The sequence below is a fragment of the Arsenophonus nasoniae DSM 15247 genome (assembly GCF_000429565.1).
Classification (GTDB): Bacteria; Pseudomonadota; Gammaproteobacteria; order Enterobacterales; family Enterobacteriaceae; genus Arsenophonus; species Arsenophonus nasoniae.
In genome coordinates this window covers 1-51,794 of the sequence record NZ_AUCC01000014.1, presented here as the reverse complement: position 1 = coordinate 51,794, position 51,794 = coordinate 1, and the positions used below count along the sequence as shown (strand labels likewise).

The following is a 51,794-nucleotide window of genomic DNA, read 5'->3' as shown; positions in this document are numbered from 1 at the left end:
GAGCATTCAAGCGATTCTACTTTTTGTACAACATGATGATGTTGTTTGCCAAAGTAATGAGCTACATCGTCAGTTGTAGTGATCGCTTTACCATTATGAATAGTAACTTTAGGGGTGATAGTGGATAATTGAAGTGTCATAAGACCTCCATTGATAATCTGAATTTACCACCACCTAGAGGTTTCGAATCTCGTTGGGTGGTGAACTGAACAGGGTTCGAAACTACCGCGATTATCAGACGGCCAGCTTTTCAGCTGCCCTATCCAGCTCACCATTGAATTGTGGCTAGATTACGACATTAAAAAACACGCTCACGGCGTGCATTTGTCGTGGATTCTTAAACGAGCTGTGAAACCCGACATCTGATTTTGTAGATGCAAGTAAACTATAGCGCATGATTTCTTCTTTCGTCAATGGGTATTTAAACCAGTTCCTTTGTTGTTGTTTCCATATCGGCAACGAGTAGCTCTCAGATTTTCTAAGTGTGTTTTCGTGCGTTACACCCCAAAATAAATAAGAATATTTAATATATTTAGAGAAAATTTTTATAAGTATGACGACTAGCAAGCACTTTATAAAAAAGTAGTTTGATTGCATAAAATTGTCTAAGAAATTGTGTTTTTTTTATCATTTTTTGGCGGGGTTTTTCCCCCCTTTTTCCCTAGTTTTTCCCCCTACAAATTCGAGGCACAAAAAAACCAATCATAACTAATTGGTTTTCTTGGTAAAAGCTGGTCGGCATGAGAGGATTTGAACCTCCGACCCCCGACACCCCATGACGGTGCGCTACCAGGCTGCGCTACATGCCGATACAGGTTCGCTATACTACCGTTTTTTTGGTTAAAATCAATAGCAAGTGCTACGACTGCTTGATTTTTAAGCATTAATTAATATTGAAGCGGGTAGACTCGGCAAAAGCTCTTAGCAGCTGAGTCAAATCAGGTTTTTCACCTTTTATTTTGTTGCCTTGATCATCAAAGATATAAACCTCTCCATTTTGATGTAGATAAAGGGTTTTATTGGAATAATTCATAATCAATACATGTTCATCGCCTGATAAAACCCAAGGTTGGTTACGTTTAGGGGTGAAAAGATCTTCACCTTGAGAATAGTCTTCCGGTGAATTATCAACATAAAGTAAACGTTGCATTAAGGTAGTCATAATATCTTGATGACTGGTTAACTTATTAATTTGTTGTGGTGGGGTATTAGGCCAATATACCCATAAAGGCACCTTTATTTGTTTAAGATTGAATTTACCGTTAGTGAGCCATTTTGTTGTTTTATTTGTTTCTGTATTGCCACTATGGTTTGCCGTAATGACGATAACCGTATTGCTTAACATATTTTTTTGTTTTAACGCAGCAAGAATACGTTCAATTTCATAATCTAATTGTACTTTATTGTCACTTTGCGACTTATGATTATCAAAGCCATTGATATTGAGAAAAGAGAACCATCGGGTATCACTTTGTATATTACTTAGCCATTTAACCCATTCGTTGGTGGTTTGATAATCATTACCTGCACTATGTTCGGGTAATGAATAATCTGCCAGAATTGCATGACGGAAAAGTGGCGAGCTAAATCCATCTGATGAAAACAGACCAAATTGGTAGTTGTGATATTTTAATGCTTCAATCAAAGCGGAGGGTGTTCTGCTATTAAGAATACTATCCAAATAACTAGGCGATAACCCATAGAATAGACCAAATAGCGCAAATTGATTTTGAATACCTGCACTGAGATGCTGATTGAATTGGGTACTATTTGCTTTAACAGTATTTAATGTTGGCATACCTTCAATGGTATCTTGATAGCTAAGGTTATTAACAACAAGCAACAATAAATTATACTTTGGTGTTTGTTTTTGGTAGCTAAGTGGTTTAAGTGGATATTCAATAGACAGTGCTGAAGGATTGCCTTCTTGTTGTATTTTGCGTTGATATTCCGCTTGATCGAGATAACCGTAACGTTCAAGAAATTTTCGCGCTGTCATTGGATGAGATAGCGGATAGTTCGCTCGTTGCATAGTTATTGGACGATAAAAATTTGCATCAGCCCAAATATACATTAAATGTGAAGCAATAAATGCCGTGATGAAGATACCTACCAAGGGTTTTGTGAATCGTTGACGGTTTAGGCTACGTAATTTTTGCCAACTCCAGGTAGCAAATAACATCTCAATTAAGAAAATGATGGGCACACAAATAAACATCAGTTGCCATTCTCGTGCCATTTCGCCGTTTTTAGGATTTATTAATAATTCCCATAGTAATGGCGTTAAATGTAGGTTATAGCGCGAAAAAAAAGTGATATCAAAAATGAGAAAAGTCAGTAAGGTTGTGCTAAGAATGGTGTATAGAAATCTTAATAGTCGCTGTGAACCGATAATGAACGTGATAGGAAAGATAATTAAAAGATAGCAGGCAAAAATAACAAAGCTAAAATGCCCAAGCCAACTAACAATAGCATAAATACGGCCGAATAACGTATTCGGCCAATCAAAAACAAACAGATATCGGCTACTTAATACTAAACTGAGTACTATATTAAATAACGTAAACCAGTGTCCCCAGCTTATCATTTGGGAGACTTTTTCACGATAGTTTCGAGAGTTGGTCGCCATGTTTTAATTTTATCTGCTGATTAGTGAATTTTTTCTTCATTAACGGAAGAAAGTAACGCCTGAGCGAAAGATTCGGCAATAGTTTTACGCTGAGTCAGTGTAACCGTTGTATTAATTAAATTTGTTACCATGTTACCTAATACTATCAATGATAGATTAGTTGGTGCTTTATGTTTTTCTAGCACCTTAACTAATTCTAGGAGTAGATGTTCAATTTGCTCATCACTATAACGGGATGATTGTGGCATAATAAAAATCCTGAATGAATAAAGCGTTATATTTTAGCGTATTGTTGCGTTTTTTGCTGTAGTTGTTTTGTCTAATTTAACAGGATAATTTCACTTAGTAATATTTTAAATTAACCCGTTTCCATAATTTATAAATCTTATTATATGCCCATAATACAAAAATGTTATATCAATAAATACCAATTTGGCCGCGGGGAAAGGTTATCGATGTTTGAATACCATTGATCTTTATGCCATAAAGAAAATAAGGAGTAAATGATGAGTCTGGATATTTGCCAGATTGCTTTACATCAGTTGATAAAACGTGATGAACAAACACTAGAGGTTGTGCTGCGTGATTCTTTATTAGGCACGGATAATATCGTGCATGAAATGATGGCAGAATTGCATCGAATTTATGGCGCTAAAAGTAAAGCCTTTGCCACTTTTAATCAAGCGAGCAAATTAGCTGAAGCATTAGTTTCTTTAAGAAAAGGAGATGAAAACTTTTTGGGATTTAGTCGTGCGGCAACAATTCGTTTGCGGGATGAACTGGCAAAATATCCATTTGCAGAAGGTGGGGTGGTACTGTTTTGTCAATATCGTTATTTAGTGGTAGATTACTTATTAATAGCCATATTAAATAGCTGTAATAGTATGTTTGTTAATGATAATTTAGAATTAAACACTACTCATTATCTTGATATTCCGCATGTAGATATTGTTGCTCGCATAGACTTGACTGAATGGGAAAGAAATCCTGCTTCCGAACGTTATTTAACTTTTTTAAAAGGACGTGTTGGGCGTAAAATATCTGATTTTTTTATGGATTTTCTGTCAGCTAGCGAAGGCATGAATACTAAAATACAGAATAAAGGATTACTGCAAGCCGTAAATGATTATTGTGATTCTTCTGAGTTAAACCAGGCAGCAACGCAGGAATATCGACAGCAAGTTTATCGTTATTGTAATGAGCAACAACAAGCCGGAGAAGAAATTGAATTAAAGCGCTTATCAAACGAGTTACCCGCTTTAGGAGAGCAGAATTTTGTTGAATTTACTCAACAAAATGGCTATCAATTGGCAGAAAGTTTTCCACCAGATCGTACGACTCTCAAACAATTAACTAAATATTCAGGTAGTGGCGGTGGCTTGACCATTAACTTTGATGCTTTGTTATTGGATGAGCGTGTTTTTTGGGATCCGGCAACGGATACTTTAACAATTAAAGGTACACCACCGAACTTACGTGAGCAATTAGAGCGTAGTAAGAAAAGCCGTTGATGATGCTGAAAAACAAATAACGCCGCAAGGGCGGCGTTATTGATGATTGGCTTAGTAAAAAAGCGCAATTTTGCGTTATTAAACCCGCAAGAAATCGATATGGGTTAGTTTAGGCTTAAACGGATGACGCTGAACCGCTTGTACTTTAACTTTGGTTTTTTTGCCGCCCACCACCAGTGTTAATACTTCATAAAACTCTGGCTTGCTTTCTTGGTTGATAACTTCATCATGGTTGAGTTCAATAGAAACGGGCTCTTGATCACCACCATAGACGATAGCCGGTAATTTGTTGTTTTTACGCAGGCGGCGGCTCGCACCCTTACCCTGCTCTTTGCGGATTTCTGCATTAATAGTTAGCATGATTTGTTCTCATAATGTAAAAAGACTCTGCGACAGGCGACCCAGTAGCAGATCTGTTAATAAAAACTTGTTAGTGATTGCTAATCAAGCGGGCGGCATTTTAACGAAAAAAACGCGCTACAGCAAATAAAGTTCCTAATTTTAGGAATTTATATTCCTTTAAGGAACAACAGCTAGATAACAAAGACAAATGGCAATCATTATACTAATAGAGGTCGTCAGCCAGACGATACTTTCCTTGGTAGTCAAAAATTTTTTCTCTTATTTGCCAAAACCGGTTTTGTTTACGTGCGATAACAAAGTTAGGATGACGTAATCTTGTCTTTTGACGTAAGATATCGGCCGCAGTTTGCCATTGGAACGGAAGGCCTGGAGCTCGCTGGTGTAGCAACAGAAAACGTTGTTGAAAGATTTTGCGCTGAGCTGACGTTGTTAATCGAAACAGTTCTGAGACGTTGCTACCATCTTCATCGTAGTAAGTGACTTTTAACCATTCTCCTTTCTTATCATGTCCGGCAGTCAGTTGCATGCCTCCGCAGCGAAGGATCAGGGAATTTTTCAATTTTAACGCTGTTTTTAACATATCATCCGGATCAACTAAAATTGCCTGACATTGATGACAACGTCGTGCTGCAATGTCATTTTCAGCACCACAGTCTGGACATTGTTTAAAACGAAAGCGAAATTGACACTGTTTTTTTTGTCCGTTGTGCTTTTCTTCCCAGCCTTGGCAACGACGGCCATAATGCTCAATGATTTGACCGTCTGAATCGTTTTTTCCCCAGAATAGATTAGCAAAATGACAAAGTGGGCAAAAAACTTGAACGGGCACGTTTTGTGGATCACTTTTGGGGCTACCAATTTCTGGCATATAAAGATCATGGGGATTTCCTGCGTAATCAAGAATAATGCATTGACTTTTGTTCGGAAATAGCCTTAGTCCGCGACCAATTATTTGTTGATAGAGGCTCACTGATTCAGTGGGACGTAAAATAGCAATCAGATCGACATGAGGGGCATCAAAGCCAGTGGTTAAGACCGATACGTTAACTAAATAGCGAATTTTTTGTGCTTTAAACGCATAAATAGTTTTTTCACGGGCTCTTGCTGTCGTCTCTGCGCAAATCAATGCTGCTTCGTCATTAGGTAATAATGCCAAAATTTCTTTGGCATGCTCAACGGTAGCGGCGAAGATCATACAGCCCTGACAGGAACGGGCATATTCAATAATTTGCTTAATAATCAGGGGAGTGACTCTTTGCTGACGTTTGATTTCCTGATTTAAATCTGCGTGATTAAAAATGCCTTCTTGGCTTAGGCGCAATTGACTAAAGTCGTATTGAATAACCGGCATATCTAGGCGTTTAGGTGGCACAAGATAATGATTTTTTATCATATACCTTAACGGTAATTCATAAATACAATCGCGAAAAAAACAGTTTTCATTGCCTTTTATCATACCATGGTAGTGATACTGATATATCCAGCCTTCCGACAGACGATAAGGTGTTGCCGTTAACCCTAAAACACATAAATTAGGGTTATTGTGTTGCAATTTTTGAATGATTTGTTGATATTGACCATCGTTATTGAGACTGATACGGTGGCATTCATCAATAATTAACAGTGAAAAAGGGGTATTAAAATCCGCTAAATTTTTTGCCACAGATTGTACGCTGGCAAAAATAACTTTATTTTCATTTTGTTTTTTATTAAGTCCGGCGGCATAAATATCAGCAGTTAATCCATAGGAGTGGTATTTATTATGGTTCTGTTCAACAAGTTCTTTTACATGGGCTAATACCAGTACTCGTCCTCGGGCCAATCTAGCTAATTCAGCAATTACAAGACTTTTTCCTGCACCGGTAGGTAACACAATGACCGCCGGTTCTTTATGGCCGCGAAAATAGTTTATTGCTGCATGAACGGCATCTTGTTGATATGGTCTTAGCGTAACTATCATGATTATTGACTAAAATATTAAAATAAATAACAAGTAGATTAGCATTTTTCGCTTATTCATATTGAAGTAATCTATATTAAAAATAAAATCTACTGTAGCAAGCTATATCTTCTCTAACAAGTTATTGATATAATTGATTGCGTTATAGTTATTCACGTTACTTATTATCAGCGTTGTATAAAAGCAATGATTGTAATCATCCAATGATTTAGCATAATAATACATATGCATTCTAACCCTTTCATATAGATTTAAAAATTATGATGCGCCTCGATAAGTTTTTATCTCAACAACTAACAATCAGCCGTGGCTTGGTCATACGAGAATTACGAGCAGGAAAAGTTATGGTTGATAATGAAATAATAAAAACCGGCTCTTATCAAATTACGCCTGAGATGATAGTTAGCTATGACGGTGTCGTATTGCAACATATTATCGGCCCGCGCTATTTTATGCTGAATAAACCACAAGGTTATGTTTGTTCTACGGTAGATAGCGTAAACCTAACAATTTTATCGTTTATTGATGAACCTGCTATAACAAAGTTACATATTGCTGGCAGATTAGACATAGATACAACCGGGTTAGTGATTATAACTGATGATGGTAAATGGACACATAAAATGATCTCGCCAAAACATCATTGTGAGAAAACTTATCTTGTCACATTGGCACAACCGGTTTCAACTGAGCTAGCGGATAAGTTTTTAGCAGGGATATGGCTTAAAGGTGAAAAATTACCCACAAAGCCCGCAAAGCTATCGATAGTTTCATCAAAGCAGGTGCGCTTGACAATTAGTGAAGGCCGGTATCATCAAGTCAAAAGAATGTTTGCAGCGGTGGGTAATCATGTTTGTGCACTTCATCGTGAGCGTATCGGTGGTATTTATCTTGATCCAGCATTAAGGGCTGGTGAATATCGTTCTTTAACACAAGAAGAAATCAAAACTATTTAAATTATATTTTTTACTTTCTCTATTTGGGAGTATGTTAGTATGCAACGTCAGCGTTCCTCTTATTTCAGCCTAATTCTAATTTTAGGCCTTATATCCATGTTGATGCCATTAGCCATTGACATGTATTTGCCTAGTTTACCATCGATTGCAAAAAGTTTTAATGTTGATACCGGTCAAGTTCAGATGACTTTAAATAGCTATATTTTCGGCTTTGCAATAGGTCAACTGTTTTATGGCCCGATGGCAGATAGTATAGGGCGAAAGCCTGTGATATTGGGTGGCGTGATCATTTTTGCAATTACTTCAGGGATTTGTGCTCTAGCCAGTAATATTGATCAATTTATTTTTGTCCGTTTTTTACAAGGATTATCGGCTGCAGCAGCAAGTGTTGTCATCACTGCTTTGATGAGAGATATGTTTAGTAGTGATGAATTTTCACGTAGCATGTCTTTTGTTTTGTTAGTCATGACAATCGCGCCATTATTAGCACCGATTTTAGGTGGTATGGCGATGATTTGGTTTTCCTGGCATGCTATTTTTTGGATTATTTCTTTAGCCGCAATCATAGCGGCTTTATTAGTTACTTTTTTTATTCAAGAAACTTTACCTAAGGAAAAAAGGCAAAAATTTCATTTACGTAATACTATAAAACAAATTTTCACCTTGTTCCGTGCTAGACAAGTCTTTTGCTATATTCTTGCTAGTGGATTTTCCTTTGCTGGGTTGTTTTCATTTTTAAATACCGGACCGTTTGTATATATTGAATTAAATGGGGTTTCACCACAGCATTTTGGTTATTATTTTGGCTTAAATATTGTTTTTTTGTTTTTACTGACTACGCTTAATAGCCGTTATGTACGCCATTTTGGCGCATTGAAAATGTTACATATTGGCTTAACACTGCAATTTATTATGGGGATGTGGCTGATTCTTAGCACTATATTGGACTTAGGTTTTATTCCTATGATATTTGGTGTTGCTGTTTATGTTGGTAGTATTGCTATGATCTCTTCTAATGCAATGTCTGTCATTTTAGATAATTATCCCCATATTGCTGGAACAGTTTCATCTTTAGTTGGCACAATACGTTTCGGTATTGGCGCATTTTTTGGTTACTTGCTTTCTTGTTTCAAAACAACGACAGCTTGGTCGATGGTAGGATTTATGGGATTATGCGTTTGTCTTGCAATGGGGTTTGTTTTATTGGCTAATTACAGTAAAGATTAATATAATTAGAATTACTTATCTATTTTATAAAAAATAGGTTTTATTAGTGTTATGTCGTTATTTAAATACGTTTTATTAATATGGACTCAGTGTAATTTCTTATCTTTTACTTCGATAGCAACCACAATTTAGATAGGCTCAAATCATGAGCCTAACAGTTTATTCATTATTTTATCTTTTATTACTGCTTATTTAAGCTAATTGGTTGATATATGGCTTTTTTATAAAAATCAAATCAAAAATTACAGTTTCGATAGAAAGATAATATATTTTGTTAACTTTATTAACATATTTTGTTTTGTTTAAGCTAGATTTTTATATTACAATAACAAAAATTTATCATATTAATATGATGTAAAATGCCAAGATAAGTATAAAATAGCTTGATAAGTTAGTATGTTAAGTTATTTTTTTACTTAAATAGAAAAATAATATAATTAATTACAATATAGGGTTTTTAGTGGGTAATTTTAAGTTATCTGTCATTCATCGTTTACCTCAAAATTATCGATGGTTAACAGGGCATGCAGGTAAAAAAATTGAGGTAATGCCTGATAATATATCCAGCTCCAAGTCTAATATATTAATTGGCTTTAAAGTGCTTTGTTATGATATTAGTGATAATTTGGCGGTGTTAAAATATCTAAGTTCAGCTTTAGATGAAATGCAAATTGCTAATGATTTACTTGAATGGCAAGGTCAAATTTGTCTTTTTATTCGTTATGAAGATGAAGGTTTAGCGACTTGTCATTTTAAGACAGCAGGTGTAGCTATTGCGGAATCAATAACGCTACCTTGTTGTTATTCTCATTAGATATTAGTTTGTATCGATGATTCGACGAGCGGCATAATAACGCTTACTCCAATAATCATCATTTATTGCAGAAACGGTGACACCACTACTTGTTGATGCATGGACAAATTTATCATTACCAATATATATACCGACATGTCGATTAGTTGAGCCAGTTCTAAAAAAAACGAGATCGCCAGGGCGTAAATTTTGTTGCTTGACCCAGTGGCCGGTATATTGTTGTTCGTTTGTTGAACGAGGTAAATCAACACCAAATTTCTCACTAAAGATACGTTGGGTAAAGGCTGATCAATCAATACCTTTCTTAGTTGTACCACCAAAACGGTAAGCAACACCTCTCCAGTTTGCATACTGCTCTAAAATTTTTGTTTTAATTTCCACATTGCGTACTAATTGCTCAAACTCAGCTTGTGATACCTGATAAAGTGAGTTAGATTGTGTTTTATATAGCGATGAATTTGGTGAATTACAAGCGGATAGCAATAAAGGAATGACTAGTGCCGGAATAGGCCTCATACAGTATTTCAGTAACGGTTGAAGTTTTACCATTATTGATTTATCCCTTGTTTATCCTTATGTGGATTTTTGCCATAAAGTAAATTTAAAGATATTTTATTTTTCCAGTTGAAGGCTAAAATATCAACGCTATTGTTAGTTATATAAATGCATATGATTCAACAGCTTTTTCAAATACATTGATATGTTAAACATAACAAGTTTATACAAGGAAATAAAAAATGGCGAGTTTTCTTGTATTAATTTACAAAAAAGCAAATTTTTTATTTAAAAAAATAGAGATGATGAAGATAAACTTATTTCATAAAGGGTTTAATATTTGCGTTAAGTATACTATTAAGACCGTAAGATTATTGGTGATTAGCAATGCAAATTGGCGAATTAATAAAAATTTATGTTAAATTGGTTAACAATATCTTATTGATAGAGGGTTATTTTTTTGTTAAATATTTTAATAAAAGTGAGTCTGTTATTTAAATAATTTAGTCTATTTTTCAGTAGCAGAAAATTATTTAATTCTATATAAATATAGAAATTATTATTTTAAAAATTTGCGCTAATAAGTCGTTTTCATTTTACTCGTTAAATTTTTGATTTTATAAGTCAGATATATGATATTTATCATATTAAACTAGTAATTCTGATGCCTATAGAGTAATAAATTCAAATAGTATTAAATTAGTATGATTAATACATAACAAATATCTTAATAAAAAAGAGTAATAAGGTATTATCTTAAAAGCAATAAAATAGTAAATTTATTATTACATAAAAACTATGTTATGTGGAATTTTGCGGTTAGCAATATTTTATGTTTCAACCAAATATTTAGTTATAGTTATAGGTGTAAATGTAATTTTACTAAATCATTAGCAAATTCACCGCAATTACTTAATAAAAATATTCAATAGTGATTATATTTAATGATCAGGATTAAACTTTTTATGATTTTACATGAAAAATATGCAATGCTCTGCCTAAGAATAAGCTTCCCTGTTATTTAAATAAGAATTTTTTGTTTATACTCGCATTAATTTTATTATCTCACGTTTATAGTGAGATACTGGGGAGGTAATTCATTTTTATGGTGCTATTACTGCATCAACTTGTCAAAATATTGTAAATGATAATATGTTAGAAACAAATTATTGGCATAAATCTGGCAAAGTGGTAATTCGGAAGGTAAGTATTAATTCATTAATAAAAGAGCGACAAAAATCATTCGCTAAATATGGTGAAATGCATTTTTTGTACGTTAATATAAGCAAAATGCAGGGCATGCTGGAAATTAGCTATCATTAATTTTATTTTCAAGTGAGTCACTTTTATTTTTTATTGGTATAACTGCTCTTTAATTAAGAGCAGCTATTATTTAATTTTTATCGGTTTTAGTCACAACGCCCCATATAACGGCGTTCTGCAATATGAATGCGAATTTTTTCACCAATTGATAAATATTCAGGAACTTGTATTATTAGCCCAGATGCCATCATAGCTGGTTTTGTTCTTGCATTAGCTGATGCCCCTTTGATACTTGGTGCTGTTTCTACAATTACCATATCAACAGTTTGGGGAAGTTCTAACGCGATAGCTTGGTTATTCATTACTAAAACTTGCAAACCAGGGATCCCTGAGGCAGTAAAAAATAAAAGTTCTTCTTCTATATCTGTTTTTTTAAAATTGTAAGGAGTGAAATCTTCATTATCCATAAAGACATATTCATCAGCATCAACATAAGAAAAACTTACTGCCCGATGAGTTAAATGGATTGTTTCTAGATTATCATCGCCTTTAAAACGTTCTTCAACTTTTTGTCCGGTTCTAATATCAGTAAAACGCATTTTGTAGAGGGTGCTGGCGCCTCGTGCGCTTGGAGTTTGAATATCAATATCTTTTACTAATAGCAATTTACCATTGAAGTTTACTGCGTAACCTTTTTTTATTTCATTGGCTCTAGCCATATGAATTCCTTTCATTAAATAATTATAATCCTAATTTTATAATAAAATTATCTGTAGTTAGAATATAAAGTAATGCTTAGTAAAAATTATGCCCCATAACAACTAAGATCACAAAGTATGAGGCGTTGAAATTAATTTAAGCAAAGATAAGCTACTTATATACAGGCAAAATATTAAATAGTGCCAAAATATGAATAACTGCGTTAATCAAGCCGAATAATATGACAAAATAAATTAATAGATTACCGCCAGGCGCATGATAAACAGCTTGCGGGAATTTTTTCCGGCTAGCTTTAGCCATCATTGCTGGCACTATGACTGCCCATATAGTTGCAGCTAGACCAGCAAAACCAATCGCATGTATAAAACCATCAGGATAGTATAAAGCTAAAAGGGTAGGCGGAATAAAGGTTATCAAAGCGGATTTTAAGCGGTCCCGATTATTATCTTTAAATTTGAAAAAATCGGCAATGAAATCAAATAGTCCAAGTGTAACGCCTAAAAAAGAACTCGCAAGTGCCATATATGAAAACAGATTTAAACACTGTTTTACAATATTGTTATTGATACTGTGATTCATTTGTTTTAATAGCGAGTCAACATTGCCACCTTCAGTAATGATTTGTTTAAAGGTTGTACGAGGTATATTACCTTGAATAGCATATTGCCATAAGATATAAATGACTAAAGCAATAAGGGTGCCATATAACAAACTACGAACAACGGCTTTACTTTCCTTATGGTAATATTTTACTAAACCGGGTACATTACCATGGAAGCCAAAAGAGGTTAGTAAATAAGGTAAAGCAATAAATGCATAAGGTAAATAATCCGTATCCAGGCTATTTTGATTGAATAAGATAGTCGATGAAACGCTACTAAGCATGCCACTCACAGACATAATAAAAGTAATAACCATTCCACCAATTAGAATTGTACTTAGACGGTCAACGGCTTTAGTTGATAGCCAAACTACGAAAGCAATCAATAAACTAAACAATAAACCGGCAATAGGATGATTGATGGGTATGATCTTATTAAGATTATGTGTAATGATCGAACCACCGGCTGAAATATAAGCATAAGTTAAGATATAAAGAACGAATGTAATAGAAATGCTATTTAGTAAATTCCAGCGTGCGCCAAGTAAATCTTTTACCATAGTATGAAAGCTGGCACCGCAAGGGTAATTCATGTTGGCTTCTAAGATCATTAAACCAGAAAAAAACATACATGCCCAAGTATAAACTAATAAAATAATTGAGCCTGTAAACCAAACGCCTGAAGTGACAATAGGAATAGAAAACATACCGGCACCTACAGTTGTGCCTGCAATTATCATGGCACCACCAAGTAAGGAAGGGCGTTTAAAATTTTGAATTACATCACTAGCCATTATTGCCTCTGATATTATTGTTTTTGTGTACTAGCATGATGATACATGATGTATGATATTTAAGTAAATTAATATTATTTCCAATTATGAAAATTGTTTTTAATCTTAGTTTTAGAATGTCGTGCTTGGTCAATTTTTGTTTTGATAAATTAAGCAGTGACTTCCATTTAAGCTATTGATCTGTTTTATTTTTATCTTAATCAAGAATAGCCTAGTGAGGTAATAATTAAACAGATAGAAATGCAAGATTGATTTATTTTCTTACATCTTTAAATCATAATCATAGCCGCTAGTTACTGCTAAAAATTAGCCACAATAGAAAAATTTTCATCTATTCTCAGAATGATCTATTTGATGAAAGTTAATTATTGTTGCGACTTTAACCAGCTGATTTCTTGAGACCAGATTTCGGGATTTATGGTTTCTAGGATCAAAGGTATATTATTGAAGCGCTTATCTTTCATAATATAACTAAAAGCGGTGTAACCGATATTACCTTGTCCTAAGCTTTGGTGGCGATCAACATGACTGGCAAATTGGCTTTTGGCATCATTTAAATGCATTGCGCGTAGATATTGAAAACCAACAACTTTATTAAATTGGTCAAAAGTATCATCGCAAGCTTCTTTTGTTCGTAAGTCATAACCTGCGGCAAAAGCATGACAGGTATCCAAACAAATACCAACTCGCTGTTTATCTTCGATATCTTCAATTATTGCTGCCAGATGTTCAAATTTAAATCCTAAATTGGAGCCTTGACCGGCAGTATTTTCAATTACAGCGATGACATTTTTAGTTTGCGCTAAAGTCATATTGATTGATTCAGCAATACGGGCCAGACATGCATCGATGGTAATTTTATTCAGATGACTACCAGGATGAAAATTAAGCAAAGTAATACCTAATTGCTCACAACGTTGCATTTCATCCAGAAAAGCGGCACGTGATTTTTTCAGTGCTTCAGTTTCTGGATGGCCTAAATTAATAAGATAACTATCGTGTGGCAGAATTTGTTGTTTGCCAAAACCATATTTTTCACAATTTAATTTGAATTGTTCAATAGTTTCCGGTTTTATTGGTGGAGCGTGCCATTGACGCTGATTTTTGGTGAAGAGAGCAAAGGCAGTGGCATTAATTTCGTGGGCGCGCAGTACTGCTTGATCAACACCGCCAGCAGCGCTGACATGAGCTCCAACAAATTTCATTTTTTTCTCCTGATTTTATTTTAATTATGGCACTTTTGGCTTAGAAATGAAATGTATAGCCTTAAGTCATTTAGCTATTAATAATTTCTGTCCCTATCGGCAAGGGAGAAAAAAACAAATTACTATCGGATGTTAGTGAAAAATCGATTGCATTGATGAATTGATAAATAGGCCACCAATAGTTAGCCAGCCAAAAAGGCACATAGCCATAACGAGTGGTTTGATCCCTGCCTGTCGAATTGCACTAATATGGGTGGTTAATCCAAGTGCAGCCATCGCCATAGATAATAGAATAGTATCAAGAGTAATAATGAATTGAACTAAAATTTGTGGCAATAAATGAAAAGAGTTTATGTACGCAATGATAATAAAAAATATTGCAAACCAAGGGATCACAATAGTGGGTTTTGAGTGGGATAAATTGCTAGTTATCATTTTGCGATTTAGATAAGCTGATAATATTAATAAAAATGGTGCTAACATCATAACGCGGATCATTTTACTGATCACTGCACTATTTTCTGCTTCAGGGCTGATTGCATGGCCAGTAGCAACCACTTGAGCGACTTCCATGCACAGTAGAACCAACAAAGATACCAAACTGAGCCGGATCAAGTAAAAACCAGTGATAAATTTGATTTAGATGATAAAACCATGGATAGATAAAAATAGCTAAGGTACCAAAAATAACTACGGTTGCAATCGCAATGGTAACTTTATCTGCCGAAGTTTTAATGACAGATTCTGTTGCTAAAACTGCAGCAGCTCCACAAATGCTACTACCGGCGCCAATTAATATGGTGGTCTGGCTATCTAACTTTAAAAAATATTTACCAATTAACAGTGCAATTAAGAATGGGAAGTTAGCATAATAACATCAGTCATAATGCCAATCGTACCAACCTCCATAATTTGTTGAAATGTTAAACGAAAACCGTACAAAATAATCCCTGTTCTTAATAAATAGTGTTTAGCGAATTTAATCCCTTCGTCACAAGAGGGTTTTACGGCAAAATAAACGGTATTTCCAATCACAATACCCAACAGGATCGCCAGGCTTAGAGCACTTAAACCAATATTTGCAAACCATTCTTTATTACCTAGAAAAACGGCAAGAGTAGTTAGAAAGCCTGTTAATAATAATCCTGGTATATATTTGAAATTTTTATGCTTTATTCGTGTTGTCATAATATTTTTAACCATTGGTTTATGCAATATGCACTATTTCACTCTGTTATAAGCATATATCAATAGCGTATATCTTTAAAATAGATAATTTTTATATTATTAATTAGTAAAAGTGGTATATTAATGTTTGGCAAGATTGTTATGGTAGTTTGGCTTATATGGTTAATTAATAAAGCGAGCATTGTTATGCGAATAACCTTTAGACAACTTGAAGTTTTTATTGCAATTTTGCAATGTGGCTCAACAATCCAAGCTGCTCAATCATTGGCATTATCACAATCGGCGGTGAGTGCGGCTTTAACAGATTTGGAGTTTCAACTTGAGATACAGTTATTTGATCGGATTGGTAAACGTTTAGTAACTAATGAATATGGTCGGTTATTATATCCAAAAGTATTAGCATTACTTGAACAGGCAACAGAAGTTGAACAGATTGCAAAAAAAGGATTAGCAGCGGTAAAACTGGCGGCAAGTACGACGATTGGTAATTATATTTTGCCCGCGAAGTTGATACATTATCGTCATGATAATCCTACTATCCCTTTTGAATTATCAATAAATAATACTGAGGAAGTGATTAAAGCGGTACTCGAATTCAAGGTTGATTTAGGTTTAATTGAAGGCAGCTGTTATGAACCAGAATTGATTACTATACCATGGAAAAAAGATCAGCTGGTGGTATTCTGTTCGCCGAATAATCCACTGGTAGGTCGTCAATTAAAACAACAGGAACTCGAAAATGAGAATTGGATTTTGCGTGAAAGCGGTTCAGGAACCCGTAATATTGTTGATCAACTGTTGTTGAGTAAACTAAGCCAGTGCAATATTTTAATTGAATTTAATAATTCTGAAGCCATTAAGCATGCTGTCATGAATGGTATGGGAATAAGTTGTTTATCATATCTCACTATAAAGGAACAATTAAAAAATGGCGCATTGGTTGCATTAAATATTGATGAACTTGAACTTTCACGGACATTATGTTTAATTCATCATCAAAATAAACATTTATCTAAGGCGTTATTACATTTGTTAGAATATTTTCAATGAAATTTTTAAAAATAAGATCCTGCGCAAAACTAATAATTATCTGTCAATTATGAAGGTATCTTATAACTGACAATCGTTGCTTATTCCTGCTAACACTATCTGTTACAATCACTGGCGTTAAGATCCACGTTAAATAAAAGGTCATTAATGTCAGAACAATCAACACAGACATCACAGGGCGCGACAACAAAATTGCGTCGAGAACTAAAAGCACGTCATTTGACAATGATAGCTATTGGCGGCTCTATTGGTACCGGATTATTTGTTGCTTCTGGTGCAACAGTAGCGCAAGCGGGTCCAGGTGGTGCTTTATTATCTTATATTATTATTGGGTTAATGGTTTATTTTTTAATGACCAGTTTAGGTGAGCTTGCGGCTTATTTACCCGTTTCCGGCTCGTTTTCTACTTATGGTTCGCGATATGTCGATGAAGGTTTTGGTTTCGCTCTTGGCTGGAACTATTGGTATAACTGGGCGGTCACTATAGCTGTTGACTTAGTTGCCGCTCAACTAGTTATGGGATATTGGTTTCCGGAGATTGATGGCTGGATTTGGAGCGCAATTTTTCTGTTTATTATTTTTATGCTTAATTATATTTCTGTTAAAGGATTTGGTGAGGCAGAGTATTGGTTTTCTTTAATTAAAGTCATTACCGTCATTATTTTTATTGTAGTTGGCGTATTAATGATTATTGGTATTTTCCGCGGAGCAGAAAATACTGGCTGGCATAACTGGCATAACTGGCATAACTGGCATAACTGGCATAACTGGCATAACTGGCATAACTGGCAGATTGGGGAAGCACCTTTTGTTGGGGGTTTCTCAGCAATGATTGGGGTTGCTATGATCGTCGGTTTTTCTTTTCAGGGTACGGAATTAATTGGTATTGCTGCTGGCGAATCTAAAGATCCGGGTAGAAATATTCCTAAAGCGGTACGCCAAGTATTTTGGCGGATTTTGTTATTTTATGTTTTTGCTATCTTGGTGATCAGTTTAATTATCCCATATATGGATCCACGCTTGTTGCGTAATGATGTCGGTGATATTAGTGTCAGTCCTTTTACTTTGGTTTTTGAAAATGCAGGATTATTATCCGCTGCGGCTGTCATGAACGCGGTTATTTTAACGGCAGTATTATCCGCTGGTAATTCAGGGATGTATGCTTCTACCCGAATGCTATATACCTTGGCCAAAGAAGGAAAGGCGCCAAAAATCTTTTCCCACTTATCACCGGGAGGGGTTCCTCGCTATGCTTTGATTGCGACTACCGTCGTGGCAGCACTCTGTTTTTTAAGTTCAATGTTTGGTAATCAAGTTGTTTACTTATGGTTACTGAATACTTCAGGTATGACCGGATTTATTGCCTGGTTAGGGATTGCTATCAGCCATTATCGTTTTCGTAAAGGTTATATGTTACAAGGCTATGATTTGAATAAATTGCCTTACCGTTCAGGCTTTTTTCCAATTGGCCCTATTTTTGCTTTTGTTCTCTGTTTAGTCATTACATTAGGCCAAAATTATCAGGCATTTTTAGCGGACAAGATTGATTGGTATGGTGTGATTGCTACCTATATTGGTATTCCTCTATTTCTTGTTATATGGTTTGGTTATAAACTGATCAAGAAAACCCATTTTGTTCACTACCGGCAGATGGATTTTCCTGAATATGATCAAAATCTAAACAAGTAATTGTCAATAATCCTCTCTATTTTCTATAAAGACACACGCATTTTATGCGTGTGTTGAGCGTTAATTTTTACCTAGGTCAAAAAACAAATAAAAAAAAGTAACGTTAGTAATAATCGTATTGATAATAATTATTATTTGCTTTATTGTTACGCGCAAATGGGATCAGTTGAATGGAGAGGCAATCAAGTGAAGTTTGCGTACAGTCTTATTAGCAAGGGCGTTGATAGCTGTTTATTAGCGGGTATAACATTAATGACATCGTTTGCAGCATGGTCAGTAACGGTTACTGATGTAGCGGGCCGCACTGTTCAGGTACCAGATAAAGTAAATCGCATTCTGTTGGGAGAAGGGCGCTTATTTCATGCTATTGCTTTACTGGAAGGAAATAAACCTTTAGCACGTATTGTAGGTTGGCAAGGTGATTTTCGTAAACTTGATCCGCAATCTTATGCTGTCTATAAAGCTAAATTTCCAGAAATTGACAAAATTCCTTTAATTGGTAATACCAGTGCCGAAAGTGTTAGTGCGGAAAAAGTACTAACACTAAATCCTGATATCGCTATTTTTGGCCTATCTGGACACGGCCCGGGCAAAAATAGTGAATTGGTTATGCAACTAGAAAAGGCCGGCGTGCCGGTTATTTTTGTTGATTTTCGTAGTGAGCCACTGAAAAATACTTTACCGAGTATTCGTTTATTGGGTAAGGCGTTGCAGCGGGAGCAACAGGCTGAAAAATACGCCAATTTCTATCAAAAAAATCTTAAGCTAGTAACGGATATTACCAATAAAATCCCTAACGATAAAAAACCGACTGTTTTCATTGAATTGAGAGCGGGTTCCTCCGAAGACTGCTGTGGTACAGCGGGGAATGGTAATATGGGCAATTTTATTGATCTCGCCGGTGGAATAAATATCGCTAAAAATGCATTACCTGGACCATTAGGGATGATGAACCTTGAGAAAGTCATTGCTGATGATCCTGCAATTTATATTGCCAGTGGGGCCAAGATGCCTGGCAGCAAAGAAGCAGGCGTACAATTAGGTGCTTTATCAACAGAGAAAGCGGCTATAACCAGTTTAACCACAATAACTGAACGCAAAGGTATTAATACGCTCTCAGCGGTTAAAAATGGACGTAGCTATGCTATTTGGCACAATTATTATAATTCGCCCTATAACGTTATTGCGACTCAAATTTTTGCTAAATGGTTCTACCCAGATAAATTTGCCGATCTGGATCCGCAAACCACGATGAAAGAGTTATATCGTCAATTTTTAACGATAGAGCCAACGGGTGTCTATTGGGTTAGTCAAAACTCATTAAAAAGCAGGTAATTACTTTCAATGAGTATGACCACTGAACCTTATGCCAGTTATTAGGCAGCAAGCTAACCATGATGGTATCAATATTAAAGCGCATTATCAATATATATTGAAACGTCGAATTATATTGATTTCATCACTTGTTATGTTAATTATGCTGTCTTTAGTCATTGATTTTACCTTGGGACCATCAGGTCTTTCTTTAACTAAGCTATGGCAAACATTAATCTCACCAGCTAGTGTTGATATCGCTACTCAGGTGATTGTTTGGGATATTCGCTTACCTTATGCATTAATGGCTGTCATGGTTGGTATGTCACTTGGACTGGCGGGTGCTGAAATGCAGACCATATTAAATAATCCGCTAGCCAGCCCTTTTACATTAGGTGTTTCTAGTGCCGCCTCTTTTGGTGCCGCATTAGCCATCGTTTCTGGCATTGGTATTGCCGGTATCTCTGAACAATGGTTTATTTCTGTCAATGCCTTTATCTTTGCTTTACTGGCGGTATTAATGTTGGATGCGATCACCCGTTGGACACGCATTGCAACTTCTGGTGTGGTACTGTTTGGTATTGCATTAGTGTTTACCTTTAATGCATTAGTTTCGATGATGCAATTTATTGCCACTGAGGATACCTTACAGGGATTAGTCTTCTGGACAATGGGGAGTTTGGCAAAAGCAACTTGGATTAAGTTAGCGATTATGGCAACCGTTTTTGCGGTTATTTTTCCCATTTCTATCATGAGTGCCTGGAAATTAACTGCGTTACGGTTAGGAGAAGATCGCGCAATCAGTTTTGGTATTGATGTTCGTCGGTTGCGTTTGGCAACATTATTAAGAATTAGCATGTTGGCGGCTTTATCCGTCGCTTTTGTTGGCCCTATTGCTTTTATTGGTTTAGTTGCTCCCCATATTGCTCGCATGATGTTTGGCGAAGATCATCGATTTTATTTACCCGCCAGTGCCTTAATTGGCGCTTTAGTTTTATCGATGGCTTCCATTGCGTCAAAGAATATTATTCCAAGCGTCATTATACCTGTTGGCATTGTAACCTCATTGGTCGGCGTTCCTTTTTTCTTGAGTATGATCCTGCGTCATAGAGGTAATATTTAATGATAAATGGATTACAAATAAATCAATTTTATGCAGGTTATCCTAAATGTCCGGTGATCCAAAATTTGTTCACCGGTATTTTACCTAAAGGAAAAATTACTGTTTTGCTTGGGCCAAATGGTAGCGGTAAATCTACCCTATTACGTTCTTTAGCGGGATTAAATAGCGCTGCTGGCCAGTTATGGTTAGATGGGCAGGATCTGATGGCGATGAATTTTGCTCAACGTGCTAAACAAGTCGTTTATTTGCCACAATCATTACCGGCTGGTGTTCATTTACATGTGCTGGAATCAATTATTGTTGCCCAACGTGCTGCTGGCGGAGAGTGTCATCAGATCTGCCAATTAGAGATCATGAAACTGCTACGGCAATTAGGCATAGAGCATTTGGCATTGTGTTATCTGGATCAGTTATCAGGTGGACAAAAGCAACTAGTGGGTTTAGCTCAATCGCTTATTCGGCAACCAAAATTATTGCTACTTGATGAACCATTGAGTGCACTGGATTTAAATTATCAATTTCATGTTATGGACTTAGTGGCTAAAGAAACCAAGCGCAGAGATATTATTCCTCTTGTTGTCGTGCACGATATTAATATTGCCTTAAGACATGGTGAACATATATTAATGTTAAAAGAGGGTCGTTTGGTTGCCGAAGGTGCGGCTGAAGAGGTTATAACAGCTGAAAATCTGGCTAATGTTTATGGTGTCGTTGGACGCATTGAGCGCTGTTCGCAAGGTGTTCCTCAAGTATTAATCGATGGATTAGTTGCCAATTTATTCTAATTGAAATTGCAAATTAGATTGTGCTTTTTCGAGTGAAATAAAAATTAATAAAAAAAGACAGGGAAATTAATTTCACTGGCATGTGAGTTTGTATCAATTTTCTGGCTAATAAATAATCCTGCTATTTCTTGGAGAATAGGGAATGAATTTTTTTAATAAAAATAAATTAACATTAATTATTATCGCATTTATTTCTACTGTCGGTCATGCGGCTGAAGATAGTGACACCATTATAGTTACTACCGCATCCGGTTTTCAGCAGAAAATTGAAGATGCGCCTGCATCTATTTCAGTCATAGATCGAAAACAACTAGAAAATAAAGCTTATCGTGATGTGACAGATGCATTAAAAGATCTGCCTGCAAAGTACACCATGATTTTAGTGGATGGCAAACGGATAGATACACGTAATACTCGACCGAATAGTGATGGCTCTGGCATAGAACAAGGTTGGCTGCTGCCATTGGTTGCGATTGAACGTATCGAAGTTGTGCGTGGTTCAATGTCTTCACTTTATGGTTCCGATGCCATGGGCGGAGTGATCAACATTATAACGCGTAAAATAGGTAAAACTTGGTATGGTAGTTTGCGAGCGGATACAACTATCGCTGAACGTAGTCATTCTGGCAATGCGGGTCAGGGTAGTTTTTATCTGGCCGGCCCCTTAATTGATGGCGTGTTGGGAATGAAAGCGAGTGGTCTTTATTCTCAACGTAATGAAGATAAGTTTGTAGGTGGTTATAAGAAACAGTTAATGAGTAATGCTGGGGTAACATTTTCATTCACCCCCGATGAGCAGAATAATTTTGATCTGGATTTAAAGCATGATGAACAGCAACGTGACTCAACAATTGGTAAAAGCCGTGCTTGCACTAAACGATCATGTGAAGATGATAATGCTACTTATCGACGTAATAACTATGCATTGACGCACAATGGTAATTATCAGTGGGGTTCAATGGATACATTTATCCAACGTGATGAATCAGATAACCCAAGTAGAAAGATGCAATATAATGATAGCTTACTTAAAAATCAGACAGTATTTGACTTAGATTCACATAAGCTCAGTATTGGTGGTCAGTATCGTTATGAAGATTTACATGATCAAGGTAACCAATTACCGACAGCGGCCAATTTTAATAAATTAACCCGTTGGAGTTGGGCGTTATTTAGTGAAGATGAATGGACTATTACTAGTGATTTCAGCTTAACAGCTGGCATTCGTATGGATAAAGATGAGAATTTTGGTTCACATTGGACTCCTCGCTTATATGGTGTTTGGCATATTAATGATCAATGGATACTTAAAGGGGGCGTGTCGACCGGATATCGTTCACCTGATTTACGTCAAGTCGCGCCTAATTGGGGACAAATAAGCGGCGGGCAAACGAGTAAAGGGATCATTCTTGGCAATCCTAACCTAAAACCGGAAAAAAGTATCGGGCAGGAAATTGGTATATTATGGAATAATCAGGATAATCTGAATATTGGTGTAACGATTTTTAATACTGATTTCAAAGATAAGATTATGGAATATCGTCTTTGTGGCGATAAATTAGCCGCTTGTAGTAATGCGATTATTCCCGATGGTAGTCAATATGATTTTATTAGTACCCGAGATAATGTTGATAAGGCCAACTTGCGTGGTATTGAGGCAACATTTAACTGGCAAATTGAGGATAATTTATCACTAGCAGCTAATTATACCTATTCCGATTCTGAACAACTAAGTGGCAATTATAAAGGCCAAGCCTTTAGTCAGAAGCCCAAACATATGGCAAATGCATCGCTAAGCTGGCAGGCAACAAGTGAATTAGAAGCTTGGACGCGGGTAAATTTCCGTGGTAGAACTAATCAATACCTTTCTCGCTCATCGATGGCCAATCAATTGCCATCTTATACCTTTATTGATCTGGGAATAAATTATGCACTAAGCAAAAATCTTTCTTTATTAGCCGGGGTTTATAATATTTTAGATAGACGTTTAGTGGATAACGATAATAACGCCTTATTAGATGGTCGTCGCTATAATTTAGGTTTAGATTATAACTTTTAAAATCATTTTGAGTAAAAAAATTAGCTAGCTATACTCATGCTAAGAGTTAACTAATTTTTTAATAAAAATTAAAAAAATATTGCTATTTCATGTGATGAAGGGCACAATGCGCCATCAGAAATAACTGATGCTCAATAATTGCATCAGTTATTTTTTTATTTTTAAGCTGATTTCTTTAATTTTATATAAGGCCGGAAAACTGGCCGGGGTTGATACAACTGTTAGAAAAAACGTGTAGTCAAACTAGAGCAGACTACCGTCGTGAGGAATGCTATTATGGCGCAATTATCTATTTTTGCACCTGTGCCAATCGGTCATGGTTGCTGCATTATTAATGACTACGGAGCGTTCTGCTTCGAAAATACTTTATTCTCTCATTTCTCTTTTTTCTCAGCCTATAGGCGTGAGCGAAGTCTTCCTTATAACTATCGATTAAGTCATAATATCAAGACAAAATCGGAAGTTGTGGGAGGTTTTGCTCATGTCAAATAATATCCCATTAGCTCTCAGTAAAGAACCAACCGAGATAAATAATCGTGCTCAACTGGTTAAGACATTAACTTTAATCCAGGTTGTCATGATGGGGCTAGCTTATCTGCAGCCAATGACGGTTTTTGACACTTTTGGTTTAGTGTCATTAAAAACTAATGGGCATGTTCCCTCTTCTTATATTATTGCTTTGATTGCAATTCTTTTTACCGCATTGAGTTATGGCAAATTGGTAAAACGGTTTCCTTCTGCGGGATCGGCTTATACCTATGCGCAAAAATCCATGAATCCGCATATAGGTTTCATGGTGGGATGGTCATCTTTGCTTGATTACTTATTCATGCCGATGATTAATATATTGTTAGCGAAAATTTATCTTGAAGCTATTTTCCCGGGCATTGCTCCCTGGATTTTTGTTGTCGGATTAGTTGTATTGATGACTATTTTTAATCTACGTGGTATCAATTTAGTCGCTAATTTAAATACTATTATTGTTATTATTCAAATCGCCGTAATGCTCGTTTTTTTAGCGGTTCTCATCCATGGATTATCTAAAGGCGAAGGCTCTGGCCAGATTTGGTCATGGCGACCTTTTACCTCTGAACAGGCACATTTAATTCCGATGATCACCGGGGCGACGATTTTATGTTTTTCATTTCTCGGCTTTGATGGCATCAGTTCACTATCGGAAGAAACACCAAATGCAGGAAAAGTGATACCAAAAGCAATTTTTTTGACGGCATTAATTGGTGGTTTGATTTTTATTGGCGTTTCTTATTTTTTACAGATGTATTTTCCTGATGTTTCGCATTTTAAAAAACCTGACGAATCACAACCGGAAATTATGTTATATGTTGCTGGTGCGCTTTTTCAGTCTATTATTTTGGTTTTTTCTTGTGCAACCGTCTTAGCATCAGGCATGGCTGCCCATGCTGGTGTTTCGCGACTCATGTATGTTATGGGGAGAGATGGTGTTTTCCCTGAACGCTTTTTTGGTTATGTTCATCCAACATGGCGAACCCCAGCTTTTAACGTTATTTTAGTTGGCATATTGGCATTAACGGCAATTTGGTTCGATATGGAAATTGCGACAGCTCTGATTAATTTTGGTGCATTAATTGCGTTTACCTTTGTTAATCTTTCGGTTATTTCGCAATTTTATTTTAGAGAGCGTCGTTGCCATACTTGGCGGGATAAGTTTAATTACTTAATTTTACCTATTATGGGTGCTTTAACCGTATCTGTGCTTTGGATTAATTTAGAGAAAACTTCCATGTTATTAGGGATGGTATGGGCAGCAGTTGGTATTTTTTATATGGCAATTATCACCCGCCGTTTTCGTCGACCATTACCACAAATGAATGACGCTTAGTAATCACAAAATACACGCTATTGATAGTTTTTATGCAGTAAAGGCCAATTATTTGGCCTTTACTGCATTGGGTAACTAGTTTTGTATTGTCTGGCATTAATACAATTAACTAGCGATCTGATTAGCATAATCTACCAGCGCTTTTAGTTGCTGGCACTTCTCTTTATTTTCTTGATGTTCGGCAAATAATTGCTCAATAGTTTGCAGATATTGGCTTATTTTCTCGCAGGTTAACCTATCGCGACGATGGTGTAACCAGGCAAGTTGTTCTTGTTCTGTCAGGGTGGCCGGATAGTTTCGCGCCCGGTAACGGAAAAAAAGTTGCCTCATGCGCGGATCGTCAAATTTGAGATCTAATGCGGGTAAATTTTGGGGTAAAGTTTGCCGGATAATGGCCATTGTTGAACGATCATTATCACCAAAGAAACCGGAATATAGCATAGCATCTACGTCAGTTGCGGCAGGAAAAGGTTGCGCCTCAGTAAAAAGCCGAATAACTTTATCTCGCACTTCACTATGTTGTCGCAATATGGCTAAATTATTCTGACAAACATCCAGATCAAGTGCTATGCGCTGTGCATCTGCGGTCCGCAGTGTGTTGGCAGGCGCCAGAATGGGACATTTATTAATATGTATCAGTTTGATAGGAATGGCTAATTCACCGGCTAACTCGTCCTTAGGCGTATATAAACGTTGCCTGAGTGTATCACTATCTAATGTTAGCAGTGGACTAATATCTGCTGCTAGATCACAGGCAATAATCGCATTACGGTTTTCGGGATGCCAAGCGAGTGGGGCAATTAGACTGGTATTGGCTCGTATTGCACCAAACATGCCAGAAACATGAACTAGCGGCGTCATTGCAATGATATCAATTAATTGCTTAACTTCATTTTTATTTCTTAATCGAAAGAAGTAATCAAACATTTTCGGCTGTGCTTGCTTAATTAATTTTGCCATTTCGATAGTCGCCAAAACATCCGCTGTTGCATCATGTGCATTGGCATGCTCAATACCGTTTACAACGGTTAAATGTTCTAGTTTAAAACTGGGGAGTCCCTCGTCATTGCTAGGCCAATTAATACCATCAGGACGTAACGCATAGCAGGCGCGTAACACATCCAGTAAATCCCAACGTGAATTACCTTGCTGCCAACTATAAGCATAAGGATCATAAAAATTACGATAGAAAATATGGCGAGTGACTTCATCATCAAAACGAATATTGTTGTAACCAAGAATACAACTATTGGCTATGCTAAATATACCATGAATACGTTTAGCGAATTCAGCTTCATTTATGCCATGAGCAATTGCATATTGGGGCGTAATACCGGTGATCATAACTGCTTGCGGTTGAGGAAGATAGTCATCAGCAGGAGCACAGTAAAAAATTTGTGGATCTTCGATAATGTTGAAATTTGAGTCAGTCCTGATGCCAGCAAATTGTGCCGGTCGATCGAGAGCAGGATGCTGCCCAAAGGTTTCATAATCATGAAACAGAAATGAGGATTTTTGCTTATTGGCCAAAATATTTTCCCAATTTTATGTAGCGCAATATATTGTTTAATAATATTAAAATATTCTAATCTGACAATGAATGTTTTTTTGCTGTACGCGTTGACTTATTTTTAGTTACACATTAATGAACCCATTAGAGATCAATTTTGCATTTAAATTAACCGCAATAATAATCTGTTAACGGATAATCGAACTGAATATCACCATTCTGCAATCAATTATTATTGTATTGGTGTTAATCTTAAGGGTTTTACTTATTTGTAATTATTGGGTTAATTTAATTTGGATTGTTGATAACAGAAAATTAATAAAGGCAAAAGAGTGAATTTATTATCAACGCAAGAATAATAAAACAGGGTAAAAATCCTAGCAATTGGCTTGTTTCAATCAGTCAATCGCCGTATCGTATAGTTTGTTATTCATAATGCATATGTTTTATTGAAAGGTATAAGAAATGACAAGTAAAAATAAGCAGTCATTCCAAAATGTACTGGAGTTTGTACGTATGTTGCGTCGTAAAAATAAAATCAAACGTGAATTGGCGGATAATGAAAAAAAAATTCGTGATAATCAGAAGCGAGTTCTACTGTTGGATAATTTAAGTGAATATATTAAAGAAGGCATGACCATAGAAGAGATCAGAGCAATAATTGCTAATATGCGTAGCGATTATGAAGATCGTATCGATGATTATAATATTAAGAATGCCGAATTATCAAAAGAGCGGAGGGAGTTAACCCAAAAATTAAAAACCCGCCCTGATACCGGCAGCCAATAAAACAGGCTAAACTTAATTACCCCCTATAACACTATTTTACTAAAGGGGGTTAGTTAACAGTTATTTTATAATTAAACTTAAATTTGGATCTATTACTGTATAGATTTGTTGATAAGTTAGCTTATTTTCAACGATATTAGACAGCTCTATAGCCATATCTTGCCGTGTAACTTAGCCTATTTGGGAAAATTGAATCCGTTGGTGATTACCTGAGGCAGCTAAATTAAGTAACCTACCAGGCCTAAGGATGGTGTTAATGAACTAGTTTTTAGCTAGCTCTCTATCATCGATTTATGGCGAATTGACAGACCAAAAAACGCTTTAGCCTAAGATGAGAGTTATTTCCATCCATCACCATAGCCGACAGAGGTCACGAGTAATAATCGTTTAATATTTAACATTTCGGCCGATTTGAAAATATTAAGATTGCCGGTTAGGGAGTTATTAGCGCCAATAGTACTAAAGATAATACCGCTATTAGGAATATTAGCAAAAATATTTTTTATGGCGTTATATTGGCAAACATCTCCTAAAATAACTTGCGCGCCAATCTGTGTTAGCTGTGTTTTTATATTTTACATTGCGGATAAAAGTGATCACTTGATGACCTTGCTGAAGGCCATCTTGCACAAGAAAATAACCAATACCTTTGCCTGTGCCAAAAACAATCCATTGAGACATATTTATTCCTGATTTAATAATAGGGAATATATATTCTACTAAAAAGACTTTGATAAAAAGGTGCGTAAGTGAGTTTTAATTAAAATTCAGAATGAAAAATGCCCGAATTCGGGCATTTTTCATTGATTATTATTTGGGTTTAAACATTTTGGAAGTGGCAACATTGGTTGCAACATGACCACCTGCACCATTTTTGCCATGGAAAGTCATTGCGGGTCGTACATAAGCTTTAATTTCTAAATAGCTTTCAGTAACTTCTGGCGCCGGAGCCTTTGTAGTCGGAGCAAAGGAAAAGCCGGTTTTTTTGCCTGATTTTAGCGTGGCAGTTTTTTCCTTACAGTTATTGGTTTTTTTTGCAATAACATCGGTTACAGAAGATATATTTGGCTCAGCATGGCTAAAATTTTCATCCGATGAGATGGCTATTTTTTCCTGACTAATTTCATGGATTAAATGTTCATCGTTTTTAATCTCATCGCCTATAAAAAATTCATCATTAACAGATTGACCATTTTGTCGCTGCTCTATGGCACCTTCACTTTGTCCTCGCTTTTCTACCGCAATACTAGGACTGTTTTCAGGCATGACTTTGGTTTCATCAAGTGGTTGACAAGCTTTTTCATTTTGTTCAGTAGCTTGAGTCTTAACGGGAATAAGCAATACTTCCGCAGACGGTAGAGAGCTTTCAGACATCGTTGATTGGTCAGTCAAAGGTACTATTCCCGTTGATTGAACCATTTCACTAATTGACGCCGTCTTTTCATTAGCTTCAACCTTATCGATGATGTCATTACAGACAATTGAGTTAGTAGAAGGTGTTGTTTTTTCACTAATTGTCATCACATTTTTGCTATTTGATGGCATTTCATGGGATTGATTTAATTTAATCGGATACTGGATCCAGACTTTACCTGAAGATAATTCAGGAGAAGCAACAGCCATTTTTAATGGTACTAATGATTTGTCTTGAAGTTCATCACGGTAGCGACGACGTCGTTGTCCGCTAACACGTAGGTGACGAGGTGATCGTCTTGATCGCCGTGGAATGATCGTGTCTTGTCGTTCATGAGTATAATTGCTGGATGCGTCTTCAAGTTCAGCCTGTTCTGGGACCTGCGGTATATCTATTGTTTTTTGTTTCTCTGTTGATTCACTTGGCATAATAGGTGCGGCAGTTAACAAAGTAGTCACTGCGTCTTCGCCATTTGTAATCGGCAACTTAATATCCTGATATTCTTTATCAGTAGGTCGTTTTTGTTGTTCAGTGACGCTATTTGTGATGCGCACAGATTGCATCAGTTGACGCTGCTGACGGCGGGGAGGGACAACGACCGTTTTTTCCGTCTCAGTCTCTTTTTTATCTAATTGTTGGGTCTTTGTTTCAAGTTGCTGCTGTCGTTTTTCTTCCTGACGACGCCGACGTTCAGCTCGCTGCTCGCGACGCTGTTGTTGAGTTTCACGTGCAGCGCTATCTTGAGTTTCATTAAATTGACTTTTCTGATTACGACTCTTACGCGCTTGAAGATCATCGGTATGTCCACGATTTTGGCGGTTATCTATATTGTCATTCTGTTCACGGCGTTGAGTTGGCCGACGATTATTACGTCGTTCACTATTACGTCGTTTGTCATTGCTGTTTTTCGATTTTTTTACTGTTTCTTCAATGGGGGGTTGTGATTCAATAAATAATTTTTTCAAGAAAACGGTAATTCGACTAAATAGGCTTTTTGAAGTCTGCTTGTTAGTTGATTTACTCTGTTTACTTGATTTGCTCTTAGCAACGACGGCATTTTTTGTATCTGCTTGTGATTGGAGAGCAAAAGTAGAAATAGCAGGTTGTTCAGGTAACTTTTTCTCACCGGCAGCATCATCTATTAGATTATTGGTTTCAGCTTCGTGGTATTGCGCGAGATAGTAACTTAATGCTGAAATTTCTTCACCTTTACGAATGCGAATCACATTGTAATGCGGTGATTGCATCTGATCGTTAGGAACAATAATGACACGTATATTATGTTGTCGACGCTCAATTTCATTGACAGATTGGCGTTTTTCATTCAGTAGATAAGAAGCAATGGGTACCGGTACAATCGCATGTACTTCATGGGTATTTTCTTTTAATGCTTCTTCTTCGATTAAACGTAAAATAGAGAGTGAAAGTGATTCATTATCACGGATTGTTCCGGTCCCGCTACAGCGAGGACAAACGTGATGACTGGATTCACCCAGTGATGGACTCAAACGTTGGCGTGACATTTCAAGGAGACCAAATCGTGATATTCGAGCGATTTGGATACGTGCTCGATCTTGGCGTACGGCTTCACGCAGGCGGTTTTCAACTTCACGCTGATGGCGAACGGGTGTCATATCAATAAAATCGATAACAATTAGTCCACCTAAATCCCGTAACCGTAATTGACGGGCAATTTCATCAGCGGCTTCTAAATTCGTGTTGAATGCGGTTTCTTCAATATCGCCACCACGGGTAGAACGTGATGAATTTATATCGATAGCAGTTAATGCCTCAGTGGTGTCAATAACCAATGCACCACCGGATGGTAAACGAACCTCACGTTGAAAAGCGGACTCGATCTGTGACTCGATTTGATAGTGGCTAAAAAGCGGAACATCTCCGCTATAGTATTTGATTTTACTTGCAAAATCGCCACGACCAATCGCTTCAATATGATGGCGAGCCATGTCGACAATTTTCGCATTATCAATCAGTATTTCACCAATATCAGGTCGCAGATAATCACGAAAGGCTCGCACAATTACATTACTTTCTTGATGAATCAGGAAAGGCGCGGCTCGGTTTTCCGCTGCTTTTTTTATTGCTTGCCAATGTTTGAGACGATATTGTAGATCTTGCTGCAACGCTTCTGCTGATTTTCCAACACCAGCAGTACGGACAATTAAGCCCATTCCATCGGGTATTTCCAATGAAGATAATGCTTCTTTCAGTTCTGTGCGATCTTCACCCTCAATCCGGCGTGATATTCCACCTGCGCGAGGGTTATTTGGCATTAAAACAAGATAACTACCCGCTAAACTAATAAAAGTGGTTAGCGCAGCCCCTTTATTTCCTCGTTCTTCTTTATCAACCTGGATAATAACTTCCTGGCCTTCTTTTAAAACATCCTTTATGTTAGGACGACCATGAGGTTGATAATGACTAGGGAAGTATTCACGTGCTATTTCTTTAATTGGGAGAAAACCGTGCCTTTCTGATCCATAGTCAACAAATGCTGCTTCCAGACTAGGTTCTATACGGGTAATTTTGCCTTTGTAAATATTTGCTTTTTTTTGTTCGTGTCCGGGATTTTCAATATCTAGGTCATAAAGACGTTGCCCATCAACAAGAGCAACGCGCAACTCTTCTTGTTGAGTTGCGTTAATTAACATTCTTTTCATTATAAATACTCATTATTCTACTAAGTCAAAAAAGTTGCGACTAAAAATGGTTACTGTTGACCGATGGTTTCGTGACTTTTACAAAATCGTCAACCTCGCGGTTGTCGGTTGTATTGAAACGCAATTTTTCGGTGAAGCTACGTTTAAATAAAATGATGCATTCTTAAATTAGTACTGTTGCTGAATTTATTCGTTCAATGTACAGTTTAGCTAATCCAGTAAACCTTTGTTCACAATTCAATAATTTATTTTGATTTTACACACCGTCTTACACCATTGCTGCGTTTATGTGTCATCAAAATAAAATAGATAGATCTCAAATTACGCCAACGCTTGTTTTAATAAACATTATGGCGACTGTCCATTATTCCATTGCTTATGGGTAGATATCAAGATAACTTTTGCTGTTTATTGCTTTTTTATAGGGAAAAATGTGAAAAAATTGCATTTGACAAAGGAATTGACAAAGTTTAAGAAAAAAAGGCGGAAACAAGGTATCATAATATTCGGTCACACTATTTAACAAACTCAAATGTTAACAAAATGTTATAATTAAATAATGAAAATACAGAATCAGGTTCAATTTGTTACTATCGATAATGATGAAGCAGGCCAACGTATTGATAATTTTTTATTGACACGTTTAAAAGGCGTTCCTAAGAGTATGATTTACCGGATTATTCGCAAGGGTGAAGTAAGAATAAATAGCGGTAGAATCAAACCTGAATATAAAATTCAAGCGGGCGATTTAATTAGAATCCCACCTGTTCGGCAGGCAGAGAAGCAACAGACTGTTATTTCGGCAAAATTGGATAAGGTAGCCGCACTTTCCGATTGTATACTTTACGAAGATGACCATTTGCTGGTTTTAAATAAACCTTCCGGTATGGCTGTTCATGGTGGTAGTGGGGTTAATTTTGGTATTATTGAAGCTTTACGTATATTACGTCCTGAAGCACGTTTTTTGGAACTTGTACATAGATTAGATCGTGAAACATCGGGTGTTTTACTAATCGCTAAAAAACGTTCGGCGCTCAGGGTATTACATCAGCAGTTGCGTTTGAAACAGATGCAAAAACAGTATCTTGCGCTGGTAAAAGGGCAATGGCCGTCGCATATTAAAGTTATTCAGGCCCCTTTATTAAAAAATATTTTACAAAGTGGCGAACGGATAGTGAAAGTTGGTACCGATGGTAAATATTCAGAAACCCATTTTAAAATTGAAGAACGTTTTTCTAATGCGACTTTAGTCAAAGCCAGTCCAATAACGGGGCGAACTCATCAGATTAGGGTACACGCACAATATGCAAAGCATCCTATTGCCTGTGATAACCGTTATGGTGATCTCGATTTTGATCAACAGTTAGCGATTACCGGTTTGAAACGACTTTTTTTGCATGCGAGTTCATTAATACTTATCCATCCGTCCAGTGAGGAAAGATTAACTTTTAACGCCCCTTTAGACCAACAACTTAAAAGCTGTTTGGCAATATTACGTAAGCAATAGAATAGTGCATAACTAATCAAATTAGCAAACCAGGTTGAATTTACCAACCGGTTTGCTTTTTGTATGTCGTAATATCGTTAACTGAGAGGGTTGATGCCGTGAGCTCGTAACATATTGATTAAACTAATTAACGGTAATCCGATTAACGTATTAGGATCCTGTCCAACAAGTTTTTCAAATAATGTAATGCCTAACCCTTCTGACATAAAGGCTCCCGCGCATTGATAAGGTTGTTCTTTTATCAGATAATTTTCAATTTCCGTATCATTCAAATGGCGAAAATAGACGGTGAAAAGTTCACATTTGGTCTTGTATTTTCCAGTTTCACTATCAAATAAACAAAGGCCGGTATAGAAGGTGATTTTTTTGCCAGAAGCTTGCTTAAGTTGTTTGATAGCCGCAGTATGAGTTAATGGTTTTCCTATTATTTGATGGTCTAGCAAACCTACTTGATCAGCACCTATTATTAAATGGTTTGGATATTTAATCGCTAATGATTTTGCTTTTTCAGTGGCTAAACGAGTGACGAGAGAAGTTGCCGATTCGTTGATTAAGGGGGTTTCATCAATATTTGGAGCATCAGCAGTAAATGGTAAGCCTAACTTTTCCAGCAGCTGATAGCGTGAAGATGACATTGACGCCAATACAATTGATTTCATAAAATATCTAAAATGCATAGCTAAATGAGGTAAGACATTTTAAACTAAATAGAGCTTAAATAGCGAATGTTTGATGGAAAAATAAGCAAAAGCAGCCTTTTCCTTTGACTATGTCTCATTACAAAGATAATATGCGCGCCTTATGCAAAAGGTAAAATTACCCTTAACGATTGATGCGCTTCGCGCAGCACAAAAAAAATTGGATTATTCAGGATATTATTCACCTGAACAAGTTCTGCGTGTTGTAGAATCAGTAGTAAGTATAGATAGTGATGTAACTAGTGAACTATCGTTTGCAATAGATAATCAACATTTAGTTGTCATAAAAGGCGATTCTAATGTTGATGTCACGTTAAAATGCGAACGTTGTGGTAAAAATTTTAACCATCATGTTCATGTAACTTATTGTTTTAGTCCTGTCATTGATGATGAGAGGATTGCGTTACTACCCCAAGAGTATGAGCCAATTACTGTTGATCAATTTGGTGAAATAGATTTGCTAGCAATGATTGAAGATGAAATAATTCTCTCTTTGCCGGTAATCCCGGTTCATAACTCTGAACGCTGTGAAGTGTCCGACGCGGATATGGTTTTTGGTGAGTTGCCTAACGAGGCAGAAAAGCCAAATCCCTTTGCAGTATTAGCTAGTTTAAAAAAAAGTACTTAAGGAGTAAGGTCAATGGCCGTACAACAAAATAAACCCACTCGTTCTAAACGTGGTATGCGTCGCTCACATGATGCATTGACAACTGCTGAAGTGTCAGTAGATAAAACTTCTGGTGAAACCCATTTGCGTCATCATGTGACTGCTGATGGCTATTACCGTGGGCGCAAGGTTATTAATAAATAATTGTTGTTAATTATTAAACGATTAATGCCTTGGCTAATTTAATCTTAGCATTAGATGCGATGAGTGGGGACAAAGGTCCTCATATCATTGTGCCTGCTGCATTGCAGGCACTTGCATCTAACCCACAATTAAGATTATTACTGGTCGGTATTCCCGAGATTTTAAACCCACTGCTTGCAGATCAGCGTGCTGAGCTGCGTGATCGTTTGCAAATTATACCTGCAGAATATGCTATTGCTAATGATATGAAGCCCTTACAAGCAATTAGACAAAGTAAAGGTTCGTCAATGCGGATTGCGTTAGAATTAGTGAAGTCTGGTCAGGCTCAAGCATGTATTAGTGCTGGAAATACTGCTGTGCTTATGGGGTTAGCAAAACTCCTATTGAAAACAATACATGGTATTGAAAGGCCAGCGCTGACAACGATTTTGCCAAATCAAAAACAAGGTAAAACTGTTGTACTTGATTTAGGTGCTAATGTTAACTGCAATAGTCAAATGCTAGTGCAATTTGCCGTGATGGGATCAGTAATGGCTGAAGAGATTGCACATATAAGCAATCCACGTGTAGCATTATTAAATATCGGTGAAGAGGAAAGTAAGGGTTTAGATAATATCCGCGAAGCCGCCTCAATATTAAAAGCAACACCTTCTATAAATTATATTGGTTATGTAGAAGGTAATGAGTTATTGACGGGTAAAACTGATGTATTCGTTTGTGACGGCTTCGCAGGTAATGTGACGTTGAAAACAATGGAAGGTGTAATACGCGTTATTTTATCTTTAGTAAAGTCTTCAACTACAGAAAATAAGATCTCATCGTGGCTGATGAAGTTGATTAAACCTTGGTTACAAAAACGTATTACAAAACGTTTTGGGCACCTGGATCCTGATCAATATAATGGTGCTTCACTTTTAGGATTACAGGGTATTGTAATTAAAAGTCATGGAGCGGCAAACCAAAAAGCATTTAAGGCTGCAATTGAACAGGCGATTCAGGCGGTAGAAAAGCAAATTCCTAATAGAATTGCGACTCGCTTGAATACCTTACTACCCAAGAGTGATTAAAGCAAAATGTATACAAAAATCTTAGGTACTGGCAGTTATTTGCCTGTACAGATTCGTACGAATGCTGATTTAGAAAAAATGGTAGATACCTCTGACGAATGGATAACTACCCGTACAGGTATTAAAGAACGCCGCATTGCAACAGGAGAAGATAACGTATCTACAATGGGGGCTAAAGCTGCGCAAAAAGCGTTGCTAATGGCCGGCATCGCAGCTAATGAAATTGATTTAATCATTGTAGCAACGACTTCTTCAACTCATGCTTTTCCCAGTGCAGCTTGCCAAATTCAGCAAATATTAGGTATTCAAAACTGTGCCGCATTTGATGTTGCTGCGGCATGTGCTGGCTTCACTTATGCATTAAGTATTAGTGATCAGTTTATTAGAACTGGCATGGCAAAGAAGGCATTAGTTATCGGTTCTGATATATTATCTAGAGTATTAGATCCGAATGATCGTAGTACACTCATTTTATTTGGTGATGCCGCGGGTGCAATCGTTGTCGGCTGTTCACAAGAGCCAGGGATTTTGTCAACTCATTTACATGCCAATGGTAATTACGGTGATTTGCTAACTTTACGTCATCAAGAGCATAGTGAACACTCAGAACCAACTTATGTGACAATGGCGGGTAATGAGGTTTTTAAGGTAGCGGTGAATGAATTAGCTAATATTGTGGATGAAACATTAGAAAAAAATGCGCTAGATAAATCAAAATTAGATTGGTTAGTCCCTCATCAAGCTAATTTACGGATAATTCAAGCAACAGCAAAAAAATTGGCTATGCCAATTGATAAAGTGGTTATTACTCTGGATAGACATGGTAATACTTCAGCGGCTTCGGTACCGACAGCATTTGATGAAGCTGTCAGAGATGGCCGTATTCAGCGAGGGCAAATGGTATTACTTGAAGCATTTGGTGGCGGTTTTACTTGGGGTTCAGCGCTGATCCGTTTTTAAGTTATACAGGAAAATAAAAATGTCTAATTTTGCAATGATCTTTCCTGGCCAAGGTTCTCAATCTCTAGGCATGTTAGCTGATTTAGCGAAAGAGTTTGCTGTAGTAGAGAAAACGTTTGCTGAGTCTTCTAATGTCTTGGGATATGATTTATGGGATTTGGTTCAGAATGGCTCGCAAGAGGAGTTAAATAAAACTTGGAAAACGCAGCCAGCACTTTTATCCGCATCTGTGGCAATTTTTCGAGTATGGCAGGAAAAAAAAAGCAAAATGCCTAAACTTATGGCAGGCCATAGTTTAGGTGAATATTCTGCATTGGTTTGTGCCGATGTCATCGATTTTAAGTCCGCTGTCAAATTAGTAGAACTACGCGGGCAATTGATGCAAGAGTCTGTGCCGGCAGGGATGGGTGCTATGTATGCAATTATTGGTTTAGATAATGAATCGGTATTAGCATCGTGCCAGCAAGCTGCACAAGGTCAAGTTGTTTCGGCTGTTAATTTTAATTCGCCTGGTCAGGTTGTCATTGCGGGCGAAAAGAGTGCTGTTGAGAGAGCGGCAGTCTTATGTAAAGTTGCTGGGGCAAAACGTACTTTGCCATTGGCTGTCAGTGTACCTTCACATTGTGCATTGATGCAGCCCGCAGCAAAGAAATTAGCACAAGCATTAGAAGCAGTTGTGTTTAATAAACCTAACATCACTGTTGTAAATAATGTCGATGTTAAAATCGAAAATTCGGTAGAGGGTATTCGGCATGCTTTAGTCAGGCAGCTGTATAATCCTGTACGCTGGGTTGAAACCATCGAATTCATGGCGGAGCAAGGGATCGTGCAATTATTAGAAATAGGGCCAGGTAAAGTATTGACTGGTTTAACTAAGCGCATTGTGAGTACGATTAATTCAGCAGCAATTAATGATACGGCATCATTAAACGCTGCATTGATAAATAATTGAGGAAAACATGAGTTTTGATGGAAAAATAGCCTTGGTAACTGGAGCAAGTCGTGGTATCGGGCGATCAATAGCTGAGCTGCTGGCTGAACGTGGTGCAAAAGTAATTGGTACCGCTACAAGCGAAGAAGGCGCTAAGGCGATTAGTAGCTATCTTGGTGATAAAGGCAAAGGTTATGTCTTGAATGTGACAGATACTAAATCTATTGATAGTACTCTATCTAAAATTTGTGAAGAATTTGGTGAAATTGATATTTTAGTCAATAATGCAGGTATTACCAGTGATAATCTATTGCTGCGAATGAAAAAAGAAGAGTGGAACAAAGTTATTGATACAAACTTAACTTCGATCTTTAGTTTATCCAAAGCTATAATGCGTTCAATGATGAAAAAACGTTATGGTCGCATCATATCTGTTGGTTCGGTGATCGGCACATTGGGTAATATAGGACAGGCAAATTATGCAGCGGCTAAAGCAGGTGTTATCGCTTTTAGTAAATCGTTAGCGCGTGAAGTGGCTACCCGAGGTATTACAGTGAATGTTGTTTCTCCTGGTTTTATAGAAACGGATATGACTCGAGCATTGACAGATGAACAGCAAGCAGGCATTTTAGCTAATGTTCCTGTGGGGCGGCTCGGTGATGCAAAAGAAATTGCCAGTGCTGTAGCATTCTTAGCTTCTGATGAGGCGGCTTACATCACGGGTGAAACATTACATGTCAATGGTGGCATGTGTATGATTTAAAAACCAATGAATCATTTGCATGATTAATGCTAAAATAGCATATAATAATGCGAAATCAGGTTCGAATAGCCAGGATTGGGTTGTGCCTTTCCTGTATCTAAACTACGAAAATCATCGTGAAAGCGAGTTTTAATAGGAATTTAAATAGTATGAGTACTATAGATATAGAAGAACGTGTTAAGAAAATAATTGCTGAACAGTTAGGTGTTAAAAAAGAGGAAGTTACAAATAATGCTTCATTCGTTGAGGATTTAGGTGCGGATTCTCTTGACACTGTTGAACTAGTCATGGCATTAGAAGAAGAGTTTGATACCGAAATTCCTGATGAAGAAGCAGAAAAAATCACGACAGTGCAAGCAGCTATTGATTATATCAATAGTCATAAAGGATAAGCTGTAAATTTAATTATAGAGAGCTTTTATGCACATATTCAGGCGGTCGATCGACCGCCTATATTTTCACCAAAACTTATTTCTTTTTCTGGAGGATATACGTGTCTAAGCGTCGAGTAGTTGTGACTGGACTCGGCATGTTATCTCCTGTCGGCAACACAGTTGAATCATCTTGGAATGCTGTATGTGCTGGACAGAGTGGCATCTGCCTTATAGAGCATTTTATGACTGAAAACTATACAACCAAGTTTGCCGGTTTAGTTAAAAATTTTAATCATGACGATTATGGTATTTCGGCCAAAGATGCGCGCAAGATGGATCTATTTATTCAATATGGGCTTGCAGCGGGTAAACAAGCTATCAAAGATGCAGACATAGAAATCACAGAAAAAAATGCGCATCGTATTGGAGCGGCAATTGGCTCTGGCATTGGTGGGTTAGGCCTAATCCAGGAAAACTGTAATAATTTACTGACTGATGGCCCACGTAAAGTAAGTCCTTTTTTTGTTCCTTCAACCATTATCAACATGGTGGCTGGACATTTAAGTATTATTTATGGCTTTAAAGGTCCTACTATCTCTATTGCTACCGCTTGTACTTCGGGGGTACATAACATCGGTCATGCCGCACGTATTATTGCTTATGGTGACGCTGATATCATGCTGGCAGGTGGCGCAGAAAAAGCAAGTACATCTTTAGGAATAGCTGGATTTGGCTCTCTTAAAGCCTTATCAAGACGTAACGACGAACCTGAGCGAGCAAGCCGCCCTTGGGATCAGGATCGAGATGGTTTTGTATTAGGTGATGGAGCGGGTATTTTGGTGTTGGAAGAGTATGAACATGCTAAAGCCCGAGGCGCTAAAATTTATGCTGAATTTGCTGGTTTTGGTATGAGTAGTGATGCCTATCATATGACGTCACCACCAGAGAATGGTGAAGGTGCAGCATTGGCCATGACAAATGCATTACACGATGCAGGTATAGACGCAAAAAAAGTAGGTTACATTAATGCTCATGGTACATCAACACTGGCAGGAGATATCGCTGAGGCACGTGCCGTTACATCGATTTATCCAGAACCGAGTAACATATTGATTAGCTCGACTAAATCGATGACCGGTCATTTATTAGGGGCGGCAGGTGCAATTGAAGCTATCTTTACGATTTTGTCGTTAAGAGATCAACTTATTCCTCCAACAATTAACCTTGAAAATCTCGATAGTAAATTACTCGAACTAGTAGACAACGGCCATCTAGATTTCGTACCCGGAGAGGCTCGCAGAGTTGAAGATATGCAGTATGCATTATGCAATTCTTTTGGCTTTGGCGGCACTAATGGCTCGATTATTTTTCGTAAAGTCAATTAATTGATATTTTCTTATAAAAAGGCCTCAACCTAAGTCAAGGTGAGGCCTTTTTATTGATGTAAATGGTAAGTTTCCCATAAAATGTAGCGATAAATAGTAGGTATTCAGTTTGGTTAATAAGTTAGCATGATGATATGTTGGATTAACGGTGAGCAGCGAAATAATATTTCTGTCGAGGATAGAGCTGTTCAATTTGGTGATGGCTGTTTTACAACAATTCGGGTGGTTGGACATCAACCTGCCTTATTATCGCATCACATTTATCGATTACAAAAAGGGGTTAAACGACTACTTTTACCTACACCTGATTGGCAAAAATTGACTGCTGATATAAACAAGATGGCGCAATTGAATAAAAAGGATTTAGCCGTTATTAAAATTATTATTAGTCGAGGTGAAGGTGGGCGAGGGTATAGCATAGCGGGCTTCAACAAAGCCACAGTCATTATTTCGTTAACTGATTATCCAGCTATTTATTTAAATCAACAGCAAACGGGTATTGATTTAACATTGAGTACCATACCAGTAAATAATAATCCTTATTTGGCAGGCATTAAACATCTAAATCGCTTAGAGCAAATATTAATAAAACAGCAAATTGAATTATTGAATGTTGATGAAGCTATAGTGACGGACACTAATGGCATATTGATTGGATGTTGTGCAGCAAATATTTTTTTGCGTAAAGGTAAACAAATATATACGCCAAATTTAGATCACGCTGGTGTTGAAGGTGTAATGCGCAAACAGGTTATTGCTTGTTTATCTGATACTGATTATGAACTTTTCTATATCAGCGACTATCCTAATATATTGGCACATAGTGATGAGGTAATCATTACTAATGCTTTAATGCCCATATTATCGGTTAACCGTATTTTAACTCAGCCAAAACAACCCGTATGGCACTATTATTCTCGTGAATTATTCAATTTTCTTTTGCCATATTGTTTGAGGTTAAATTAATTTTGCGATTAATATTAGATTCTTTTTTGTAGTGTAATATTAGGAAACGAGTGTTAAATGAAGTATGCAAGACGAATGTTGTGGTTGTTTATTTTTTTATTAATATTAACTGGCTGTATTCTCTATACATTTTATCGTCAGATACAAAATTACGCTAATACAGCGATTAATATTCATGAAACAACAATTTTTATTTTACCTGCAGGTACAGGGCGAGCAGGATTAGAATTATTGTTAACTGAACAGAAAATCATAAATCAAGCGAATATTTTTCAATGGTTACTGAAATTGGAACCACAATTAGCACAATTTAAAGCGGGAACATATCGATTAAATCCTGGCATGTCTTTGCGGACAATGTTAGAAATATTCTCTGCTGGTAAAGAAGCGCAATTTAGTTTGCTATTTATTGAAGGTTCTCGCTTCGAAGACTGGAAAAAATTATTACAGCAAGCCCCTTATTTAAAACATACTCTCGACAATCAATCTACGGATAAATTAGCGCAGGATCTAGGGTTACCCTCTAATCAATTATTAGAAGGATGGTTTTATCCTGATACTTATTATTACACAGCGGAAATGAGTGATATTGATATATTAAAGCGTGCACATCAGAAAATGTTAATGGCGCTTGAATATGAATGGCAAGGGCGGGCGGCTAATCTACCGTACAAAACGCCATATGAAATGTTAATTATGGCTTCAATTATTGAAAAAGAAACGGGTATTGATACTGAAAGAGCTAAAGTAGCATCAGTTTTTATTAATCGATTAAAGAAAAAAATGCGGTTGCAAACGGATCCGACGGTTATATATGGTTTAGGTGATAAATACCGCGGGGTGCTTTATCGTAGAGACTTAAATAATTCGAGTCCTTATAACACATATTTGATTGTGGGTTTGCCACCTTCGCCAATAGCTATGCCCGGCAGAGCTTCAATTAAAGCAGCCGCTCATCCTGATGAAACCAATTATTATTATTTTGTTGCAACGGGTAATGGTGGGCATACCTTTACTACCAATATTAATGATCATAATCAAGCGGTTAAACATTATCGTCAGACAAAAGATAAAAATGAATGAAAAGTCGTTATATAGTTATTGAAGGTCTTGAAGGCGCAGGAAAAACTACTGCGATAAAGACGGTTGTACAAACACTCGCTACGGTAGGAATAACTGAGATTGATTTTACACGGGAGCCAGGAGGAACACCGTTAGCCGAAAAATTGCGTCAATTAATTAAGCATGGTATTGCCGAGGAAAAAGTCACTGACAAAGCGGAGCTACTCATGCTTTATGCCGCGCGTATCCAATTAATTGAAAATGTTATTAAGCCTGCTCTTGCAAAGGGAAGATGGGTTATTGGTGATCGCCATGATCTCTCATCACAAGCTTATCAAGGTGGAGGACGTGGGCTTTCCCCCGAATTAATGAAAGTATTACGTAATACCATACTGGATGATTTTCGACCTGATCTGACACTCTATCTTGATATAGAACCTGCTCTAGGCTTGCAGCGAGCGCGAGATCGTGGTGAACTAGATCGAATAGAAAAAGAGTCATTAGACTTTTTTAAACGAACTCGTCAGCGCTACCTTGAGTTAGCCGCTGAAGATGACACAATCATCACAATTGATGCTAACCAATCATTAGAAGAGGTGCAAAAAACCATTCACCATGTATTATCGAATTGGTTGACAGCTCAAGGCGAGTAAAATGAACTGGTATCCATGGTTAAATCATGCATATAGACAAATAATTGCTATCCATCAAAAGAAGCAAGGGCATCATGCATTGCTGTTACATGCTAATGCTGGAATGGGCAGTGAGGCACTCGTTTATGCTATTAGCCGATGGCTAATGTGTCAACAGCCGGAGGATATGAAAAGCTGTGGTAGTTGTCATAGTTGTCAACTGATGTTAGCACAGACGCATCCAGACTGGCATAAAATTGTTGCCGAGAAGGGTAAAAATACAATAGGTATTGAAAGTATTCGTTATTTAACTGAAGTTTTAGTTGGCCATGCACAGCAAGGTGGCGCTAAAGTTATTTGGTTTCCTCGTATTGAAGCATTAACGGAAGCCGCAAGCAATGCATTATTGAAAACGTTAGAAGAGCCGACGAACAATACCTTTTTTTTGTTAGAGTGTCGCGATCCAGCACTATTGCTAGCGACTTTACGTAGTCGATGTTTTTATTATTACCTCTCTGTGCCAGAGCATAAAATGGCAATTTCTTGGCTACAAAAACAAAAGATATCGTTAGCGTTAGTTGATATTGAAACAGCCCTAAAACTCAATGCGGCTGCTCCTCTTGCTGCTTTAACCCTATTACAACCAGAAAATTGGCTAAAAAGAAAGCAATTTTGCCAATCACTAATGCAACATTTAGCAACTAAGACACTTTTCAGTTGGTTACCTGAATTGGATCAGCCAGATGCAATCGAACGGATCAATTGGTTGATAAGTTTATTGTTAGATGCAGTAAAATATCAACAGCAAGCAGGTAATTACTGTGTTAATCAAGATCAGCCCTCATTAATTACTAAATTGGCAGCTATCAATACTGCTGATGTCTTATTAAAAAGCGCTATGGAATGGCAAAATTGTCGTCATCAATTAATGTCAGTGGTGGGATTAAATCAGGAATTACGATTGTCATCTCAGTTAATTAATTGGCAGCGCGCACTATATCACCATAATTAAAAGAGTTTATTATGTTTTTAGTTGATTCTCACTGTCATCTCGATTGTTTAGATTATAAAAATAAGCATAAAGATATTGATGATGTTATCGCAAAGGCGTCGGCCAATGAAGTAAAATATATTCTGGCTATCGCGACAACATTGCCAGGCTTCGTTAGTATGAAAAAGCAGATTGGTCAGCGTGACAATGTGGCATTTTCATGTGGCATACATCCGCTTGATCTTGATAAAGGTTATAATTTTGATGAACTAGCACGTTTAGCGTCAGGCAATGAAGTTGTTGCGTTAGGTGAAACAGGTTTGGATTATCACTATCAAAGTGAGAATGCTAAATTGCAACAAACCGCTTTTCGTCAACATATTCGTATCGGTTGTCAATTAAATAAACCCGTTATTATTCATACACGAAAAGCCCAGCAAGACACATTAACGATATTGAAGGAAGAACAGGTTACTGATTGCGGTGGCGTTTTACACTGTTTTACGGAAGATGAGCAGATGGCTAAAGCATTATTAGATTTAGGGCTTTATATCTCATTTTCCGGTATAGTGACATTTCGTAATGCCGAACAGATCCGCCAGGCTGCACGTATGGTGCCCTTAGATCGCATTTTGATTGAAACCGATGCCCCTTATCTGGCGCCAGTTCCCCATCGTGGCCAAGAAAATCAGCCTGCTTATGTAAGAAATGTGGCGCAGTTTTTAGCCCAATTAAAAGGCGTAGATATTGAAGAAATTGCGCGAGCTACTACGCAAAATTTTTGTGATCTTTTTCATTTAACCATTAAACGCGATTAAACCGCTTGCATCATCATAAAAATAGATTTATAGGATGAAATTATGGCAGCAGAAACGATTTTTAGTAAAATTATACGCCGTGAAATTCCCGCTGATATTGTTTATCAGGATGATTTAGTGACAGCATTTAGGGATATAGCACCTCAGGCTCCCGTGCATATTTTAATTATCCCTAATATTTTAATCGCCACTATCAATGATGTGAAACCTGAGCATGAACAAACATTAGGTCATATGATCACAGTCGCGGCAAAGATTGCTGAGCAGGAAGGTATTGCTGATGATGGCTACCGTTTAATTATGAATTGTAACCGACATTCCGGGCAGGAAGTTTTTCATATTCATATGCATTTAGTCGGCGGCCATCCCCTAGGACCGCTATTAACAAAAAAGATAGATAAATTTTAAATTGTTATTTTGTTGATTTGTCATTAAAGAGGCAATCCTCGTTTTATTGGTTACTCTTTAATTATAAAGCAATTTATATTGTTATTTTGGCACAGGTTTTGTTATTCAGTTTACCTTGCAATTTAAGGTATACAGGAGAAGAGTAAATGAGACGTATTTTTCAACTTATGGTTGTGATATTCCTATTAGTCGGTTGCTCATCGATAACGGGTAAAAAACCGGCACCGGTCATTACAATCGAACCTACTGAGCCTACCGAGCAGCCAACAACACCAACATCGCCAGAAACTGTGCCGCAGTTACCAAAAGTAAAAACAGTAGATTGGTCAACAGCAGTTATTCCTTTAGCCAATCAATTGGTACAAGCTCCAGGGGTTGAGTCAGGCAAGGTGTTATTGATTGATTCAATAAAAAATAATACCAATATGGCAATTCAATCAATGCAAGCAACTGATGCGATTATTGATGCAGTTAATAACCAAAATGTATTTAAATTAGTTCCGCAAGATGTGGTGGCAAATGCACGTAAAGCGTTGGGCTTATCTCAGGAGGACAGTTTAGTTACGCGAAGTAAAGCCATCGGTTTAGCGCGTTATGTACAAGCTGATTATGTTCTTTATTCAGTTATTTCCGGTAATCAACAACAGAGTGAAATTGAAATGCAGTTAATGGGAGCGCAAACGGGTGAGATCCTATGGTCGGGAACAAATCCCATTGAATAAAAAGGAAACACTTATAGCATTGTTATTACAAAAATATCCGGCAATAACCGCTAATAAGTGGCAAATTAAAGCGTTACCAGGGTCTAGCGGTGGTAGTTTCTGTGTTAAAGCAACCCCAAATATTAAACTAATTGCCCGTTTTGCCGGAAAAAATGAGCGTTTATTAGGTATTAATCGACAAAGAGAGCGTAGAATATTACGCCAGCTTACTCAATTTGTTGCAGCCCCCCAGATAGTGGGGGCTAATAATGACTGGTTAATATTAGAATGGCTTACAGGTGAGGTGGTTACTGATACGGACACGAGTTTACAGGAATTATATCAGCCGCTAGGTCATATACTGGCGTCATTGCATTCATATCCATTATCGGGTTATTCATTACCTCTTAAACAACATTTAGCCAGTTATTGGTATCAAATTGACCGTCGCAGACTATCACCTTATTGGTTAAATTTACATCATTTTTTTCAATATGCCTGTCAACCTAAAACCAGCAAAAAAGTACTTGCACATCTTGATATTCATAGTGGAAATGTTCTATTAGCTGATAATGGAATTTTAAAACTCTTGGATTGGGAGTATGCAACTGATTGTGATCTGGCCTTTGCCCTGGCAACGTTATTCGCGACCAATGATTGGGATAAAAATGGCCAAAACCAATTTTTGCACCATTATTGTCAGCAGCAGCCTGCATATAAAGATTTTAATAAATTAAAGCTGCAAATTGCCTTGTGGCTACCATGGGTTAACTATATGAGAATGATGTGGTATGAAGTCCGCTGGATGCAAACAAAAGATTCACAATACTTAGCATTGGCGCAACCGATTAGAACATGGTTAGGCTTAGTTTGAGCATATTTGCTATTAAATAGTAATCATAAAATATATTAAGTAGGTAATTAATGGGGCCCATTATATTAGATCTAAAGGGATTTGAATTAGAAGCTGAGGACTGTGAAATTCTAAAGCACCCACTGGTTGGGGGGATTATTCTTTTTACGCGCAATTATCATGATCCTGAGCAACTGAAAGCGCTTGTCCGCCAAATTCGCAACGCAGCACATAGCCGCTTACTTATTGCCGTCGACCAAGAAGGTGGCCGCGTGCAAAGATTTCGGCCAGGATTTACTGCGCTACCTGCCGCACAAGCCTATGCTGCACTTAACGATCAGGATACAGCGGCTAAATTAGCGGCAGAAGCTGGTTGGTTAATGGCGGCAGAGATGATTGCGATGGACATTGATATCAGTTTCGCACCAGTGCTAGATATTGGACATCATTGTATTGCGATTGGTGATCGTTCTTTTCATCAACAACTTGATATCGCTATTATGATGGCTGAGGCTTTTATTACAGGTATGCATGCTGCCGGTATGAAAACAACCGGTAAGCATTTCCCAGGTCATGGCGCGGTTAGTAGTGATTCCCATAAACAAACACCAACTGATGAGCGTACACTAGCCCTGATCAGGTCGCATGATATGAAAATCTTCAGTTATTTTATCCAACGGCGTTTACTTGATGCCATTATGCCAGCACATATTATCTATACTAAAATTGACCAACGGCCAGCGAGTGCTTCGGCTTACTGGCTAAAATCAGTCTTGCGCCAACAGTTAGGATTTAGTGGGACAATATTTTCTGATGATCTTTCCATGGCCGGCGCGGCGGTTATGGGAGGATATGCCGAGCGGGCACGGGCAGCCCTTAATGCCGGCTGTGATATGTTACTTATTTGCAATAATCGTATTGGGGCAATAAATGTATTAGATAGTTTAGCAATTGAAAAACATAACCAAACAGTAAATCTTTTTCATCATGCACATCGATACTCTTTAGCTGAATTACAAAAAACACCGCGATGGCAAGCGGCAAATTTAGCATTAACATCTTTGTGTGAAGAATGGCAGAGGTAGATATGATTATTTATTTACATGGTTTTGATTCAAATAGTCCTGGTAACCACGAAAAAATAATGCAATTACAATTTATAGATCCAGATGTCCGCCTTATCAGTTACAGTACGCTATATCCCCGCCATGATATGCAGCACTTGCTGAAAGAAGTTGATAAAAATATTCACGCTTTGGGCAAAGAGCCAATTTTAATTTGTGGTGTTGGCTTAGGGGGTTTTTGGGCTGAGCGGATAGGATTTTTATGTAATATAAAACAATTAATGATAAATCCAAATTTATTTCCTTATGAAAACATGATAGGAAAAATTACTCGTCCAGAAGAATATTTAGACATTATGACTAAATGTGTAGATAATTTCAGACAAAAAAACAAACATAAAGGTATGTTAATATTATCTCGTCATGATGAAATTATTGATAGCCAACAAAGTGCCAATATTTTAAAACCTTATTATCCTATAATTTGGGATGAAAAACAAAATCATAAATTTAAAGATCTGTCATATCATTTAGCAACCATTAAATCATTTTATAATTAAGTTTATTATTAAATCTTATCTGTTAGTAGGATTATTTAATTATAATAATTTAATGGCTTAATTTTAATTTTCGAGACGGTGATATGTAAAATTATATTATTTAATTGAACAGGTTTTATATTACATCATAAATTTCTATTTAATTATTTGGTTGTTAACAATAAATTACTCTCTTTTATTTTTTGCTTTTTCTTGTTAATAATAGTATCTACTTTGACTTTTAAAAAATAATATTTATAAGGTAAGGTATTATGCCAAATATGATGAAATATTTTTTTGATATTAGTTTTTCACAGGATAAATATATCTATAATGAATTTGAGGATAAGTTATTATTTATTTTTAGTAAATTTGTCGCCGCTAACGATACCAATATTACCCAAGGTATCACAGGTTTATGTGCAGCGCTTAGTGCTGAATATTTAACACATGTTCGTCAGGGAGGTTTAGAACAAGGTAAAAACTACCTGGCCAGTATAAAATATTTGGCAAAAATTTTAGATAAACCGATCGCTCCCCACGATCCTCCTCTTTTTAAAGCCATGCTACAGGCAAGAAAAATTTAATCGTATATTAATTGATTTGGCTAAGCGGCAGCGGGAATCTTTTGATATGATGGATATGGCCAGTTATTATCCCGCCTACCCTTTTTGGCCAAATAAAGATCTAAGTGAGACTATATCCAATTATATGGAAAAAGTTATTTCATATGAAAGTAAAATGCAAAGTTTACGTAAAGATAGATATTGGTTCAAAGAACTATTTATTGAGATAACACGTCACTTAGATAATGAGAATTATAATACTGAGGAAATTAAATTTTTTGCTGAAAATACCTTTATTTCGCTTAAGAAGAAGTATATTGAAAAATATATTAAGTATTATAATGATAGAGGATTAAAAACAATAAATAATAGTCAAAGATATATATATAACGAAATTAATATTGATTAGTTTATCAAAAAAAATATAGACATTGATGATATAGATAAAAATAAATATTATGAATTTTGCTCTGTAGACCATATGATGGCTATTGTAATAGAGAAAAATAGTAAAACAGGAAAGTTAATTTATGCTTTTTTTGACCCTAATAATGGGGTAATACAGATAGAAAATAAAGATATATTTATCGAGTTTTTAAATTATATTGTTAAGATTAGACGTGATAGTTATAATTTTATTCGATTACGTGATGGAACTATGGATGTACTTATTTCTGAAATGGAATATGATGAGAAGATTACTGAACAGGCAATTTTACCTAAATTAGATGAAAAATTAATTAATATAACAACCAATAAGATCCTTTGTGATAATGAGTATAAATTTATTCTTGATTTAAAAACTAAAATTATTTTTAAAAATTTTAATGATAATACTAGAACCACTCATATTGAATTAATTAGTGAAAAACATAAACCAAAAAGTATTAATATTTTGATGAATTCACTTTCATCTGATGAAATACTAGTATTCTTTACTAACCAACATAAAAATATTTTAGCATTAGCGGAAAATAATCTTCACATATGTATAACTAATGAAAATTATGAAATTCGTAAAATAACCGATGTCAGTGATGTTATTTATCGTTTGCGAAATAGTAGAGAACGATTAGAATTTTATCTCTCTGATCCAATTGTTACTTTGCCGCGTGAACGATTGCCCTTAGAAATATGTGAACTTCATAATAATGAGGTTTTGGGAAGTAGAACACCAATAAAACTTGATAATTTGTGGGATCCAAGTGTTAATCCCGAACTTATTCCTCAGCAAAATAAAACGCAATTAATAGCAGAAGCTAATAATCTTTATAATGTTATCATTCAGTTAGAAGGTGAAGATATTATTAATAAAGCGGCGGCAAATTTAATTGGTAAACATCCAAATAACACCATATTAATTCAATATGATCTGGAAAATGATCAATATCGACTAGTATATGGTGATATTGATAAAGTCATAACTAACAATAGCCGCTGGTTACTAATTGGACATGGTCATTTTGATGAACAAAAAAAACAACGACTATTTGCTAATCAAAGTGCTTATACCATAGTTGATAAACTAAAAAAATTAAAAACATCGTTATTAGCCAATAATGAACCAGACAAAATAGTTTTATTAGGTTGCAAATTAGGCCAGGGTAATTTACTGGATAATTTTGCCTTAAATATTAGCCAAGAATTTTGGCAAAAAGAATTTAAATCTACCTTAGTGGCTTATACCAAAGATTTGTCGATTTATCATAATGGCAAAAAAGAAGTTTATTTGGATGAGAGTAACGATAGTAAACAGCCAGCAAAATACTATAAAAATCAGTATCAAAAAGATAACAATAGCGGTGAAATAACTATTAATGGAGAAGCACTAATTTTATATCTTTTACGGCAAATAAATTCAGCGGATATTACATTATCTGCAGCAGTGACTCGTTATCGAGACTATCTTAGTCAATATTTTTATTATCCTAATGGGGAGTTGGACTTAGATTTACTCAAAACAATTGCTTATGATGGTGAAGCCTATAAAGTTTTTGCCGATAATTTTACTATCGATGAAAGAATAATAAATAATTATGACATTGGTGTATTAATTGATAATTTACATGGAAAAAATATTGATAATGTCCCTTTATGGCCAAAAGTCAATGCTGCTAATATCACAGCAGGATTATCGCAAGCATTAGATGAAAATAGCTCACAAATAATCTTTCGGTTTTCTGGTGATAAAAAATATCAGCAACAGGCAGAATTATTAGCCAGACAAATCCCAGAAAATACTTTTATTTTCCAAATGGACAAAGATTCAAACAAAGCAATTTTAGAATATGGCGAATTAGACAAATTAAATAACACAAAAATAAAAAAATGGATATTATTAGGTAATATAGCCACGACTCCTGAACAATCTTTATTTGAAGGACTTTTATCAGTAAAATTAGGCTGTGTCCCTTAATTGCGTAATCGGCGGTAAAACAAGCGAATGCAGCCCAGTTTCACCATTGCTAGATAGTTTCTTGCCGTTTTTTCATAACGTGTAGCGATCCGGCGATATTCCTTTAAACGGCCAAAACACCTTTCCACAACGTTGCGATGGCGATAAGCATCACGATCAAGTTGCGAGCGTCCATCTGAAGCCAGTTTTTCATTTGATTTTCGGGGAATAACCGTTTTCATCCCTTTTCTTTTCAACTCGTTACGTAGCGCATTCCCAGAGTAGGCTTTGTCAGCCAGTAC

General features: G+C 36.5%; 47 protein-coding genes, 1 tRNA gene and 2 pseudogenes. 35 read left to right on the top strand and 15 right to left on the bottom strand.

Going from position 1 to position 51,794, the window contains the following annotated elements; all coding sequences use genetic code 11:
* Positions 1-732: 732 nt before the first annotated feature.
* The 3 genes from G468_RS0105320 to G468_RS0105310 form a co-directional block, all read right to left on the bottom strand.
* Positions 733-809, bottom strand: a tRNA-Pro gene (locus tag G468_RS0105320).
* A 74-nt stretch (positions 810-883) separates the two neighbouring features.
* On the bottom strand, positions 884-2,629 hold the full coding sequence (gene yejM, locus G468_RS0105315) for an LPS biosynthesis-modulating metalloenzyme YejM (protein WP_026822246.1): 1,746 nt from the start codon (positions 2,627-2,629) through the stop codon (positions 884-886).
* A gap of 20 nt (positions 2,630-2,649) precedes the next feature.
* A complete protein-coding gene (locus tag G468_RS0105310) occupies positions 2,650-2,877 on the bottom strand; it encodes a DUF1414 domain-containing protein (RefSeq protein WP_026822245.1) in 228 nt (75 codons plus the stop codon).
* A gap of 258 nt (positions 2,878-3,135) precedes the next feature.
* Here G468_RS0105310 and yejK point away from each other — a divergent pair, with 258 nt between their 5' ends.
* Entirely contained in the window at positions 3,136-4,140 is a 1,005-nt protein-coding gene (gene yejK / locus G468_RS0105305; protein WP_026822244.1) for a nucleoid-associated protein YejK, read from the top strand.
* Between the two features lie 78 nt (positions 4,141-4,218).
* Here yejK and rplY read toward each other — a convergent pair whose 3' ends face one another.
* Positions 4,219-4,500: a 50S ribosomal protein L25 gene (gene rplY / locus G468_RS0105300; RefSeq protein WP_026822243.1), complete on the bottom strand. Its 282-nt coding sequence runs from the start codon at positions 4,498-4,500 to the stop codon at positions 4,219-4,221.
* A 205-nt stretch (positions 4,501-4,705) separates the two neighbouring features.
* A complete protein-coding gene (radD, locus tag G468_RS0105295; protein WP_026822242.1) occupies positions 4,706-6,463 on the bottom strand; it encodes a DNA repair helicase RadD in 1,758 nt (585 codons plus the stop codon).
* Positions 6,464-6,726: 263 nt separating this feature from the next.
* On the opposite strand from radD, the gene rsuA reads away from it, so the two are divergent.
* The 3 genes from rsuA (at position 6,727) to G468_RS0105280 (ending at position 9,460) form a co-directional block, all read left to right on the top strand.
* Positions 6,727-7,419, top strand: a complete 693-nt coding sequence (rsuA, locus tag G468_RS0105290) for a 16S rRNA pseudouridine(516) synthase RsuA (RefSeq protein ID WP_026822241.1) — start codon at positions 6,727-6,729, stop codon at positions 7,417-7,419.
* A gap of 39 nt (positions 7,420-7,458) precedes the next feature.
* Positions 7,459-8,646, top strand: a complete 1,188-nt coding sequence (locus G468_RS0105285; protein WP_026822240.1) for a Bcr/CflA family multidrug efflux MFS transporter — start codon at positions 7,459-7,461, stop codon at positions 8,644-8,646.
* Positions 8,647-9,106: 460 nt separating this feature from the next.
* A complete protein-coding gene (locus G468_RS0105280) occupies positions 9,107-9,460 on the top strand; it encodes a YejG family protein (protein ID WP_026822239.1) in 354 nt (117 codons plus the stop codon).
* Between the two features lie 3 nt (positions 9,461-9,463).
* Here the strand turns inward: G468_RS0105280 and mepS are convergent.
* The 5 genes and pseudogenes from mepS to G468_RS19760 all read right to left on the bottom strand — a co-directional run bounded on the left by mepS (position 9,464) and on the right by G468_RS19760 (position 15,741).
* Positions 9,464-10,009 (bottom strand): annotated as a pseudogene (gene mepS, locus G468_RS19765) (bifunctional murein DD-endopeptidase/murein LD-carboxypeptidase).
* 1,355 nt (positions 10,010-11,364) lie between these two features.
* Positions 11,365-11,937, bottom strand: coding sequence for an elongation factor P-like protein YeiP (gene yeiP, locus G468_RS0105260; RefSeq protein ID WP_026822237.1), 573 nt, complete (start codon positions 11,935-11,937; stop codon positions 11,365-11,367).
* A 151-nt stretch (positions 11,938-12,088) separates the two neighbouring features.
* Positions 12,089-13,333 (bottom strand): tryptophan permease, encoded by a 1,245-nt coding sequence (gene mtr / locus G468_RS0105255; protein ID WP_026822236.1) that lies wholly within the window; start codon positions 13,331-13,333, stop codon positions 12,089-12,091.
* Positions 13,334-13,698: 365 nt separating this feature from the next.
* Positions 13,699-14,538, bottom strand: a complete 840-nt coding sequence (nfo, locus tag G468_RS0105250) for a deoxyribonuclease IV (RefSeq protein WP_026822235.1) — start codon at positions 14,536-14,538, stop codon at positions 13,699-13,701.
* A gap of 132 nt (positions 14,539-14,670) precedes the next feature.
* Positions 14,671-15,741 (bottom strand): annotated as a pseudogene (locus tag G468_RS19760) (YeiH family protein).
* 171 nt (positions 15,742-15,912) lie between these two features.
* Between G468_RS19760 and G468_RS0105240 the strand changes: the two are divergent.
* The 8 genes from G468_RS0105240 to G468_RS0105205 all read left to right on the top strand — a co-directional run bounded on the left by G468_RS0105240 (position 15,913) and on the right by G468_RS0105205 (position 25,607).
* Complete coding sequence (locus G468_RS0105240) at positions 15,913-16,776, top strand: LysR family transcriptional regulator (RefSeq protein ID WP_026822234.1); 864 nt, start codon at positions 15,913-15,915, stop codon at positions 16,774-16,776.
* A 147-nt stretch (positions 16,777-16,923) separates the two neighbouring features.
* A complete protein-coding gene (locus G468_RS0105235) occupies positions 16,924-18,465 on the top strand; it encodes an amino acid permease (protein ID WP_026822233.1) in 1,542 nt (513 codons plus the stop codon).
* Positions 18,466-18,717: 252 nt separating this feature from the next.
* Entirely contained in the window at positions 18,718-19,800 is a 1,083-nt protein-coding gene (locus G468_RS0105230) for an ABC transporter substrate-binding protein (RefSeq protein WP_406929855.1), read from the top strand.
* A gap of 31 nt (positions 19,801-19,831) precedes the next feature.
* Positions 19,832-20,902: a FecCD family ABC transporter permease gene (locus G468_RS0105225; RefSeq protein WP_051296952.1), complete on the top strand. Its 1,071-nt coding sequence runs from the start codon at positions 19,832-19,834 to the stop codon at positions 20,900-20,902.
* Positions 20,902-21,687 carry an ABC transporter ATP-binding protein gene (locus tag G468_RS0105220; protein WP_026822230.1) on the top strand — a complete coding sequence of 262 codons (786 nt, stop codon included), beginning with the start codon at positions 20,902-20,904 and terminating at the stop codon, positions 21,685-21,687. Before G468_RS0105225 ends, G468_RS0105220 begins: the two co-directional genes overlap by 1 nt.
* Before the next feature lie 142 nt (positions 21,688-21,829).
* On the top strand, positions 21,830-23,746 hold the full coding sequence (locus G468_RS0105215) for a ligand-gated channel protein (RefSeq protein ID WP_026822229.1): 1,917 nt from the start codon (positions 21,830-21,832) through the stop codon (positions 23,744-23,746).
* Between the two features lie 261 nt (positions 23,747-24,007).
* Complete coding sequence (locus G468_RS0105210) at positions 24,008-24,238, top strand: hypothetical protein (protein WP_248604874.1); 231 nt, start codon at positions 24,008-24,010, stop codon at positions 24,236-24,238.
* Positions 24,228-25,607, top strand: a complete 1,380-nt coding sequence (locus G468_RS0105205) for an APC family permease (protein ID WP_026822227.1) — start codon at positions 24,228-24,230, stop codon at positions 25,605-25,607. Before G468_RS0105210 ends, G468_RS0105205 begins: the two co-directional genes overlap by 11 nt.
* A 105-nt stretch (positions 25,608-25,712) precedes the next feature.
* On the opposite strand, the gene sbcB is transcribed toward G468_RS0105205, so the two are convergent.
* On the bottom strand, positions 25,713-27,140 hold the full coding sequence (gene sbcB, locus G468_RS0105200) for an exodeoxyribonuclease I (protein WP_135677737.1): 1,428 nt from the start codon (positions 27,138-27,140) through the stop codon (positions 25,713-25,715).
* 442 nt (positions 27,141-27,582) lie between these two features.
* Between sbcB and tmaR the strand changes: the two genes are divergently transcribed.
* Positions 27,583-27,906 carry a PTS system regulator TmaR gene (gene tmaR / locus G468_RS0105195; protein WP_026822225.1) on the top strand — a complete coding sequence of 108 codons (324 nt, stop codon included), beginning with the start codon at positions 27,583-27,585 and terminating at the stop codon, positions 27,904-27,906.
* Positions 27,907-28,416: 510 nt separating this feature from the next.
* Here the strand turns inward: tmaR and G468_RS23690 are convergent.
* Complete coding sequence (locus G468_RS23690) at positions 28,417-28,587, bottom strand: hypothetical protein (RefSeq protein WP_155846974.1); 171 nt, start codon at positions 28,585-28,587, stop codon at positions 28,417-28,419.
* A 129-nt stretch (positions 28,588-28,716) separates the two neighbouring features.
* The gene (gene rne, locus G468_RS0105185; protein ID WP_026822224.1) at positions 28,717-32,001 is read right to left on the bottom strand and encodes a ribonuclease E; all 3,285 of its coding nucleotides are present in this window, start codon (positions 31,999-32,001) and stop codon (positions 28,717-28,719) included.
* Between the two features lie 559 nt (positions 32,002-32,560).
* Here rne and rluC point away from each other — a divergent pair.
* On the top strand, positions 32,561-33,508 hold the full coding sequence (gene rluC, locus G468_RS0105180; protein WP_026822223.1) for a 23S rRNA pseudouridine(955/2504/2580) synthase RluC: 948 nt from the start codon (positions 32,561-32,563) through the stop codon (positions 33,506-33,508).
* 77 nt (positions 33,509-33,585) lie between these two features.
* Here rluC and G468_RS0105175 read toward each other — a convergent pair whose 3' ends face one another.
* Complete coding sequence (locus G468_RS0105175; RefSeq protein WP_026822222.1) at positions 33,586-34,167, bottom strand: Maf family protein; 582 nt, start codon at positions 34,165-34,167, stop codon at positions 33,586-33,588.
* Between the two features lie 142 nt (positions 34,168-34,309).
* Here G468_RS0105175 and yceD point away from each other — a divergent pair, with 142 nt between their 5' ends.
* From yceD to G468_RS0105070, 21 genes are all read left to right on the top strand, one after another.
* On the top strand, positions 34,310-34,834 hold the full coding sequence (gene yceD, locus G468_RS0105170; RefSeq protein WP_026822221.1) for a 23S rRNA accumulation protein YceD: 525 nt from the start codon (positions 34,310-34,312) through the stop codon (positions 34,832-34,834).
* A 12-nt stretch (positions 34,835-34,846) separates the two neighbouring features.
* A complete protein-coding gene (rpmF, locus tag G468_RS0105165) occupies positions 34,847-35,017 on the top strand; it encodes a 50S ribosomal protein L32 (protein WP_026822220.1) in 171 nt (56 codons plus the stop codon).
* Between the two features lie 29 nt (positions 35,018-35,046).
* On the top strand, positions 35,047-36,084 hold the full coding sequence (gene plsX / locus G468_RS0105160) for a phosphate acyltransferase PlsX (RefSeq protein WP_026822219.1): 1,038 nt from the start codon (positions 35,047-35,049) through the stop codon (positions 36,082-36,084).
* 6 nt (positions 36,085-36,090) lie between these two features.
* Positions 36,091-37,044 (top strand): beta-ketoacyl-ACP synthase III, encoded by a 954-nt coding sequence (locus G468_RS0105155; RefSeq protein WP_026822218.1) that lies wholly within the window; start codon positions 36,091-36,093, stop codon positions 37,042-37,044.
* A 19-nt stretch (positions 37,045-37,063) separates the two neighbouring features.
* Positions 37,064-37,996, top strand: a complete 933-nt coding sequence (gene fabD / locus G468_RS0105150; RefSeq protein ID WP_026822217.1) for an ACP S-malonyltransferase — start codon at positions 37,064-37,066, stop codon at positions 37,994-37,996.
* A 7-nt stretch (positions 37,997-38,003) separates the two neighbouring features.
* A complete protein-coding gene (gene fabG, locus G468_RS0105145; RefSeq protein ID WP_026822216.1) occupies positions 38,004-38,738 on the top strand; it encodes a 3-oxoacyl-ACP reductase FabG in 735 nt (244 codons plus the stop codon).
* Between the two features lie 149 nt (positions 38,739-38,887).
* On the top strand, positions 38,888-39,130 hold the full coding sequence (gene acpP / locus G468_RS0105140; RefSeq protein WP_026822215.1) for an acyl carrier protein: 243 nt from the start codon (positions 38,888-38,890) through the stop codon (positions 39,128-39,130).
* 101 nt (positions 39,131-39,231) lie between these two features.
* Positions 39,232-40,497: a beta-ketoacyl-ACP synthase II gene (fabF, locus tag G468_RS0105135; protein WP_026822214.1), complete on the top strand. Its 1,266-nt coding sequence runs from the start codon at positions 39,232-39,234 to the stop codon at positions 40,495-40,497.
* A gap of 126 nt (positions 40,498-40,623) precedes the next feature.
* Positions 40,624-41,463 (top strand): aminodeoxychorismate lyase, encoded by an 840-nt coding sequence (gene pabC / locus G468_RS0105130; protein ID WP_338023277.1) that lies wholly within the window; start codon positions 40,624-40,626, stop codon positions 41,461-41,463.
* Positions 41,464-41,520: 57 nt separating this feature from the next.
* Complete coding sequence (gene mltG / locus G468_RS0105125; RefSeq protein WP_026822212.1) at positions 41,521-42,546, top strand: endolytic transglycosylase MltG; 1,026 nt, start codon at positions 41,521-41,523, stop codon at positions 42,544-42,546.
* Complete coding sequence (gene tmk / locus G468_RS0105120) at positions 42,543-43,178, top strand: dTMP kinase (protein ID WP_026822211.1); 636 nt, start codon at positions 42,543-42,545, stop codon at positions 43,176-43,178. Before mltG ends, tmk begins: the two co-directional genes overlap by 4 nt.
* Position 43,179: 1 nt before the next feature.
* A complete protein-coding gene (gene holB, locus G468_RS0105115) occupies positions 43,180-44,169 on the top strand; it encodes a DNA polymerase III subunit delta' (RefSeq protein WP_026822210.1) in 990 nt (329 codons plus the stop codon).
* 11 nt (positions 44,170-44,180) lie between these two features.
* Positions 44,181-44,966, top strand: coding sequence for a metal-dependent hydrolase (locus G468_RS0105110; RefSeq protein WP_026822209.1), 786 nt, complete (start codon positions 44,181-44,183; stop codon positions 44,964-44,966).
* A gap of 42 nt (positions 44,967-45,008) precedes the next feature.
* A complete protein-coding gene (hinT, locus tag G468_RS0105105; protein ID WP_026822208.1) occupies positions 45,009-45,374 on the top strand; it encodes a purine nucleoside phosphoramidase in 366 nt (121 codons plus the stop codon).
* 146 nt (positions 45,375-45,520) lie between these two features.
* Positions 45,521-46,096 carry a penicillin-binding protein activator LpoB gene (lpoB, locus tag G468_RS0105100; RefSeq protein ID WP_026822207.1) on the top strand — a complete coding sequence of 192 codons (576 nt, stop codon included), beginning with the start codon at positions 45,521-45,523 and terminating at the stop codon, positions 46,094-46,096.
* Entirely contained in the window at positions 46,059-46,949 is an 891-nt protein-coding gene (locus G468_RS0105095) for a phosphotransferase (protein ID WP_081700625.1), read from the top strand. The genes lpoB and G468_RS0105095 overlap by 38 nt, the downstream gene beginning before the upstream one ends.
* A gap of 50 nt (positions 46,950-46,999) precedes the next feature.
* Entirely contained in the window at positions 47,000-48,013 is a 1,014-nt protein-coding gene (gene nagZ, locus G468_RS0105090) for a beta-N-acetylhexosaminidase (RefSeq protein ID WP_026822205.1), read from the top strand.
* A gap of 2 nt (positions 48,014-48,015) precedes the next feature.
* Positions 48,016-48,552 carry an alpha/beta hydrolase YcfP gene (ycfP, locus tag G468_RS0105085; RefSeq protein ID WP_026822204.1) on the top strand — a complete coding sequence of 179 codons (537 nt, stop codon included), beginning with the start codon at positions 48,016-48,018 and terminating at the stop codon, positions 48,550-48,552.
* A 251-nt stretch (positions 48,553-48,803) separates the two neighbouring features.
* Positions 48,804-49,118, top strand: coding sequence for a hypothetical protein (locus G468_RS0105080; RefSeq protein ID WP_026822203.1), 315 nt, complete (start codon positions 48,804-48,806; stop codon positions 49,116-49,118).
* A 46-nt stretch (positions 49,119-49,164) separates the two neighbouring features.
* The gene (locus G468_RS0105075; protein WP_026822202.1) at positions 49,165-49,506 is read left to right on the top strand and encodes a hypothetical protein; all 342 of its coding nucleotides are present in this window, start codon (positions 49,165-49,167) and stop codon (positions 49,504-49,506) included.
* A gap of 75 nt (positions 49,507-49,581) precedes the next feature.
* Positions 49,582-51,513: a C80 family cysteine peptidase gene (locus tag G468_RS0105070; RefSeq protein ID WP_162143408.1), complete on the top strand. Its 1,932-nt coding sequence runs from the start codon at positions 49,582-49,584 to the stop codon at positions 51,511-51,513.
* Here the strand turns inward: G468_RS0105070 and G468_RS0105065 are convergent.
* The coding region (locus G468_RS0105065; RefSeq protein WP_026822200.1) for a transposase at positions 51,510-51,794 on the bottom strand (285 nt) is incomplete at its 5' end. The two genes, G468_RS0105070 and G468_RS0105065, sit on opposite strands and share 4 nt — an antisense overlap.

Coding starts and splice junctions, on each gene's coding strand:
- yejM (WP_026822246.1), bottom strand. CDS start 2,629: ATGGCGACCAACTCTCGAAACTATCGTGAAAAAGTCTCCCAAATGATA.
- G468_RS0105310 (WP_026822245.1), bottom strand. CDS start 2,877: ATGCCACAATCATCCCGTTATAGTGATGAGCAAATTGAACATCTACTC.
- yejK (WP_026822244.1), top strand. CDS start 3,136: ATGAGTCTGGATATTTGCCAGATTGCTTTACATCAGTTGATAAAACGT.
- rplY (WP_026822243.1), bottom strand. CDS start 4,500: ATGCTAACTATTAATGCAGAAATCCGCAAAGAGCAGGGTAAGGGTGCG.
- radD (WP_026822242.1), bottom strand. CDS start 6,463: ATGATAGTTACGCTAAGACCATATCAACAAGATGCCGTTCATGCAGCA.
- rsuA (WP_026822241.1), top strand. CDS start 6,727: ATGCGCCTCGATAAGTTTTTATCTCAACAACTAACAATCAGCCGTGGC.
- G468_RS0105285 (WP_026822240.1), top strand. CDS start 7,459: ATGCAACGTCAGCGTTCCTCTTATTTCAGCCTAATTCTAATTTTAGGC.
- yeiP (WP_026822237.1), bottom strand. CDS start 11,937: ATGGCTAGAGCCAATGAAATAAAAAAAGGTTACGCAGTAAACTTCAAT.
- mtr (WP_026822236.1), bottom strand. CDS start 13,333: ATGGCTAGTGATGTAATTCAAAATTTTAAACGCCCTTCCTTACTTGGT.
- nfo (WP_026822235.1), bottom strand. CDS start 14,538: ATGAAATTTGTTGGAGCTCATGTCAGCGCTGCTGGCGGTGTTGATCAA.
- G468_RS0105240 (WP_026822234.1), top strand. CDS start 15,913: ATGCGAATAACCTTTAGACAACTTGAAGTTTTTATTGCAATTTTGCAA.
- G468_RS0105235 (WP_026822233.1), top strand. CDS start 16,924: ATGTCAGAACAATCAACACAGACATCACAGGGCGCGACAACAAAATTG.
- G468_RS0105230 (WP_406929855.1), top strand. CDS start 18,718: ATGACATCGTTTGCAGCATGGTCAGTAACGGTTACTGATGTAGCGGGC.
- G468_RS0105225 (WP_051296952.1), top strand. CDS start 19,832: ATGCCAGTTATTAGGCAGCAAGCTAACCATGATGGTATCAATATTAAA.
- G468_RS0105220 (WP_026822230.1), top strand. CDS start 20,902: ATGATAAATGGATTACAAATAAATCAATTTTATGCAGGTTATCCTAAA.
- G468_RS0105215 (WP_026822229.1), top strand. CDS start 21,830: ATGAATTTTTTTAATAAAAATAAATTAACATTAATTATTATCGCATTT.
- G468_RS0105205 (WP_026822227.1), top strand. CDS start 24,228: ATGTCAAATAATATCCCATTAGCTCTCAGTAAAGAACCAACCGAGATA.
- tmaR (WP_026822225.1), top strand. CDS start 27,583: ATGACAAGTAAAAATAAGCAGTCATTCCAAAATGTACTGGAGTTTGTA.
- G468_RS23690 (WP_155846974.1), bottom strand. CDS start 28,587: ATGTCTCAATGGATTGTTTTTGGCACAGGCAAAGGTATTGGTTATTTT.
- rne (WP_026822224.1), bottom strand. CDS start 32,001: ATGAAAAGAATGTTAATTAACGCAACTCAACAAGAAGAGTTGCGCGTT.
- rluC (WP_026822223.1), top strand. CDS start 32,561: ATGAAAATACAGAATCAGGTTCAATTTGTTACTATCGATAATGATGAA.
- G468_RS0105175 (WP_026822222.1), bottom strand. CDS start 34,167: ATGAAATCAATTGTATTGGCGTCAATGTCATCTTCACGCTATCAGCTG.
- yceD (WP_026822221.1), top strand. CDS start 34,310: ATGCAAAAGGTAAAATTACCCTTAACGATTGATGCGCTTCGCGCAGCA.
- rpmF (WP_026822220.1), top strand. CDS start 34,847: ATGGCCGTACAACAAAATAAACCCACTCGTTCTAAACGTGGTATGCGT.
- G468_RS0105155 (WP_026822218.1), top strand. CDS start 36,091: ATGTATACAAAAATCTTAGGTACTGGCAGTTATTTGCCTGTACAGATT.
- fabD (WP_026822217.1), top strand. CDS start 37,064: ATGTCTAATTTTGCAATGATCTTTCCTGGCCAAGGTTCTCAATCTCTA.
- fabG (WP_026822216.1), top strand. CDS start 38,004: ATGAGTTTTGATGGAAAAATAGCCTTGGTAACTGGAGCAAGTCGTGGT.
- acpP (WP_026822215.1), top strand. CDS start 38,888: ATGAGTACTATAGATATAGAAGAACGTGTTAAGAAAATAATTGCTGAA.
- pabC (WP_338023277.1), top strand. CDS start 40,624: ATGATGATATGTTGGATTAACGGTGAGCAGCGAAATAATATTTCTGTC.
- mltG (WP_026822212.1), top strand. CDS start 41,521: ATGAAGTATGCAAGACGAATGTTGTGGTTGTTTATTTTTTTATTAATA.
- tmk (WP_026822211.1), top strand. CDS start 42,543: ATGAAAAGTCGTTATATAGTTATTGAAGGTCTTGAAGGCGCAGGAAAA.
- holB (WP_026822210.1), top strand. CDS start 43,180: ATGAACTGGTATCCATGGTTAAATCATGCATATAGACAAATAATTGCT.
- G468_RS0105110 (WP_026822209.1), top strand. CDS start 44,181: ATGTTTTTAGTTGATTCTCACTGTCATCTCGATTGTTTAGATTATAAA.
- hinT (WP_026822208.1), top strand. CDS start 45,009: ATGGCAGCAGAAACGATTTTTAGTAAAATTATACGCCGTGAAATTCCC.
- lpoB (WP_026822207.1), top strand. CDS start 45,521: ATGAGACGTATTTTTCAACTTATGGTTGTGATATTCCTATTAGTCGGT.
- nagZ (WP_026822205.1), top strand. CDS start 47,000: ATGGGGCCCATTATATTAGATCTAAAGGGATTTGAATTAGAAGCTGAG.
- ycfP (WP_026822204.1), top strand. CDS start 48,016: ATGATTATTTATTTACATGGTTTTGATTCAAATAGTCCTGGTAACCAC.
- G468_RS0105080 (WP_026822203.1), top strand. CDS start 48,804: ATGCCAAATATGATGAAATATTTTTTTGATATTAGTTTTTCACAGGAT.
- G468_RS0105075 (WP_026822202.1), top strand. CDS start 49,165: ATGATGGATATGGCCAGTTATTATCCCGCCTACCCTTTTTGGCCAAAT.
- G468_RS0105070 (WP_162143408.1), top strand. CDS start 49,582: ATGGCTATTGTAATAGAGAAAAATAGTAAAACAGGAAAGTTAATTTAT.